The sequence below is a fragment of the Fusibacter ferrireducens genome, assembly GCF_015352425.1.
Taxonomy (GTDB): domain Bacteria; phylum Bacillota; class Clostridia; order Peptostreptococcales; family Acidaminobacteraceae; genus Fusibacter_A; species Fusibacter_A ferrireducens.
Window position 1 is genome coordinate 33504 of the sequence record NZ_JADKNH010000004.1, and the last position, 48413, is coordinate 81916.

A 48413-nucleotide genomic window follows, 5' to 3' on the forward strand; every position below is an offset into this window, starting at 1 on the left:
ATGACGCAAATGTTGTTAAAACAACAAGATTTGAGCCGAAAGCTGTGATGAGGAATGTTCAACCTCAAACAGCGTCAGCGAAAATCGGTTTGAGGCATCAAGAGATGACGCAAATGTTGTTAAAACAACAAGATTTGAGCCGAAAGCTGTGATGAGGAATGTTCAACCTCAAACAGCGTCAGCGAAAATCGGTTTGAGGCAGCGAAAGATGACGCAAATGTTGTTAAATGGTGTTCTAATCGTATTTTAATTATATTTGATTATAATCTTATACAAGAGAATAGATTATTCAGCTGCTTCATTTTGATTCATTTGAGACATAAATGCAGCTGCCATCTCTGCCGCTTTTTTCATTTCTGTCTCAATCATCTGCTTACACTTTTCTGACTGCCCCTCTGCAACGGTTATGCGTGCACTGGTTTTGGCAACTTCCAGCTTAATGAAATCTGTGGCTAATATTTTTTCAAGTGTCTCTTTAATCATTTTTTTAGAGTCGTCTTTGATCAAGTACTCAGAAAATTGATCGTGAATTGAAATGACAATACGACCCTCAGTATCAATTTTTATGTTTTTAATAAAGAGTTCGAGCATTTTAGTACCTCCGTTTTTACTATAATCCTATTTTATTTTAGCACTTTTTAGGATTTATACAACTGTTATGAAAAAGGAGCTTTGTTATGATGCATTTGATTCGAAAATTAGGAAAGTGGTTGGGCTATTCAGGGCGTACCATTAAACAGTCTTTTGAAAGATTTCCAATTACATTAATGGCAACCTTTGCAGTGGTGGTGATATTTGTGATGATAATTCATGCAATGCACCCAGATGACTATCAGAATGTGCTTATGGTGTTTGCGCTTGCAATGCCTTTTTCGGCGATTTTAAAATTATGGCATGAGCGGACGGGCAAGCTCAAGCTAGGCATGCAAGCCATTTTGACAGTTCTCTTGATGATCAGCTATTACTTTGTGATTCCAGAGCCAAAATCAGATGTGTTTTGGGGTCAATATTTTGTATTGCTTATTCTATTTTATGCGGTGTTTTTTCTGGTGCCTTATTTTCCAAGAAGAGAGGGTTTCGCGCTTGCGCTTGTTGAGCGTGCGGGTAAGTTTTTTTTAACGACCTTGTATTCAATCGTGCTTTACTTGGGTTTGAATGCCGTGCTTTTTTCTGTGGAGAAATTATTTGAACTCAATTTGCCATCTGAACTGCCAGCAGATTTATTCTTTTGTGTTTTAGGCTTCTTTGCGGTACCATATTTTTTAGGCAGTTTACCCGAGATTCAACACCAAGAAAAGCCTGAAGGCTTTTCAAAGATTTTTAAAACCTTGTTCTTATATATACTCATACCAGTTCAATCAATTTACACTTTGATTTTATATGCATATTTTATTAGACTGCTGGTAATTCAAACTTTCCCTGAAGGCATTATTGGGGACTTGGTGATTTGGTATGCATTGGTGAGTTTTTTGACTTTATTCAGTGTCAAGGATTTACGTGAAGACGTCCCGTGGCTTGACAACTATACGAAAATTTTCTCAGTGACAATGGTAGTTCCATTGGGCATGTTCGCAATTGCAATGGGTATCAGAATCCAGCATTATGGACTCACCATGGCGAGGTACCTTTCAATTGTGGCAATGATTTATCTTGTGATTGCTTATGTCACTTTGCCCGTGAGAAAAAGAGATGTATCTGTACCACTCTATATTATGGCCATATGCATGATTACCGTGAGTTTTTTTGGTGTGTTGTCTTGGGATCGCGTTGTTCTTAAAGAACAGACGAACAGACTTGAAAGATACTTGATTGAAGCTGGGTATACTTTAAATGAAACGAATTGGATTGCACCAACAACTGTCTCTGAGGAACAACAAGAATTGATTTCAGATCGTCTGATTTATTTGACAGATCATTATGAGATCGGTGAAATCACGTTATTGCCAGAGGGATTTGAAATTCATCAAGCAGAGCAATACTTAGGGTTTGAGATTAAACGCAGCTATCCACGCTATAATACTGTAAATTACTTCAATCAAGCTTTTGTGAATCAGAACGCGCCAGTGGATGTCAAAGGTCAGGATTATGTGATGTTACTCAATCGATATGAGGATAGATCCTATAGCTTGTATGATGCACATATCCTACTTGAAAAAGCAGGTCCATCTGGAAAGACAGCGTCATTTGAAGACGATGAGTATTCAAGTATGAAAGTGACAATAGAGGGGTTATTTGTGGGTGAAATCAATGTAGATGACCTTGCTGAAAAGGCATCTGTATCCAATGAAAACACCCAAATAATTGAGTTTAAAGCATCGGATGGCGAAGTGCTTTTACTGGAATTTAGCTTTATCGAAATCAGCGGGAACAAAAAGACTACAGGGGAGTTGGCTGGCATTGACTATTATCAATGTTGGCTAAAAGTTAGCAAGAAATAAACAGAAACTTAAAGTGTCCTTAATATGCTCTTGATGTTGCTGAGTTATCCTGTAATTGTTCCAATAGACAATTACAGGATATTGAGTGGATGAGAATATACTTGTCCCAGAATCTCAATTGCGATAGATGTACACGAAAAGCATATGTTAGGAGGCAAAAAAGGTGAATGCAGTTATATTCGATTTTGATGGTACGATTATCAACACAAATGAACTCATTAAAGAGGGGCTAAACAGTTTTGCAGAAAAATATAGAGGCTATAAACTGGTTACAGAAGAACATAGAATGCTTGTTGGCAGAACTTTGGAAGATCAGATGGCCTATATCAATCCACATAAATGGCAATTGATGAGTAATCATTTTAAAATATGGTATGCACATAACCACAATGCAAAAACATGTGCGTTTCCAGGAATGATTAGATTAATCAAAGAACTTTATGAGCAAGGGGTAAGATTGGCAATCGTGTCCAATAACAGTACGGCGTCTCTAGATATGGGGCTCAAACACTTGGGAATTGAAACTTACTTTGAATATGTGATTACAAGAGATGATGTGGACGAGACGAAACCATCCCCAGAAGGCATTAAAAAAGTTATGGAACTCATGAATCTTCAGAATCATGAATTGATTTATATAGGTGATACGGCAGGTGACATATATGCTGCAAAAAATGCTGAGATTGCAAATGCAATCGTTGGTTGGAGCAGTATAGGCGCTGACGCCATCATGAGATTGCAACCTGACTACGTCTTAAGATCCGCATCACACCTTCACGATATTATTAGAGAAAAGAAATGTGAAGTTGCGTGATTAAAATGACCACATGACTAAATTTAGAGAAGCAGATGTTGATGACTTGAAAATTGGATCATTTACAAGTTTGGAAACTCGAAGCTGGATCAGTACTTTTGACCAGCATTCGAGTTTTTTTATGTTTTAAACACACGATAGGAGCAAAAATGCTCTATTGTGGCGGGCATTTTAAAAGTAAAACTTTTGTGAATGATAATAAATATCATTGACGCCTTTTTTAAAAAGGAGTACGATGTAGATAATAATAAATCCGATTAAAATACTAGGATATAAACGGAGGTCAAATATGACATCAGAAATTATAAAAATATGCAATTTAAAGTCGAGTGTTGAAGGCCAGCAAATTCTTAAAGGCATTGATCTGGATATTAAGGCAGGTGAGATTCATGTGATCATGGGTCCGAATGGTGCGGGAAAGTCCACACTTGCCAATGTTTTGATGGGGCATCCTGCCCATAAGGTAGATACAGGCGAAGTGACTTTTATGGGCAAGGACTTGTTGACTATGAAAGTGGATGAACGCGCAAAAGCAGGCCTCTTTCTATCCTTTCAATACCCCGAAGAAGTCCCTGGCGTAACCGTGGAAAACTTTCTCAGAACCGCTAAGAAAGAAGTCGCAGGCATTATGCCCATGGCCTTATCTTTTAAAAAAGAACTTCATAGCAAGATGGAAATGCTCAATATGGATTCCAAGTATTTAGAGCGCTATCTCAACCAAGGTTTTTCTGGTGGTGAAAAGAAAAAAAATGAAATTTTACAGATGGCTGTCTTGAATCCTAAACTCGCCATATTAGATGAGACGGACTCAGGACTGGACATCGATGCCATCAGGGTGGTTTATGAAAGTGTTCAAAAGCTATCTAAGGCGGATAACGCCATTTTGGTAATTACCCATTATAATAAAATTCTCAATTACATCACACCAGATTACGTGCATGTGCTCGTGGACGGCAAGATCGTTAGAAGTGGTGATGTGACTTTAGCTGAGGAGATAGAGTCTAAAGGTTATGAGAAAAGAGAGTGGTGAACACATGGCAAAGAAAACCTATATTGAAGAAGTGAATCGCGGCGTCTATGACATCATTAATAAGGAAGACCATAGATACAAAGCAGATAGAGGTCTTACAGAGGATATTATTAGAGAAATTTCTAGGGAGAAAGACGAACCACAGTGGATGCTGGACTACCGTTTAAAATCTCTTGAAATTTTTAATGCCAAGCCAATGCCCACTTGGGGCGCTGACTTAAGTGAATTGGACATGGATAACATCGTACATTATGTGAGACCTAACACGGATATGAGTACTTCTTGGGACGATGTACCAGAGGACATCAAGCAAACGTTTGATCGTTTGGGGATTCCAGAAGCAGAAAAAAAATCACTTGCTGGCGTGGGTGCACAATATGACTCGGAAGTGGTCTATCATTCCATGAGAGAGGATTTAAAAGCAAAAGGTGTCGTCTACACGGATATGGATTCAGCTGTTAAGGCGTACGAGAGCATTGTCAGAAAATATTTTATGACGATGATTACCAACAGAGATCATAAGTTTTCAGCACTACATGGTGCGGTATGGTCAGGGGGATCGTTTGTCTATGTGCCGGAAGGTGTTGAAGTGGACTTTCCTCTACAGTCATATTTTAGACTCAATGCCAAGGGAGCGGGCCAGTTTGAGCACACTTTGATCGTTGTGGAGAAAAATGCAAGTCTTCACTTTATTGAAGGATGTTCTGCACCAAAGTATTCTGTTCAAAATTTACATGCTGGTGCTGTGGAGCTCTTTGTGAAAGAAGGTGCCAAGCTCAGATATAGTACGATAGAAAATTGGTCTAGAAATATGTATAATCTCAACACAAAACGTTGCATGGTGGAGAAAAACGGCAAAATCGAATGGGTATCCGGCTCTTTTGGATCAAAAGTTTCCATGCTCTATCCCATGAGCATACTAAAAGGTGAAGGGGCTTCCTCTGAATTCACAGGGATTACCTTCGCAGCTAAAGGACAGTATCTGGACACAGGCACAAAAGTTGTTCATGCGGCACCCAATACGACTTCTATTGTCAATTCCAAATCAATTTCTAAAGACGGTGGTCATGCCTTCTATAGAGGGTTACTCAGAGTGACGCCAAATGCTGTAAATGTAAAGTCCACAGTGAACTGTGAATCACTCATGCTAGATAATCGCTCAAAGTCAGATACACTGCCCATCATAGAAATCGGCAACGAGCAAGTGGACATTGGTCATGAAGCCAAAATTGGCCGTATTAGCGATGACACAATTTTTTACCTTATGAGCAGAGGCATCAGTGAAGCAGAAGCCAAGGCAATGATTGTCAGGGGTTTTGTAGAACCGATCACAAAGGAGCTGCCTCTTGAGTATGCTGTAGAACTCAACAATTTGATCAATTTAGAACTAGAAGGAACCATAGGGTAGGAGGCGCACATGAATTTTAGACAATATCATCAAGAGGCATTTAATAAAATGGAGACGCCTGTTTGGAATCGCGTCAGTTTGCCAAAGGGCATGTTTCCAATCCCGAGTTACAAGATGGATGCCTCCATTACAAGTGATTCCGAACATATTCATATTATGACATTTCAAGAAGCCTTAGATACAGAGCATGCCATAAGCCCATTGGAAAAAGAGGCTAAGAAGCACTTGGGAGACCATTTTTCTCACTTTATCAATGGTTATTTTAATTCGGGATATGTGATTCGGTCCACTTCAAAAGCCTTAGAGGTGCCAGTGGTGGATATACACTATATTTTAAGTGGCGAAACGCGAACGCTTATTGACAATCATTTGATTGTTGCAGAACCGGGCGCAAAACTTGATGTGATAATAGATTACCATGCAGAACCTGCAAATGAGAACACACCCCAAAAAGCGTTTGAACCGATGAACCATTATGGGTTAACGCGTGTTATTGCAAAGCATGGCAGTCATGTAAGAATTTTTAAATTACAGCGTTTGAATCAAACGGCACACCATTTTGATCAGGTGCTTGCAAGTGTAGAAGAATCTGCGGTGGTCGATGTTTTTGATATTCAAGTGGGCAGTCAGTTTAAAGCCATCAGCTATGAAACAGACTTAAAAGGCAGACGCAGTGAAGCACATATAAACAGCATCTATTTTGGCGACAAGGATTCTAAATCGGATCTTTCATTCACGATGAATCATCAAGGACAAAAGTCAAATTCAAGTATTTTGTCAAAAGGTGCTTTGGATTCAAATGCGCTCAAAGTCTTTAGAGGTAATTTATTCTTTGAAACTGGAGCAAGTCAATCCGTGGGCAAGGAAGAGGAGTTCGTGATGCTTCTTGGTGAATCCATTAAATCGGATTCTATTCCTGCTCTAATGTGTTCTGAGGATGATGTTATAGGGGAGCATGCTGCAAGTGTTGGACAAGTTGACCTTAACAAACTTTTTTATTTGATGAGCCGAGGATTTTCAGAAACGGAAGCCAAAAAACTGATCATTAAAGCTTCTTTTGAAGAAATTTTAAGTGCTGTACCTTACGAAGCATTCAAGGTTACAGTTTCTGAAGAAGTGGATAAAAGGGTTTATTAAGAAGGTCAGATTGCGGATTGGAGGTAAATTATGAATGAAGATGTTTTAGAAGGTACTTATAAATCGTATTTTCCAGTTTTTGAGGCGCATCCTGATTTGATCTATTTAGACCATGCAGCAACAAGTCAAAAACCGTTAAGCGTCATTGAAGCCATAAAGGACCAAATGACTTTTGAGAATGGGAGTCCCAATAGAGGCGCGCATAAACTCAGTGTAAAAGCCACTGAAATTTACGATAATGGACGGCGAAAAGTGATTGATTTTATAGGTGGGATGGACCCTAGAGAAATTGTATTCACAAAGAATGCCACTGAAAGTTTGAATTTGATTGCCTATAGTTATGGGATGAATTTTTTAAAGCATGAAGACGAAATTGCAATTTTGATATCTTCTCATCACAGCAATATTGTACCATGGCAAATGGTGGCTCAAAAGACAGGTGCAAAGCTCGTTTACTTAATGGTGGATAGTGAAGGCAAAATGCCAGCATCTGAACTCGATAAAATAAATGAGCGCACAAAAATAGTTACTTTTCCTTGGATCAGCAATGGTATTGGCACAAGGATAGAGCCTAAAAGACTGATTGAAAAAGCACATGAGATGGGGGCAGTTGCAATTATTGATGCAGCACAAGTTGCAGGACATGAGCGGATCGACATCGCTGAATTAGATGCTGATTTTCTCGTCTTTTCGGGACATAAGATGTTTGGGCCTCAAGGCATAGGTGTTTTATATGGCAAATATGAATTGCTTGAAAAGATGCCGCCTTTTTTGACAGGAGGTGACATGATTGAGTATGTCACTTGCTTTGAAACAACTTATGAAGAGGTGCCCAAGCGATTTGAGGCAGGGACGCAAAATGTCAGTGGTGTGAAGGGTTTGGTAGCAGCGATTGATTTTATAGAAGCGATTGGCATGCATTCTATACAGAATCATGAGCGTAAATTGACGCAATATATCGTTGAGCAATTAAAAAAGTTGCCTTTTATTACGATTTATGGCGCTGAAACGCTTGCAGATCGAGGTGGGCTTGTGGTTTTTAATGTGACAGGTGTTCATCCTCACGATGTGGCTTCCATCTTGGATGATTACGGCATTGCCATCAGAGCTGGTCATCATTGTACACAACCTTTGATGCAACACTTAGAATTAACAGCAACTTGTAGAGCCAGCTATAGTCTTTATAATTCGGAGCAAGATGTAGATCGATTGATAAAAGCGCTCTTTAAAGTAAGGAAGGTGTTTGGATATGACGACTGATTCGATTTATACAGAAATCATCATGTATCACAACAAGGAAGGCCATAACAAGCATAGATTAGAGGCGCCTTCACACGTGGAACGTGGGCATAATCCCAATTGTGGGGACGATTTGACGTTACAAGTTAATGTTGAAAAAGGTATCATAAAAGAGGCGGCCTTTGTGGGAACTGGTTGTGCCATCAGTACTGCCGCCATGTCGATTATGATCGATCTGGTTAAAGGCAAGTCCGTTCAGGAAGCGCAAGAGCTGGTGTCTATTTATCTGGAGATGATCAGAGGTCACAAGATAGCACATGAAGACTTAGAGAGACTAGAAGATGCTCAGATTTTTGAGTCCCTTCAAAACATGCCTGCCCGTGTAAAGTGTGGCACTTTGGGTTGGCATTGTATGCGCGTTATTTTGGAGTCTTTAGAACCGCAGACGTCAGAGGCGGAATGAGATTATGATGATTGAAGAGAAATCTTTTAGAAGCTGTTTTAAAATCCAACCTTGCGGCAACTTTCAATAGTGCCCCCAAAAAGGTTGGATTTTTATTTAAACAGCGAAAATCATTTCGAGTTGCCTCAAATGTTGCTCGAATAAATTCGTTGGGATATGTGGCTGTTTTAGGGTATTTATATCCATATCAAATTGTTCATGATATAATTTGAATATATAGAAAGTTCTATAAAGGAGTAAATGGGATATGATTGATGAAAAACAGGTTAAGAAGGCGCTTCTAGAGGAGCAAAAAAATGAAATCACAGGTCATTTGATCTATAAAAAGCTTTCAGTTAAAATTAAAGACAAAAGCAACGCAAAGATTTTAAAGCGCATTAGTGATGACGAACTCAAGCATTATGAACAGCTTAAGTCTTTGACTCAAACAGATGTTTCTCCAAAATTCTTTAAAGTGCATCTTTATACTTTTATCAGTCTTGTGTTCGGGTTGACATTTGGTATTAAACTGCTTGAAAAGGGCGAGGATCAAGCTCAATATCAGTATGCGCAGATGCTTGATAATGGAGATGTTATTCAGGGGATACTATCGGATGAAGAAGTGCATGAACAAGAGCTTATAGCGATGATTGATGAAGAACGTCTCAATTACATTGGATCGGTAGTCTTAGGCTTGAACGATGCTTTAGTAGAACTCACAGGTGCACTTGCAGGCTATACGTTTGCCTTTCAAAACACTAAAATTATAGCGCTTACAGGTTTGATTACAGGTATTTCGGCTTCTTTTTCGATGGCTGCATCTGAGTATTTATCGTCGAGACAAGAGGAAGATGAGCTGGCTCAGAAAACGGCTGCGAAATCTGCGCTCTATACAGGCATCGCCTATGTGATCACAGTGGCGCTTCTGATCATGCCTTTTTTATTGATTCAAAATCCGTTTGTGAGTCTCATATTGACGTTATTCACAGCAGTTGTTATCATATTTGGATTCAATTACTATATTTCGGTGGCAAAGGATGTGCCTTTTAAGAAACGGTTTATTGAAATGGCACTCATCAGTTTAGGCGTATCCGGTATTTCTTTCTTAGTTGGCGTTGCGGTTAAAGTGATATTTGGAATAGAAATTTAAAAGGTCGGTACTTATTATGTATGACATTAGAGATATATTGAATAAAGGCATCGAAGTGGCTAGAAAGAAAAGATCTATTTATGAGAAGATCAGAGAAGATAATGGCGATATTAGGGTGCGAATGATGGTGCAAGTGATGCTCAATGCTGTGGACACAGATATCAAACATTATCAGAATATGATTTCAAATATTACAGATGAAATGGCGGAGGCCATCGATTTTGGAACCTATGATAAAATAGCTTCGCTTGTGAATCAATTTTCGAGACTTTTTCTTGCACCAGAGATTAGAGAACGTGGGCTTTTGTTAGATTATGCCATAGAAATTGAAAAGTCTATTTATGCACTCTTAGTAGATATCAAAGGCCGATTGGTAACCAGTGAAGTTATCACAAATTCGATTTCATACTACGTGCTGATCGAAATGATTGAAACAAAACAAGAATTTATTTTGGAACTCGAATCTTTCAAAAAGACTTCTTAAGCATCCATAACGTTGCAAAGCCCTTGTTTCACGGTTTAATTAAATAGGAATATCAAGTATATTATGTTATAATATCTTCAATGTTTATGAGTTTGCAGATTGGCTATAAATGACATGTAATAACAACAATGGAGGTCGATATGAGTGTAAAAAAACAAGAGCATAAGCTTCATGCCTTAAGCATACATATGAAGTATGGTGAAGTTTTGCATATTGATGACATCAGTAAGGAGAGAAAAGATAATTACCTGAAACTCTGTACAGAGTTTGGTACTTCAATTATTGTAGAGGATGAGGACAGTGTTCGTAATCTATTAAGTCAGGATGTAGCTAAGATATCCGTGAAAGAATACTCTCATGAGTATAGAGGGTATTTTTTCCCTATTAAAAAGGGGCTATTGTCAGAAAGCACATTTGGCAGACGATTATATACAATTGCCATTAAACTTTTTGTGTTATTTTCCGTATTTATTGTTCTTGGATTCATTGGACTTAAGGTGGTCGAAGGCACTATTGTAGATGTGATGTTTGATCCGGATTTACTGAGAGCACTTTTAAATGAAATGCTCAGTATGATTGGCAAGCTCTTTAAATATACGTTTATTTTGATGTTGCTGGCTAATTTAGTGGATTATGCGTTAAGCTATAAAGCGTATTACCCGGTAAACCAAGATGGTACAGAACCAGTGGAAATCACAAGAGTAGGTAACACTGCGGTTGTTTTAGTTTTTGCACTTTGTTATACAATTGCAGTAAGGATTGTAAGTGCAGTGTTTTTACTTTAAGTATTGATGGAGTAGATATGAATTAGAAAATATAGATACGATGTCTATCTTTTTTACAAAAGAGCGCATAAAAAATCGGGTCACGATAATGTAACCCGATTTTTTTGCGCCATTTATTTTTGGACAGATGATTTTTGATTGCCTTTTGTAGGCTTTGGTGCCGCTTTACTTTGAGAAGCTTGTTTGTTCTTAGCATTTTTTGAGGCTTCCCATGTTTGATAGTCCTTAAGCATACGAAGTGCTCTTTTAATTTTTTTATCCTTAACACTTGAAGTGTCTTTGAGAATTCTTGACATGTGCATCATCTGAATTTCAATGTATTTAGGATTATTGAGCTGATTAGCACTAGGAGCTTTTTTTGACTTCTTAAGTGATGCCGACATGGCTTCTTTAAACATCAATAGTTGAAAACTGGTTTTCTTTTGTTTTGGGACTTGCTTTGATGTTTCATAAACTTGGGTGAATAATTTTTCAAGATTCTTCTTTTGATATTGATATAACGCAATAGCGCCGCCAATGGCTAAGACTAAGACGATACCAATAATGATCATACTAGTTGTACTCATTCTGCACACTCCTTTTAGCTAATACATCTACTATTTTAACATGTATTTAGTCAGAAGAGAACTAAATTTTCATGATGATATGGATGTGAAAGATTCAGTTGAATCATACAATCACGGACAATTCTGTGGTGATAGATTTTAAAGGCAACATCGCTTGAAAATCATTTTAAATGATCTTTTCACCATTGTAAACTTCTCCGCCAGCATCTTTAAGGAAAGCATAGTGTTCTGTCCAAAGCGTTTTATATTTGACTGCTTGCGCGTGGATGGAACGCGTATCTTTCGGAAGACTTTTGACTATTTTTCCTGGGACGCCTACGACAAGTGAAAAGGGTGGAATGATCGTATTTTCTTTGACGAGGGCACCGGCTGCGATGATGCTGCCTTCGCCTATAACGGCTCCGTTTAAGATCGTGGCACTCATGCCAACGAGACAATGATCTTCTATAGTGCAGCCATGAATAACCGCATTGTGCCCCACTGTAACATAATCTCCAATGAGCGTTGGATTATGATCGCCAACATGCACGACACTATTATCTTGAATATTGGAGTACTTGCCTATTTTTACAGTATTGATATCTCCTCTGACCACTGTGTTGAACCAAATACTGCTGAAGAGGCCGAGGTTGACTTGACCGATAACTTTTGCACCCTCTGCCACATAGCTCTTCTCGTGACACTCTGGAAATTGATTTTTAAAAGGGATTTTCATAGAATAGCTCTCTTTCTTTAATTTTATTAATTATTATATCAAATTTGGGTATAAATAAGCCATAGAACTTGAAGCGATAGGAAGGGATGTGGCTTTATGATAAATAGGTTACGGTCAATTCTTGGGATAGAAATCTTTGAAACTACTGACAAAGAAATGATGATTCATGATCGAAAAGCGATCTTTAATTTCGGCGTGTTTTATTGGATTGTTCGGTTGTTTTTTTATTTATTTTCAAGTGGGCTTCACCTAGATGTGAAAAATATGCCCTACAATAGTGTCGTCTTTGGCGGTATCTTTCTATTTTTGATCGCTTTAAAGATCTTTAAAAAGGCATTTTGGATGGATGCATTTCTTGTATTTCTAATGCTTACCAAGGCACTTGATTTTGTGTTGTCCCCTAATTCGATACAATCGATGCTGGTTATTGTGTTGACGTTATTTATGCTTTTCTATTTTGTACGTGACTTTGTGAGGCTAATTCTACCTGTGGGCATTTTTTGCAGTGTGCTTTTAGTGGGCATTCTCTACAACAGTGCCAACGCACACGATGTTCTATTCAGTACAGCTTTAGTGTTGATTCTTTCAGTTCTGGCGGTTTTTTTTGGAAGAGATCGATATTTGAATCAGCATATGAATATCAAACTTACCCAAAAACAGGAAACACTTATGGAAGAGCTCAAATCAGTAAATTGTAATCTAAACGGAGAATTGTTGAAACAATCCGTTCATCTCATGAATATAGAAGAGGCTGAAGCAAAGTTCAGAGCCTTGACCAGTGCCATTAATGCAGCTATTTTCCTCATAGATGATGAAGACAATGTGACTTATTCCAATCATTGGCTTTTTAATAATCATGGTGTCAATTATGAACATGTTCAGACGATAAATGATTTTAAAAAAATGTTTTCAGAAGAGACTTATGGGCGTTTAAAAGCTTCCTATAGGGCAACACAAAAGACATCAGAAAGTACGATTTTAAGAGAAATTCCATTTGTACTCCCAAACGGTGCACAACTTTGGATGAATGTAAAGTTCACCACAGTGGATACCAGTGGTGTATTGGTTACAGGTTTTGATGTGACAGAACGCAAAAAAAATGAAGAACGGATTGAGAAATTATCAGCTGTTAAAGATATCCTTATCAAACTCAACCCGTTGATGATTCAAAATATGAAAATGATTGATCTATTTGAATATGTGCTCACCCATATGATGGGGCATATTACACATGCGGATCTCGCCTGTATATTAAAATTAGAAGGTTCTAAAATGAAAGTACTCGCTTGCAAGGGTTATAATCAAGATAAATCAGAAACATACCAAATTGAGTTGGAGCAATCGTTTATTTACAGTGTGGCAAAAGGGGACTTGACGAAGCCCATTATCGTGAATGATATTCAAGAACAATTTGCAGGAGGATTCACCAATATTTTGGAAAATGATATGGCTTTACCAATACAATCTTCTCTGTGTACACCAATTTTAGTAGATGGTGTTTTGTATGGCATGATCAATATGGATGCCTTTCAAAATCATGTTTTTTCAAGCGAAGACATGTCAATCATGGGCTTCTTAGCAGAACAATTGGGCTATGCGATAAAAACTCAACGCATGCTTGAAACACGTCCGCAAACTTAGTGCCTGTCTATAGCCTATAGACGTTATGCTATGACGTTGAACAGTGCATTTGAAGTACAGTCCATTTTAAATTTTGTATGGTCACCTCTGCCCATATCTACGGAAAAGCCGGCCTTTTTGATGCGACCTTCAATGCATTGACGACAGTGAGCGGCTTCATCACCTGTACAAATTTTATCTTTATAGAGTTCATATTTTTCTCTGACATCTGTAGGGGACAAATTGGGCATTACCACATTTGCACCAGCTTTAAGCGCCTTTTCACGGCCATTTGGATCAAGTGTCCCCATTGCAGTGGTAGAAGGTAAAAGGGCCTCTGGAACAAGCAGACGCGTCAGAGCAAGCAAGATCAATGTCTTTTCCACTGTGCCACCCTGAGCACCTTTAAGGGGGGTCTCGTCGTGAGGAATATATGGTCCAATACCAATCATTTCTGGTGACAATGATTTTAGAAATCTCAAATCCTCAACGAGATCTTCATTTGTTTGATTGGGTAATCCGACCATGAAGCCTGCGCCAATTTGATAGTTTAGCTCTCTTAATGTGTAAAGACACGCTCGCCTGTTTTCAAAACTCATATTGGGATGCAAAGACTCATATAAAGCCTTAGAAGCTGTTTCGTGCCTTAGAAGATATCGATCAGTACCAGCTTCTTTGAGTGCAACATAGCTCTCTTTGGAGCGCTCACCTATAGAAAGGGTGATGGCGCAATCTGGATGTTGAGATTTGATTGCGCGTATGATGTCCACTAGACGTGCATCAGTATAATAAGGATCTTCTCCACCTTGTAGCACGAAGGTTCTATAGCCTAATTGATAGCCTTCTTTACAGCAACTCAAAATCGCGTTTTTATCTAGGCGATACCGATCGACAGTGGTATTTGAGTTTCTTATGCCACAATAATTGCAGTTTTGCTTGCAATAATTTGTAAATTCAATGAGACCTCTCATATAGACAGCATCTTTGTAATGCGTTTTTTTTTTGGCTACGGCTCTGTCAAAAAGATATTGGAGATCTTCAGAGGATTTTATTTCATCTAACAACATTAAGAGTTGATCATCTCTCAAATTTGACGTATCGTATAAAGTATCAATTAAATTTCGAATATTGCTCATAGGACCTCCCAAAAAAATAAAAAAAATGCTTCTAAGAGCACGCGAAAGTAATGGTAATCCACAATCTATAGGTCACTACTTCCTTTGAGTTCAGAACGTTCTTAGCTCTTAGGTTGAATGTTGTATGAATCTCGTCTAATAAAAGTTGGCACCAATCAAAAGACAAGAAATACTACTTGTTAATAATTTATCAAATAAATGGTGTTTTGTCAACTGTTAGCATTAAGTTAGCATCCTGCGAACTTTGACAATTTTGTAAAGACATGAAATGATATCTGTGTAAAGGAGCGAAAAATGAAGTACCTAGAATCCATAGAAAAATTTAATCCAACAAACGCACAAGAAGCCAATGACAGAGCCGTTATTTTGGATTTTGCGGCGCATCATCCAGAGACCATTCTCACTCGAGAGAACCAAGTGGCGCATTTGACCAGTTCGGGTTTTATTATGAATGAAAAATTAGATAAAGTATTGATGGTCCACCATAATATTTATAAGACTTGGACATGGACAGGCGGACATGTAGATGGCAATGGCGATTTTCTAGAAGTTGCGATACAAGAGGCTATGGAAGAAACAGGGGTTAGTAGCATAAAACCACTTTCAAAAGAAATAATATCTGTGGATATCCTGCCTGTCTATGGGCATGAAAAAAGAGGCCGATATGTGTCTTCACATTTACATTTAAATGTCGCTTACGTGCTCATTGCGGATGAAAGCCAAGCACTTTTGGTAAAACCTGATGAAAACAGTGGTGTTAAGTGGGTCCCGATTGAAGCCATAGAGACACATTCAAATGAGTCTTATTTGATTCATATATATCATAAGATTATAGAAAAAGTAACTTCTCAAAAGGAGCGTTTCTAAAATGAGATTTTTTTTAACGGAATTGATCAAGACCACAGTGGACGATATCGTTGTCAAGGATCGACAAAATATTGAAGTGAAAGATAAATTGGCGTCAGATGTTGTAACGGACAAGGATATTGCTGTTGAAAGGTTCATTAAGCAAAAGCTTCTTGAGCGATTTCCAAAAGACCGATTTATAGGTGAGGAAGAGGATTCTGAAAAGGGACTATCCAATAAGCGCACATGGGTATTGGACCCGATAGATGGCACTTTGAATTATACAAAGGACATGCCTTATTTTGGGACGCAACTTGCACTTTACGAAAAGGGTGTGCCAATGCTCTGTGTGATCTATCTCCCGATTTTGAATGAGATGTACTACGCAGAACAGGGGCAGGGCGCTTTTTTAAATGGCAAGCGGCTGAAATCGGACCCAAATTTATCTGTACAGAAATCAATCATCACTTTTGGCGACTTTTCAAAGTCCAATCCGATATCGAGACCGGTTCAAGTCAACATGATGTCTAAACTTATGGAAGAAGCTTTAAAAATTAGAATTCAAGGGGCCTCTTCAGTGGATTTTGCATTTGTTGCCGCAGGGAGATCTGGTGCACATGTGATGTTTTCAAAACGTATCTGGGAGATTTCAGCTGGTCTCTTGTTGTGTCTTGAAGCGGGGTGTGTGACAAATGTGTCAGAAGACATGAGCGAGACGCTTGAAGGCAAAGGTGTTGTTGTAGCTCAAAACAGCAAAATACTGGAGCAAATCATGGTAATGCTAGAATAGAGAAACCGATGTAAATGAAATGTGAATATATTCGATATTAGGGTATTAATATTTTGTTATTCAATAAATCTCAAACAGAAAGAAGGAGATACTATGAAAAAGAGAAGTAGTGGGATTTTATTGCACATATCATCACTGCCAGGTGAATATGGGATTGGCGATTTCGGTAAAGGTGCTTATGATTTTATTGATTTTTTGGAAGACTCAGGACAACATTACTGGCAAATATTACCGATAGGGATTACTGGATATGGCGATTCGCCCTACCAATCTTTTTCTGCGTATGCGGGGAATCCTTATTTTATAGATCTTAATGAGCTCATTCAGTTGGGGTATTTGGATGGAAAGCATGTTGCCAAAGTGGACTTGGGCAAACACAAGCATAAGATCGACTATGAAAAATTGTATAATCGAAAAATGCCTCTTTTGAAAGAAGCGTACGAAAATGCAAAAATTAAAATTAGGCCTGAACTGGATCGCTTCTTATTGGCTGAGGGTGACTGGCTTGAAAATTTTGCACTCTATATGGCAATTAAGAGTTATAATGACAATCAATCTTGGACAAACTGGGCAAAAGGTTATGAACATAAGAACACAGAAACTGTCTTAAAATTTAAAAAGACACATGAATCAGAAATTTATTTTTGGATTTTTACACAATATTTCTTTTTTAAACAGTGGTTTGCACTTAAAGCGGTTGCCAATAGCAAGGGTATTCAGATCATTGGAGACCTACCCATTTATGTGGCAGAGGATAGTGCTGACGTATGGGCGCACCCAGAGTACTTCAAACTGGATGCAGCACTGAGACCAACTTGTGTTGCAGGTTGTCCGCCGGATGCTTTCTCGTCAACAGGACAACTTTGGGGTAATCCAATCTACAATTGGACTTTTATGGAGGCAAATGGTTTTAAGTGGTGGATTGAACGAATTGATTACAGTCTAAAGCTTTTCGACACTATTCGAATTGATCATTTTAGGGGATTTGATGCGTATTGGGAAATACCTTATGGCGACCTAACCGCTGAAAATGGCAAATGGGTAAAAGGCCCTGGAATAAAACTATTTGAAGCGATCCAAAGACAGTTGGGCGCTGTTGATATCATTGCTGAAGATTTGGGTTTTTTAACAGAAAGCGTCATCGAACTTCGAAAGGCAACAGGATTTCCGGGTATGAAAGTGCTTGAATTCGCATTTGATACAAGGGAAGAGAGTGATTATTTACCACATAATTTTGAAAAAGAGTGTGTTGCCTACACTGGAACACATGATAATGATACGATAATGGGCTGGATGAGCAATGTGATTAAATCAGATCGGGATTTTGCGATAGAATATCTTAAACTGGATAAGCATGAAGGGTATAACTGGGGTTTCATTAGAGGTATTTGGTCTTCAACAGCATATTTGGCGATTGCTCAAATGCAAGATTTTTTAGGGCTGGATGCCAAAGCGAGAATGAATACGCCCTCTACACTGGGTGGGAATTGGCGTTTCAGAATTTCGAACAGAGATTTGACCAAGGCGCTGAGTGATAAGATAAAGGGGCTCACAAAACTCTATGGGCGACTGTGAGTGTTTTGTGAGGGCAACGCCTTTGTATGTATGAAAGTCATTTAGGCATAACTATTAAAGTCGTTTAAGCCATCCTCTTCTAACAGTGTTTAAAAAGATTAAAAATCACCTCATACCATAAATAGAGGTGATTTTTGTATGTCTATGGCGGGTATCCAAGTGAATTAGAATCAACAATGCGGTTATTCATCTTGAAAAGGCAACTTAAAAATGTGATAATTAGGGTAACGAAAAGATTTTGAAAATGTAAAACATTTACTTGAAATCCGCTTATAAAAAATCGTTCCAGCGATGGTGCTGGTATTCTATATATAATCTTTACAGAGCCGTTTGGCAAAACCCATCATCAGAGGTAGGCAGAAAATTTTATCATGGAGTACAAGGAGGAAATTTTTAATGGAAAATGTATTGAATGGATTACAACCGGAAAGTGTTTTTAAGAATTTTGAAGCACTCACAAGAATCCCCAGAGAATCGGGTAATGAAGCCGCAGTTGCAGACTATCTCGTTTCGTTTGCAAAGAATCTAGACCTTGAAGTGATCAGGGAAGACTCCAATAACGTTATTATCAAGAAATCAGCTACTGCGGGTTATGAGCATGCGCCGACTGTGATCTTACAGGGGCATACAGATATGGTTTGTGTCAAACTGGATGAATTAGAATTTGATTTTAACAGTGAGCCGATCCCGCTTGTACTCGAAGGTGATTTTATAAAGACAAAAGGGACAACGCTTGGTGCAGATAATGGCATTGCTGTGGCAATGATGATGAGTATTTTAGAGTCTAAGACTCTAGCACATCCAGCACTTGTGGCGCTCTTTACAGTTTCTGAAGAGACGGGTATGGATGGTGTAGTGTCTTTAAACCCAGAAAATGTTAAGGGCGATATCTTAATTAACATCGATTCAGAAGAAGAAGGCACGCTTTTAGCTTCTTGTGCAGGTGGTGCAAATAATATCATTGAATATCCATTTGAAGTTCAAAAGACAACTTTAGACGAAGGGTTTAAACTTGTAATTCAGGGTTTAAATGGTGGTCATTCAGGTATTGAGATCAATAAGAACAGAGCAAATGCGATTAAACTCATGGGTAGAGTCCTAAAATCATTTGAAAAACATTTTAAATTTGAAATTGCAAAGATTTCTGGTGGAGAAAAGATGAATGCCATTGCAAAGAGAGCTGAAATGACCTTTGTGGTGAAAAGATCAGATGTTGAAATTTTGGAACAACTGGTGCCTTTGTTACAAGAAATGTTTGTCAACGAATTCTCTGCAACGGATGGAGGTATTAAACTTGTATTGACTGAAGTGGATGATATCCCTAAGACGGTTATGACTGAAGCATCAGCAAAAGATATTGCCAATATCATTAGATTGATACCGTTTGGTGTTCAGACTATGAGTGGTGGCATTGAAGGCTTGGTGGAAAGTTCAAGTAATTTAGGTGTCTTAGAACAAACGGCATCGACTTTGAAGTTTACAAATGCGGTGAGAAGCTCAGTCAAATCTTTAAAATCTGAAATCAATGAACGTTTTGAAATCATCAGCGAAATGACGCATTCTAAAAACTATATAGAGTCCGATTATCCAGAATGGCAATTTAAACTGGAATCACCAATCAGAGAGTTGATGAAAACAGTCTATGCTGAAATGTTTAATAAAGAGCTCAAAGTGGATGCCATTCATGCAGGACTTGAATGTGGTTTCTTAAGAGAAAAAGTGGGTGATATCGATATGATTTCTTTAGGCCCAAATCTCTTTGATGTGCACACGCCATTTGAGAAGTTAAGCATTTCATCTACTAGGCGTGTTTATGAATTTCTTTGTGAAGTTTTAAAAAGATTAAAGTGATGGATTGCATATAGAGTGTAATGAAAAAACCCTCATCATGCCTTTCTTTGCCCAAGAGTCCTCGCCTTTGGCTGTGGATTGTGTAAAGAGAGATATGGAGAGGGTTTTATTATTTTACATATACGCTTAAGCAAGCTAAAATTCGTTGTACGAATAGACCTGGTTACGCCCCATGGCTTTAGCTTTATAAAGAGAAGCGTCGGCACGTTCTAATAGTCTTTCTAAATTTTCATTGGACATGAGCTCATAAACGCCTGCGCTGATGGAAACTTTTAAATCAGGAATATCCCAATGGATATGTTCAACTTCCGTTCGAAGCGTCTCAGCAAGTTGAGGTGCATTTTCTGAATAGATAATTGCCAAAAATTCTTCACCGCCTATTCGAGCAATGGGATTACCTGACAACACTTCTGTAAAAACTTCACCAAGACGTTTCAATACGAAATCACCTGTACCATGTCCAAATTGGTCGTTGATCTTTTTAAAGAAGTCGATGTCGATCATGATGACAGCTTTCATGGGATTAATGTGATGCTTTAAGTGAGATTCTATTAAATCCATGATATATCTTCTATTGTAGAGTTTAGTCAACTCGTCTGTAATGGAGGCGTGTTTCAGTATTGCATTGACATCTTTTAATTCAACTTGAGTAAGCTTGAGCTGTGTGATCATGCGGTGATATTCTTTCATAATATATAAAATTAAAAAGAAGATGAGTATAAGTAAGATCATAAGTGAGGAACCCATATCTAAAATTTGACTTTGCTTTGAGCTGTACCCCACAATTGAGTCGGGAAGATAGAATTCAATTAAAATGAGGACAAGCATAACACACAACTGCAGAAATAACATAAATCCGTATTTGAAGTTATTTAAAATAACGGCTGTTAAAAATACCATAAAAATGTAGAAGTAAGGGATCGAACTCGACAGGCCTCCGTTAAAGAACCAAAGTATAGGAAATACAATACAGGTTAGAAAAAAAAGAGAAACGTAGGAAGCTAATTTATAATTGTTTTTTTGAAAGACTTGGTTCAAAAAATAAAGATAGGATAAGCCCATTGAAAAGGTCACTAATGAAGTGATTGGCTCTAAAGCAAGCAAAAAATTGCCTATGGCTGCTGAAAAGCAAATAAGCATGCCACAGAGCATTGAAGTAACTAGGATTCTCATTTCGAGGTCCATATTTTTAAATTTTAGGTAAAAAGTTTCAAAAAAGTATTTCAATATAGGACCTCCAATGATTTGATATATTTAATTCTAATCTATTTGTAGATGTTATTCAATTTTAATTCTGTTGTTGAAAAAAAAAGCTTATCATCATTGAAATTTTGTCAAAGAAGATAAGCTATTATTACAACTATTGATTAGAGTGCTGTTCAACCTTTGACACTCTAGCTATTATTGATGACTAAAATCAGGAACTCCCCAGAAATAAAAGTCGTAATCAGAAGGTGAATCATCAGAAAAAGAACTTAAATCAGAGGATTCTTTTAAAATATTGCGCCCGTAAAATGCGCTTTGTTGGTCAAACGAACTTGCATTCGCCGTTGGACCTGCAAATGAAGCACTAAATAATGTCAACAAAATAATGGCAACAAGTACAAGTACGATTTCAATCTTTTGAACCATAATAAAAACACTCCTGTCCAGTGCACTTTTCAAAAATATCTCTTGTAAGTGACTATAAGTATTCACAACCGACATGCCAATTTATGTGCATATCTATATCCATTCCCTATATTACGCTTGATCCATAATCGTGTCAACAGAATTGAAAAGGGTTTACTGAATATTTACAATTGGTTAGAGGCTATTATTTCGATGCAGTTTGAACCGTTTAAAACAAGCTTTATATAAAATGAGCAAGGGGATTAAAATGGCGAATATGGCAATGAATCCAATGAGAGCACGTAAACTTATGGATGTAACAGCGCCAATATCTAAAAGTGTGCCTGTTAATATCAGAATCAGCGGATGTGCATAATATAGCGTTAAAGTGGAGTGACTTAAGAAGTTGACGCGTTCTTTATGACGCTCATAAACTGGCGAAAAAGATTTAAAGAACATCAGCATGGTAAAGCAAGTGGATAAGCTGAATACAATGTAAGTCAAGGCGGACAGTTTGGCGTCAATCTGTAAGCCATTGTTGGTGTAGCCGATGAATTGATGCGTATAAAAACTGCCCACAATCACAAATGCACTTAGATAGTAGAAGGGTGATCTTACCCTGAACGGTACATCTCTATTCATGAACATCCCAAGAACAAAATAACTGCAGTATGTGGTCAGGAGTCTATCTTGAAGCGGCAACGTTAAAAATAGCGTTGAAATTTGAATGCCCAAAGCGATTAAAAATAAAGTTGCAACCCCTATTTTTTTCTGAATCCAGTGCAATAGAGGATAGACTATATAAAATTGAATGATAATGACCATAAAGTAGAGGTGATAGATGAAATTGCCTTGTAATAAACCCTTGATATAGAAGGAGAAATCAAAAGGATAGATACCTTTAAAGGCGAAGAGACTGTAATAGAGCGTGCCCCATATCAGATAAGGTATTAAGAGTTTTGGAAGCCTTTTTTTCCAGAAAATAAACGGCTGTATCGGTTTGTCCTTATACATCATATTGAGTAGGAAACCACTCATGAAGACGAACATGGGCACAGAAGGTTTTGAAAAGCGATTGAGTACAGCGAAAAAAAGCTGAGGCATACTATTGGGAATTAAGGATACAACGGGTGTTGCAGTGGTATGTATCACAATGACCATCAAACATGCTATTATTCTGAAAAAATGAATTTCAGGATATACTTTTCTCATAAAAACCCCCAACTTATGATCTCATGTTATTATACCAATTGTAGATGCCCAACGTCTACAAGTATTGAGGTCATAACAACGTGAAATGCGGGTATGTTCATGAGATCGTGCTGTTTATAACAAGGGGAAATGGCTCTGTACTTTTTCGGGGAGGGCAAAATTGGGGCAAGATGAAATTTGAGCGGAACAGGATGGATGAGCCAAAAAAAATCACCGTAAAAAACGGTGATCATAAGGGTTTTGCAGTTCCGGGGTTATACAATTTGGAAATTGTATGTTGAAACTAAAGTGATTATAACCGCCGTTTTTTAAGAAAACCTTTACTGTTTCTTAAATTTTTCTAAAATTAGATCAACCACCTGCGGACAAAAATTCAAGTCGATAAGCATGGACCACTTCTTCAACGGCTTCTCTTTCCCCAATAAAGCGTATTTCAGTTCTGGGAATATAAACCGAACGCGTGATTTTATTCGAGTCTTGAAATATTGGGGTCAAAATAACTTCCCATTGTAACCCCTTGTAATGCAGTGGTGTCAGTTCAAGTGAAATCTTACGAAAGTAAGCTTGAATATACTTGATTAAAATACCACTGTCAATGATAACTTCATAAGGCGATTCTATTGTCATTGATATTTTCCTTGTAATATTTTCATCGAATACTGTTTTGGCGTAATGCCAAAATGACTTTTGAACAGTTTTATAAAATAAGAAAGACTTTCAAATCCCAAATCATAGCACACTTCGGAAACATTTTTATGGAGCAGAAGCTCTTTTGCCTTGTTGAGCTTTAAGCGATTGTGATAAGCTTTAGGCGTCATGCCAGTGGCGCGTCTAAAAATTAAAATCAAGTTTGAAGGTGACATGTTGAGCGAAAAGGCAATTTCCTTAACGGTAAGGTCGGGGTCATTTAAATTTGTTTTTAGGCATTGTATGGTATATTCCACAGGCTCTTGCTTTTTGCGATCATTAAAAGTCAGATGATATTGATTGATCAGATTATATGCAAGCTCTTGAGAACATAGATCAATTAAAAAATGCTTATTGGGATCATCGCTGAGTGCATACTGTTTAATGCGCTCAATATGTGTATTGACTTGTGGAATGAGCAAATTCTTTTTTACAAAATCAGAAGTCATGTCCACATCAAGCTCATGTTTGATTTCTACTTTTTTTAAAGTGTCTTCAAGTAATTTATCGCTGAGCTCGTAAACCACGGCGATGGTTTTTTCAGGTATTTTCATGTGCACACTGGCGTGTGGCGGCAATATGATAAAGTCTGATTGAGCATAATTAAACTCTTGACCATTGTTAACTTGAATATGCTTGGAACCGCTCGTAATCGTACATAGGCGTGTATATTGGTAGGAATTATAAGTTCCTTGAAAATCCTTATCCAAATCGTAGTAAAGAATTTTCATGTAATCGGTTTCAAGACCATCATTTTTTTCGAAATATCTGTCGAAGTTTTTGATCAATGTTAAAACCTCCCCTAAAAACATAATTAAAGATAACTAATTTTATAGTAACACAGGCACACAAAGGAATCAATAAATGAAAGTTGAGTTATTAAAAATTGCATAATGGAAAAAGGAATACTTTTCTGAATTATCAGATAGTTTTTGAAGTATAAAATATTGTATAATGATAAGTGAAACCATTATTTTTATTAAAATGATGTTTACAAGATTAAGCATTACATTAAGAGAGAAGAAAAAAATTGAGTTTGTAAATTTGAGTTCGTAAAGGGGTAAAAGCATGAGTAAGAAAACGATTATTTTATCAGTTTTGGTGGGTTGCTTAATTGTCGCTCTGGGCATTGCGATAATTACACTGAATGCACCTAAAAAATCATTGATCTTGTCGACGACAACAAGCACACGGGACAGCGGCTTACTAGATGAGATCATACCTGATTTTGAGGCGAAAACGGGCATAGAAGTTAAGGTTGTCGCTGTGGGCACTGGCAAGGCGTTACAAATGGGTGTGGATGGTGAAGCTGATGTGCTCCTTGTACATGCAAAGACAAGCGAAGAAAAATTTGTAAGTGATGGCGATGGCGTGGAGCGATTTGACGTCATGTACAATGATTTTGTTCTTGTGGGTCCTAAAGCATCTGGGGATCAATTGAACCTATCCGCTATGAATACGATTGAAGATGTTTTAAAATATGTCAGTGAGAATCAATTAAAATTCGTGTCAAGAGGTGACGATTCGGGTACAAATAAAAAAGAAATCAGTCTGTGGAACACGCTAGAGCTTAATCCCAGTGGAGATTGGTATATATTAGCAGGTAAGGGTATGGGAGATGTTTTGATGATGGCCAGTGAAATGCAAGCCTATACGTTGACGGATCGCGCTACTTTCTTGGCGATGCAAGACAAGCTGGACTTAGAAATCGTCTATCAGGCAGATGAAGCCTTACTCAACTATTACGGTGTGATTGCAGTGAACCCTAATAAAAATGATCAAATCAATTCAAAAGGTGCTGAGCAGTTCATAAAATGGATTTTATCTGCTGAAACCCAAAAGAAAATTGGTGAATTTGGTGTTGAAAAATATGGTCAACCGCTCTTTTTTCCAAATGCAAAATAAGCTTTTTTAAAGGAGTTAAGTGCATGAGTTTTATCACAGAGGGCTTTAAAGAGGCATTGGCGCTTTTGTTGAGCTTTGATAGAGAGGTATACACAATAATAGGGCTTTCTGTGGGATTATCTTTAACCTCTACACTTCTTGCGGCAATCATGGGCATTCCATTTGGTTTGTATTTTGGACTGAAAACATTTAGACTCAAAAAAGTGTTGACTCGATTGCTTTATACGGCCATGAGTTTGCCACCAGTTGTTGTGGGACTTTTAGTCGCTATACTGTTTTCTAGAAAGGGTCCATTGGGTTCTTTCGGGCTCATGTTCACGCCAACAGCGATGATCATTGCTCAAGTGATTTTGGTAACGCCGATTATAATGGGTATTATTTTTAATGCGTCCAAAGAAAAAGGCAGAAGCATCTATAACATGGGTAAAACACTGGGAGCAAGTCGTTTTCAAGTATTGCTTTTAATGATTGCAGAGATGAGAGTCACCATATTAATTGCAATTGTTACGGGTTTTGGAAGAGCTGTATCTGAGGTCGGCGCAGTGATGATTGTCGGTGGGAACATAAAAGGCCATACAAGAGTGATGACGACATTTATAGCGATGAATAACAGCATGGGGAACTATGGCATGGCCATTGCAATGGGCCTTGTTTTGCTCACCATTTCATTTATCGTCAATTCAATCCTTTATCATTTCACCGTGGGAGACTAAAATGGACATTGAATTAACGCATCTGCTCAAAAAATACCAAAACAGAGTCGTTGTGGATATTGAAAAAGCGGTTTTTAAAAGTGGACAAATCTGTGGTATCATAGGTGCAAATGGTGCGGGTAAAACTACTTTGCTCAAAATGATTGCTGGACTTGAACCCTATGAGCGAGGCACAATATGTTATGATGGCAAACGATTAGCAGATGCAGACCATAGACGTATTACTTATCTGAGTCAAACCCCGTATATGATGCAGACAAGTGTTTATAACAATATTGCCTATCCACTTAAAATAAGGGGTTTTATTAAATCGCAAATTGAAAATGCGGTCCATGCCATTTTAGAGGAGCTTCAGATTGAACCTTTATCAGATCAATTAGCGACTCAGCTGTCAGGTGGGGAATCACAAAAAGTGGCATTGGCACGGGCTTTGGTATTTAATCCAGAGGTGTTGTTATTAGATGAACCCACAGCAAGTATTGATCAGAGTACAATTAAAGTCATTGAAAGTACAATCGCAAAGCGCAATAGAGAGCAGTCTATGACAGTGATTACCATATCACATGATCTGGATCAAATTGAGCGTATGTGCAAAGAGATTTTCGTAATGGAAAGGGGAAAGAATAATGTATACAGTAGGGGTAATCACAGCGAGCGATAAGGGCTCAAAGGGAGAACGTGAAGATCTAAGCGGTAAAGTGATTTGTGATATCGTAACTGAAGCAGGTTATAAAGTTCTAAAATACATGATGGTGCCAGATGAAAAAGATGAACTTGAAAAAGCAATGCGCCATATGGCGGATGAACTCCATGTCAATTTGATTTTGACAACAGGAGGGACGGGATTCAGCAAACGAGATGTGACGCCAGAGGCGACTATAAGCGTCATAGAACGAGAAGCACCGGGAATCGCAGAGGCAATCCGCTATAACAGCTTGCAAATAACACCCAAGGGCATGCTCTCTAGGGGCGTTTCAGGGATCAGAGGCAATACGTTGATCATCAACATGCCTGGAAGTCCAAAAGCGGTTAGAGAAACTCTAGACTACATTTTGAGTCCAGTTTTTCACGGCATTCAAATTCTCGTAGGGGATGATTCTGAATGTGCTACACCAATGACTAAAGCATAAACGATCTAAATATAAGTGCATTATAAATAAGCCGTAGATTACCAAAATATAGATGACCAAAGTATAAGAGAAAGGATCTTAAAAAATGAATTTTTTCAAAATTAGATCTTTAAGTGAAGCACGAGCAATCATCCATGATGAGGTTTCTAGACTAAAGCTTGAGGTAGAACGTATTTCCATAGGTGCTTGCAATGGCTTTATTGCATGCGAAAATGTATATTCAGAGGTTGATATTCCCTCTTTTGATAGATCCACAGTAGACGGATACGCCGTGAAAATAGATGATGTGATGGGGGCAACGGAGAGTATTCCGGCAATGTTGAAGCTCAAGGGCGATTCTGTTATGGGTGAAGTCATGTCTGAGACCCTTCAAAAAGGGGAGGCCATATATGTGCCCACAGGCGGCATGCTTCCACATGGTTCAGATGGTGTGGTTATGATTGAATACTCTGAACAGATGTCATCTGATTTAATCCTTATCCGTCAACCCATTGCCTTTGGAGAGAACATTATTTATCATGGCGATGATCTTAAAAAAGAACAGCTCATCATAGAAGCAGGGAAGAGAATAAACGCATACGATATGGGATTGTTGGCGGGCGCAGGGATCAATGCCATAAATGTGTATAAAAAAATTAAAGTGGCAATTTTGTCCACAGGAGATGAAGTTGTGGATTGTCATTTGCCAATTAAGATGGGACAAATAAGAGATATTAACGGTTATGCACTCATGGGACTCGTGTCTGAACTGGGTGGTGAAGTCGTTCATAAGGCCATTATCCGTGATGATATGAATGCCCTTAAGGCAAGCGTTGCAGAGTCACTTGAGAAAGCAGATTTAGTTTTGTTATCAGGTGGGAGCTCAGTAGGAACAAGAGATTTTACGCATCAAGTGATAGAATCCTTTGCGGATGGCGAAATTTTAATTCATGGTATATCTATAAAACCAGGGAAGCCAACCATTGTTGGCAGAGCTCACAACAAGCTCATCTTTGGTCTACCAGGTCACCCTACAGCATCTGCACTGGTGTTTGAAATACTTGTAAGACCGTATATGGAAAGTGTCAGTAACCTTAAAATGAAATCGATAAAGGTAAATGCTCAGATTACGGAAAGTATTCACTCTGCCTCGGGCAAAGACACTTTTATTATGGTCAATCTAGCTTATGAGGACAATGTGTTAAGGGCAAAACCGATTCTTGGCAAATCAGGGCTCATTTCATTGATGACGAAGGCTTCCGGTTATATTCACATTGAAAGCGACCAAGAAGGCCTTTACAAAGGTCAAGATGTGAATGTCTATCTATTCAAAAGAGGTGAATTATAATGGCTCAAAGAAATGTTTATATTTCCAATATGCCACTTGATGAGGCTTTAAAAAAGTATAGAGAGCACCTTGAAAATCCACTTCAATCAGAAAGTGTTCCTGTGAAATCGACTTTGCATCGCATTACGTTTGGACCTGTGTTTGCACATCGATCGTCACCAAGTGATCCCTGTTCTGCAATGGATGGCATTGCAGTGCTTTCCGAAAGAACACAAGGGGCAAATGAGAAAAATCCAATGCAATTGAAAGAGCATGAGGATTTTGAATACGTTAATACGGGTAATTTATTACCTGAAAATAAAGATAGTGTCATTATGATTGAAGACGTGAAGCCAGTCAGTGAGGGCGTCATTGAGATCGTAGAGGCAGCGTATTCATGGCAACATGTGAGGCAAGTGGGTGAAGACATCATTGTAGGTGAGATGCTCTTGCCGTCATTCCATAAAGTGAGGCCTATGGATTTGGGCGCTTTAATCAGTGGAGGCGTTTCCTCAGTGGATGTCTTTGAAAAACTAAAAGTGGGGATCTTACCCACTGGAAACGAAATTGTTCAAGACCTTGACGCGTTAACACGAGGTAAAATAATAGATTCTAACTCAAGTGTCATTGAAGGATTGCTTACAGAAATGGGCTGTCTGACAAAAGTTTATAGCCCATGCCATGATGATCCGAATGCCCTAAAAGAGGCCATAGAAAGAGGCCTCGGCGAAAATCATATGCTGATTACCATTGCAGGGTCTTCGGCAGGTGAAAAGGACTATACAGTGAGCACTATTGAAGCTCTAGGAGAGGTCGTGGTACACGGCGTCGCTATAAAACCAGGAAAGCCCACGATTTTAGGCAAGATTAAGGGCAAGAGCGTAGTTGGACTTCCTGGGTACCCTGTATCTGCTTTTTTTGCATTTGAAGCTTTTGTGAAACCCTTAATTGAAAGTTGGCATGGTCAAATGGATGAAATGTCCATTCACGAAGGTGTTTTGACACAGAGAGTTGTCTCGTCTCTTAAACATGAAGAGCTTGTCAGAGTCACTCTTGGTGAGGTAAATGGCAAATGGGTGGTGACGCCGCTTAATAGAGGAGCAGGAACGACTATGAGCCTTGTGAAAGCAGATGGCGTTTTGACGATACCGCGACTTTCCGAAGGGATCGAAAGAGGTGAAAGTGTTGAGGTCAAGTTATTGAAACCACTCCATACACTGTCGGAGAGACTCGTGGTGATTGGTAGCCATGACTTATTATTAGATATTGTTGCAGATCGCATGCCGATGACTTCGACGCATGTGGGAAGCCTTGGCGGCGTTATGGCACTTATAAAAGATGAATGCCATATGGCTCCAATTCATTTAATAGATGAAAAAACGGGTATTTATAATATCAGCACTGTTCAGCGCTTCTTTCCAAATCGAAAAATGGCGCTGATCAAAGGGGTAAAACGCTTACAAGGCCTTATGGTGAGAAAGGGCAATCCGAAAGGCATTTATACTTTTCAAGATTTGGCGAGAAAAGAAATCGAGTTCATCAACAGGCAGAAAGGTGCTGGCACAAGACAGTTACTGGACTATGAACTCTCTAAATTGGGCATCAGTGGCGGAGACATAAACGGTTATCACCGAGAAGTGGTCACACATATGGCAGTGGCAGTTGCAGTGGCATCTGAAGGGGCCGATGCAGGACTCGGGGTTTATTCAGCAGCAAATTCCATGGGACTTGATTTTATTGAAGTGGGCTATGAATCCTATGATTTTTTGGTGCCTTATGCGCTTTTAGAAGATTTTAGAGTTCAGAGATTTATAGATTTGATAAAGTCCCCTTATTTTAAAACGCAAATGACTGAAATTGGCGGTTATGCATTAGAGGAAACCGGTGACATCATCGAGATCGGAGAGACATATGATTGATGGGTATGGGAGGAAAATAAATTATTTGAGATTATCGATTACGGATCGTTGTAATTTGAGATGTCAATATTGCATGCCTGAGGAAGGTGTCGAAAAACTGAAACATAGTGATATTTTATCCCTAGAAGAAATTGATAAAATGGTCGAATCCTTTGTGAGCCTTGGTATTGACAAAATAAGAATAACGGGTGGAGAACCTTTAGTAAGACATGGAATTGTCTCACTTGTTGAAATGATTCACAAGCATCCAGAAATTAAGGATCTTGCACTCACCACGAATGGACTTTTATTAAAAAAAATGGCAAAGTCTCTAAAAGATGCAGGACTCGATCGCGTCAATATCAGTATAGACTCACTTAAACCTGAAAAGTACTTCCAGATGACTCGTGGTGGGGTACTTGGAAATGTACTTGAAGGAATCGAAGAAGCAAAGCGCGTGGGTTTGACGCCAATTAAACTCAATGTGGTGATCATAGGTGGTTTTAATGATGATGAGATCGAAGATTTTGTTCGTATGACAGAGGATGAGGCCATAGATGTGCGCTTTATTGAACTCATGCCTATAGGTGAAGTGGCAAAGTGGTCTATAAAAAATTATGTGCCGAATACAGCGGTTTTGGACAAAGTACCAGAGCTTGTACCCGTTGAGAGCAAAGACCCTGCGTCGCCAGCGAAATACTATAAACTGCCAAATGGCAAAGGCAAAGTGGGGTTAATTAGTCCGATTTCCTGTAAATTCTGCACAAACTGTAATCGCATTCGATTGACTTCAGAAGGCAAACTGAAATATTGTCTGCATTCAGATATAGAATTTGATTTGAAAAAAGCTTTAGAAGATCAATTGGATTTAACGACGTATATACAACAATCTGTTTTAAAAAAACCGCTTGAACATGAAATTGGAAAGGCGAGCACTGTGGCTAGGAACATGGTTCAAGTTGGAGGTTGAAGTAACGGGTTGTCAAGATTGAACTCATGAGCTGGTAACAATAGAGTGTGCAAAAATCGAACTCAATTTTAGGAGGATTCATGTCATTTACACATTTTAACGATAAGGGTAGAGCTCATATGGTGGAGGTTACAGAGAAAGCGGAGACCCTTAGAGTGGCTTTGGCAAAAGGCGAAATTCTGATGAAGGCGTCCACCATTGAAGCGATTAAAGAGAGCTCAATAAGCAAGGGTGATGTCCTCCAAGTAGCTCAAATTGCAGGCGTGATGGGCGCTAAAAGAACCAGTGATTTGATCCCTATGTGCCATCCCCTCATGTTGACACATGTCTCATTGGATTTTGAGATCCTAGAAGACCGAATTTTGATAGAAGCCACCGTTAAGACTTTTGGCAAGACCGGTGTGGAGATGGAGGCATTGACAGCTGTGAATATAGCGGCGCTTACGATATATGATATGTGTAAAGCGGTGGATAAAGAGATGGTCATTGATCGTATTAGGCTTGTGGAAAAAGTGGGTGGCAAATCGGGGCATTATACAAGATCGGGGGAAGTATTATGAAAATAGCTGAGGGCAAAGTGATCGCTATTAATATAAGTGCTGAGAAGGGTGTGGTTAAGGATACTATTCCTGAGGGTGAATTTAGAGAAGGTCATGGCCTTGTGGGGGATGCCCATGCTGGAAAGTGGCATAGACAAGTCAGTCTGTTGGGACAAGAAAGCATCGATAAAATGACCCAAATGGGTGTTGAAGGTTTGTGTAGTGGAAAGTTTGCAGAGAATCTCACCACAGAAGGAATTTGTTTGTATGAGTTGCCTGTGGGTACAAAATTAAAGATTGGTGAAACCCTTCAAGAGGTTACTCAAATTGGCAAAGAGTGCCATCACGGCTGTGCTATAAAGACCCAAGTGGGTCAGTGTATCATGCCCAAAGAAGGGATTTTTACAAGAGTGTTAAAGTCAGGTGTTGTCAAAACAGGTGATGCTATTATTGTGCTCAATGATTTAGGTGTCATAGAGTAGCCCAATGTTCTTAAAGTGGTTTTTACACAAAAGGCAACAGCCGGATTAGAATACGATAAAATTAATATATGACAATTGGGTCTATCGCATTGGATCAAATTATTTTAATTGAATAGGTACCAAAATCCGAGTCAAAATATCTAAAGCTCAGTGCCATGATTTTTGACCAATGGGTAGAACGGGAAACTGTGATGCCTCCCGATATTTGGAAAGGATTTGGAATAAATGTCACATTTATAAGCAATGTTTTGCATTGCGCCAAATTTAAAAGGAGGCTATTTATGTACGGTTATCAAGGTCAAGTATTAAGGGTCAATTTAACAAAAGGTGTTTGCACAGTGGAAGCGCTTGACGAAGCAATGGCAAAAAAATTCGTCGGTGGTAGAGGTCTTGGCACGAAGATGTTCGCTAATGAAGTTTCTCCAACAGTAGATGCTTTAAGTGAAGAAAATAAACTTTTCATTGTCACAGGACCGCTTACTGGGACGCCAACACCTACAGGTGGCCGTTATATGGTTATTACCAAATCGCCACTAACGGGTACAATTGCATCTTCTAACTCAGGAGGTTACTGGGGACCGGAATTGAAGTTTGCTGGATATGATATCATTGTCCTTGAAGGTAAATCGAATAAACCTGTCTATATCATGATTGAAGATGATAAAGTTGAAATCAGAGATGCAGCTCATATTTGGGGCAAAGTCGTTTCTGAGACCACTGAGATATTGAAAAAGGAAATACCTGAGAAATCTCGCGTCATGACAATTGGACCAGCTGGTGAAAAACTTTCTAAAATGGCAGCTATTATGAATGATAAAGATAGAGCAGCTGGAAGATCAGGCGTTGGCGCTGTAATGGGCTCTAAAAATTTAAAGGCAATTACAGTGAGAGGTACTAAAAAGGTTGAAGTTGCAGATGCAGAAGCCCTAAAGCAAGTCGTTAAAGACTGCAATGCTAAAATCAGAGAGAATGGTGTCACAGGACAGGGGTTGCCAACTTATGGAACGGCTGTACTCGTGAATATTATCAATGAAAATGGTGTCTTCCCAGTGAATAACTTCCAATCTTCACATTTTGACAGAGCAGAAGAGCTCAGTGGTGAAACACTTACAGAACAATATTTGGTTAGAAAAGATCCTTGCTATAGATGTCCAATTGCTTGTGGTAGGTATTGCAAAGTAGATGATATTGAAGGCGGAGGTCCAGAGTATGAGACGATTTGGGCTTTTGGTGGAGATTGTGGCGTATCGGATATGGGTGCTGTTATTAAGGCAAACTACTGGTGTAATGAGCTTGGGATCGATACGATTACAGCGGGCTCAACAATAGCTGCGGCAATGGAACTCTATGAAAAAGGTTATATCAAGGATTCAGAACTTGATGGCGTATCGCTTAAATTCGGAGACAACGATGCGGTTGTGGAATGGACAAAGCGTATGGGCTTGAGAGAAGGTTTTGGAAATAAAATGGCGGATGGTTCTTATCGCCTTGCAGAGTCATATGGTGTTCCAGAATTCTCAATGACTGTTAAAAAGCAAGAATTACCTGCATATGACCCAAGAGGAATTCAAGGACAAGGCTTGCAATACGCAACTTCAAATAGAGGGGGTTGTCACGTTAGAGGTTATATGATTTCACCTGAAATTTTAGGATTACCAGAAAAACTAGATCGCTTTACTTTAGAAGGCAAAGCAGGTTGGGTTAAAATATTCCAAGATTTAACGGCATTTATTGATGCATCAGGTCTTTGTCTATTCACTTCATTTGCAATGGGCGCAGGCGATTATGCATCTATGATCAACAATGTCATTGGCACGGATTGGTCTGCGGAAGATGTTCTTTTGGCAGGCGAACGCATTTGGAATATTGAAAGACTTTTCAATTTAGCGGCTGGTATAGATGCCTCTCAAGATACGCTTCCAAAGAGACTTTTAGAAGATCCAATTGAAGCAGGTCCTTCAGAAGGGAATGTGACAAGATTATCGGAACTTTTACCTGAATACTATGAATTAAGAGGCTGGGGTGCAGATGGTATTCCAACACAAGCACGCAAAGATATATTAGGACTTTAATGCTTGCAATAAGGAGCCCCTTTTGGGCTCCTTTCCTTTTATAGACAACAAGATTTGAGCTGAAATTCATAGGCTATGAGGAGGGTAAAATGTCAATGCGAAAGGTTTGCTTGGAGCTTACAGATGCATGCAATTTGAATTGTACCATGTGTTATAGACATTCGTGGATTGAAAAGACACAGCATATGCCGAAAGAGATGGTGGAAAGAATTCTCACACAAATTGAAGGCATTGAAAGTATAGACGAGATCGTTGTCGGTGGAATCGGTGAGCCCTCTATTCATCCTCAAATTATTGAGGTGTTAGAGCGATTAAAATCTTATAAAGTGAGTTTGACTACAAATGCTGTAAGTTTGACAGAATCCATGAGAGAAGCCATTGTTGAATATGTGGATCAATTGGTGATTTCCATAGATGGTCTTGCGCAACATTTTTACGAGATCAGAGGCATTTCTTTGGAAGGCGTTTTAGAGCAAGTGAAACTTATAAATGAGCTCAAAAAGAAGCAATCAAATCAGTCGCTTCAATTAATTTTTCAAATGGTCCTATCTGCAACGAATAAAGAGGATGTCTTTGGCATTATAGATTTGGCAAGTGAATATGGGGTATCACAACTCATTATTTCCAATATTTTACCGGTCAGTTTAGAGGATAGTGATCTCTGCTTATACTCAATAAGTGCCAATGAGCAGATGGCAAAGTACTATGATCAAGTTAGGATATATGCAATAAGGCGAGGGCTTGCGATTAGATTATCTGAGAATCGTTTAAAGACGGAACGCAGGTGTCGTTTTGTGGACAATGATACGATCGTCATCAACGCTCATGGGAAGATAGCACCTTGCTACCGGTTCGCTCATGAGGGCACTGAGGTTGTCTTTGGAAGGCTAAAGACTATACAAGCACATACTTTTGGAGATGTTCTGGAAGAGGACTTAGAAAGTATATGGCATTCAAAAGCCTATACGGATTATCGATATATGGTTTATAACAATCATTATCCTTCCTGTACGGATTGTGATCTCGTGGATGGTTGTGACATGGTAAGTGACACCTATGGAGATTGTTATGGTAATGCGCCTTCATGCGGGGATTGTTTATGGGTTCGGAATCTAGTGTACTGCATTTAAAACAATATGGGAACGATTCTGAAACTTAAAGGTTGAATGACCTTAAAGGCTGAATGGTATAGTGAAAAACAATGCGACAAGCGCAAATTAGTTTGAAGAGGGGGTGTGTGCAGAATGGAGATAAAGGTAAGATTATTTGCAACATTGAGAGAAGGCAGAGGTAAAGAAATCATGGTTTCTCTTGGTGATAATCCGACGACCCAGATGATTATTGATCAATTGAATATCAAGGCAGAGGATGTGGCGATTCTGCTCATCAATGGAAGAGATGGCAGTATGAGCAAGGTTTTAGAAGAAACCGATGTGGTTTCGATTTTTCCACCAGTAGGAGGGGGTTGATGATGGATCGTTATCAAAAGAACAGAACGATGTTTTCCCAAGCAGAATGTGATCTCTTAAAATTAAAAAGTGTCTGTGTAGTAGGGTGTGGTGGCCTTGGCGGCTATGTCATAGAAATGCTTGGAAGACTTGGCATTGGACAACTAACTGTGATTGATGGCGATGTGTTTGATGAGACCAATCTCAACAGGCAACTGCTCTCTCTAGAAGATAATCTTGACCAAAGCAAGGCTTTTGAAGCTAAACAGAGATTAGCGGCAGTAAATTCTGAGGTGGTTGTCCATGCTGTGGAAAGCTATTTGACAGAAGAAAATGCTTTAGAATTACTGAAGCATCATGATGTGATTGTGGATGCAACAGACGGTATTGAGGCGAGATTCATCCTTCAGAAGGCGGCAAAAACGTTAGAAACACCGCTTGTATATGGTGCCATAGCAGGCTGGTATGCTCAGGTGTGTACCATAATGCCTGGTGACAACACATTGGATCGAATTTACAAAGCTCATGAGGGTAGAGGCAATGAACAGATCCTTGGGAATCCTGCGTTTACACCAGCACTTGCGGCATCTGTACAAGTCAGTGAAGCCGTGAAGCTCTTATTGAATCGGGGGAATTTGATCCAAAATAAAATGCTTATAATGGATTTACGCCTCAATGATTTTGAAATGATTCACTTTGAATAATACAGCATAAAAGTGTTAAATAATACGCTTTAGAACCTGAGATGAATAACAATTATTCATCTTTTTTTATTAAAAAACAACAAGATTTGAGCCGAAAGCTGTGAAGAGGAATGTCCAACCTCGAACAGCGTCAGCGAAAATCGTTTTGGAGCATCAGTAGATGATCCAAATGTTGTTGTATGCAAGATTTGAGCCGAAAGCTGTGAAGAGGAATGTCCAACCTCGAACAGCGTCAGCGAAAATCGCTTTGGAGCATCAGTAGATGATCCAAATGTTGTTGTATGCAAGATTTAAAAGTATAAATGTTTGAGCGAAGTCTTTTAGTAGGAAAGTAATTTAGAAATTATGGTAGAATGAGAATGTAGAGATCCGATTAAATTTCGATTGAGGACAAGGAGTGCTAAAATGCAGACGAAACAGGCCTTATTGAGATCCATTCCAAAAGTAGACGATGTTGCCAACCATGAAAGAGTGCTTGAATTGATGATGATTAGCAGTCGACAGGTGATTATGGATGCCATCAGAAAAGTTATTGACCAGAGAAGAAATGAAATTTTAACGCTTACAGCGTCAGTAGATGTGTCAATAGATACCGAAACTGCTGAAATTAAAGGAAAATCGATTGACATAGATGTAGAGGCCATTGTAGAAGATGTGATCCAGGCAGTGTATAAGTTAAATGAAATGAGTTTGAGGCGTGTGATCAACGCTACTGGCGTTATATTGCACACCAACTTGGGGCGTGCATCGCTTTATAGTGGGATTAAAGAAAGCCTCTGGGAAATTGCAGAAAACTATTCGACTTTAGAATTTAATATAGCGACTGGTAAAAGAGGTTCTCGATACGACCATGTGGAGGAGATACTCACCAAACTCACTGGGGCTGAAGCCGCAATGGTGGTCAACAATAATGCTGCCGCAGTTTTATTGATACTGAGCACGCTGGGGAAAGGCAAAGATGTCATTGTGTCACGAGGGGAGCTGGTTGAAATCGGAGGGGCTTTCCGAATTCCAGAAATTATGGTGCAAAGTGGTGCAAATCTGGTGGAAGTAGGCACTACCAATAAAACCCATCTCTATGATTATGAAAGGGCAATTATAAATGGCGAGACAGGTGCATTTTTAAAAGTGCACACAAGTAATTATCGTATTCTTGGCTTTACAGAAGAGGTCTCTTTAAGTGAACTGGCAACTCTTGGACGAACTCATGATATTCCCGTTATTCATGATTTGGGCAGCGGTGCACTCATTGATTTTTCTAAATTTGGTATTGAAGGCGAGATGACAGTCCACGAGAGTGTCGCTTCCGGCGCCGACATCATATGCTTTAGTGGTGATAAGCTTTTAGGTGGGCCACAGGCGGGGATCATTATTGGTAAAAAACATTGGATTGAGCAAATGAAACTGAATCCTTTGACAAGAGCCTTTAGAATAGATAAGTTGACTCTAGCCGCGCTTGAAGCCACGCTGAGGCTCTATTTTGATACAGATAAGGTGATCTCTCAAATTCCGTTACTTGAAATGATGACCATGCCTCTAGAAATCATTCGAGAAAGAGCGACGCATTTACGAGACTTGCTCTCGGATCAGAACCTAGTAGACCATATATGCCTTGAAGAAGGGGCATCACAAGTAGGGGGAGGTTCCATGCCACTTCAGGAGTTGCCAACGGTTCTCGTCAAAATCAATCCTGTAGGCCTTTCCGTAAAACAGTTGGAAACGCACTTAAGACAATCTCAAATGCCCATTATCGTCAGAATCCAGAAGGATCATATCTTACTAGATGTTAGGACGATTAATGAACGCGATTTTGAGTATATATCTAATACGATTAAACAGATTTTAAGAAATAAAGAGGTATAGAAAGTGAAAAATATCATCATTGGGACAGCTGGGCATATAGATCATGGCAAAACAGCTTTGATTCGCGCACTTACAGGGATTGAAACGGATCGATTGAAGGAAGAAAAAAAGAGAGGCATCACCATTGATCTGGGTTTTGCCTATTTGGATTTGCCTGATGGAGAACGTGCTGGGATTATAGATGTACCTGGACATGAAAAATTTATAAAAAATATGCTTGCAGGTGTAGGTGGCATTGACATGGTTTTACTTGTCATTGCAGCAGATGAAGGTATTATGCCTCAAACAGAGGAACATTTAAACATTCTTTCCATCTTGCAGATCAAGAAGGGCATCATCGTTTTGACAAAGACGGATTTAGTGGATGAAGACTGGCTTGATATGATTCAAGAAGATATACGCAGTCACATGAAAGAGACTTTTTTAGAAGATGCGCTTATTGTCCCAGTATCGGTTGTAGAGGGCATGGGATTGGAATACTTAAAACAAGAAATTTACAAGATGGCACAGGCTGTAGAGTTAAAAGATATTCGAGCAGCAGTTCGAATTCCCGTAGATCGTGTCTTTACAGTGGATGGGTTTGGAACTGTCATCACAGGGACACAAGTGGAGGGGACTTTAACGGTTGGCGATGTCTTGAATATTTATCCTCATGAGCGACTTTCAAAGGTCAAGAATATTCAGATGCATGGCAAAAATGTTGAAAAATCCTATGCAGGGCAAAGAGTTGCCATTAATTTGTCCAACGTAAAAACAGAGGATATCCATAGAGGTGATGTCTTAGCGCAACAGGATTCCATACAAGTGACCATGCTACTTGACGTTAAGCTCAATTTGCTTAAAAGCGTACCAAGAGCCCTTAAAAATAGAGCACGTATTAGATTTCATCATGGGACAAGTGAAGTATTGGGTCGTGTGATCTTGCTTGAAGAAGATAGTCTAAAAGCTGGTGAGAGTACTTATGCGCAGCTGCGCTTAGAAGAAGAGGTGGCTTTAAAAACGGGGGATCATTATGTACTCAGGTTTTATTCTCCCGTGGACACGATTGGTGGCGGTATTGTTTTAGATGCTAATCCATACAAACACAAACGGTTTAGAGATGATGTCCTTGAAGCCTTGTATGTCAAGGAAGCAGGCGATTTTGAGTCCGTACTTGAGCAGAGTATAAAAAAATACAGCAAAGCGATGAAACCGATAGAGTTTATTGCCATACAGTTGGGAAAGACAAGAGCAGAATTGCAATATGGACTTGAACATTTGCTCAAAGAGGCTATTATCGTCCAACTTTCAGATTCAATTTATGTCCATATAGACTTTTTGGATGAACTCAGGCAGACCATAACCACGCTTTTGATGCAGTATCATCAAAAAAATCCATTGAGAGCAGGGATGGGGAAAGAGGAGTTTAGAAGTCGAGTTTTTAAAGATGAAATGAATAGGCTGTCAGCTCAATTGATCCAATATTTTGAGAGTGAAAAAGTGATTGAAGTCAATCAAAATAGGGTTGCACTTGCAGGATTTGAAATTTCATTTACCAATGAAGAAAAAAAATGTTTGATTCTGTTTGAAGCACAGTATTTTGAAAGTGCTTTTATGCCCCCCTATATAGATGAAATCACAAAATTGTGCCCTAAAGGAATCAATGGGCAGCTTTTAATTCAAACACTGATAGAGCGTTCTGTACTCATTAAAATAGATGCCAATATTTGCTTGCATCAAAAAAGGTTTGAAGAGGCGCTCCACAAAATAAGCGCTTACATCCAAGAAAATGAAAGGATGACTTTAGGTGAATGTCGTGATATGCTGGGAACTTCTAGAAAATATGCTGTTCCAATCTTAGAGTATCTAGATCAGCAAAAGATCACTAAAAAAATAGACGATCATCGGATTTTGTTTTAATATTTCTAAATTCAAAGAACTATTAGAGTGCCATAATTTTAAAAGAGTGGATATGTGTAACAGACTTTTGACACATGGTCTCAAAGAAGATTGTATATGGATTTGTGCCGTAAAATGAGGTATAATGGGATAACGTTCTGTCAATGCCAAACATATTTTGAGAGTGGATGGGTGCTGGTGTGCCTTCTGGTCTTCAAAACCAGTTTGAGTAGTTAAGAGCTGCTTAGGTGGGTTCGATTCCCACACATTCTCGCCAATGATGTAAGCTTTTTAAAGGAGATCATGTGATTTTAAGGGCATCCATTTATGATATAGAAGGTTAAACTTAAAATGGTGTTGACAAACATTTAATGGCGTAATATATTAGTAGGTGTAATTCAGATGTAATTGAATAGAAGCATTTGACTGTGAATGGGCCAGTAAATCAATGTAATGTTTAAGAGAATGAAACTCATCGGCTGAAAGGTTTCTAACCCCAAATTGATTGAACCTACCCAGGAGTTTGTGATGATAAATCACACGGGACATCCCGTTATGATGGCTGAGTGAACAAGGTGTAAGTTGCTTTGTTAATTAGAGTGGTACCGCGAAGTTTTCGTCTCTATTTTTTTAGAGATGAGGGCTTTTTTTATTTTAAAAAATAAGTCGTATAAATTTGAGTGCATCCGCACATAATTATATAAGGAGGATCTTATGGGTAAAAATAAGGATAAAGAATTTGTAAAAGACATTACTAAAATGGAAGACGATTTCCCACAATGGTACACAGATGTCATTAAGAAAACGGACTTGGTAGATTACTCGCCGGTTAAAGGTTTTATGGTCATTAAGCCATATGGGTATGCGCTTTGGGAAAATATTCAAAGCTTTTTAGATCGAAGATTCAAAGAAACGGGTCATGAAAATTGCTACTTTCCACTCTTGATTCCAGAGAGCCTTTTGAATAAGGAAAAGGAACATGTTGAAGGATTTGCACCAGAAGTTGCTTGGGTGACACATGGTGGTGATGAAGAACTTGCAGAGAGACTTTGTGTGAGACCAACGTCAGAAACGATTTTTTGCTCGATGTATTCAAAGTGGTTGACATCTTATAGAGAATTACCTTATCTGTATAATCAATGGTGTTCTGTGGTCAGATGGGAAAAGACAACGCGACCTTTCCTTAGAACTTCTGAATTCTTATGGCAAGAAGGACATACTTTACATGAGACAGCAGAAGAAGCACAAACAGAAACACTTAAAATGCTCTCAGTTTATAAAGAAATGGCTGAAGATTTATTGGCGATTCCAATGATTGTGGGTAAAAAATCGGAAAAGGAAAAATTTGCAGGCGCAGAGTCAACATACACAATTGAGGCTTTGATGCATGATGGTAAAGCGCTTCAATCAGGGACATCACATAACTTTGCTCAACACTTTTCAAAGGCATTTGATATCAATTTTCAAGGGCGAGAAGGTGATTTAGAATATCCACATCAGACGTCGTGGGGTGTTTCTACGAGATTGATTGGTGGTATGATTATGGTTCATGGGGATAATCGTGGTTTAGTTTTGCCACCTAGACTTGCGCCAATTCAAGTGGTTATCGTGCCGATCGCACAAAAGAAGGAAGGCGTTCTTGAGAGAGCCGAAGAACTTAGAAAAGAACTCGCTTCTAAAGGTATTCGTGTGAAGTTAGATGACAATGTGAACTACTCACCAGGTTGGAAATTTAATGAATACGAAATGAAAGGGGTTCCAATTAGAATTGAGATTGGCCCAAGAGATATTGAAAATGGCGTTGCAATGGTGGCAAGAAGAGATAACCTTGAAAAAGGCCCTGTTGAACTTGATGGTATTGGTGATGGTATGGTCAAATTATTAGATCAAATTCACGATGATATGTTAAACCGTGCACGTGAGAGCCGTGATGCAAAGACCTTTACGTTTGAAACTTATGATGAGTTTAAACAAAAAATGGAGGAGACACCTGGTTTTGCGAAAACCATGTGGTGCGGGGATAGAGCCTGTGAAGAAAGCGTTAAGACTGAAACCGGCGTCAGCATCAGATGTATCCCGTTTGAGCAGGAAAATTTAGGTGATGTGTGTCCATTCTGTGGTAAACCAGCGAAACACATGGTTTACATGGCAAAAGCATACTAATTTCAGAATAAATATTACAGTATTGAAATAAATATATTGACGAAAGTCAGATTACTTTATAAAATGGAATCAAATGGGATATGTTGCAATTTTTTTCGTGAAAGTTGGAACGGATAAAATTAATATTGAACATTGAAATGCTTGATCATGATGAAAACTTGGTTTATATTTTTTCACGATCAAGCATTTTTTTTGAAATTGAGTTTTTTGTAAAAAAACCGTAAAAGAAAGTAAATTACTTTCGCTGTTGATTATGTCTTAAATTAATGTAAAGGAGTGGAGAATCATTATGGGAAAAATAAAAAAAAAGTTTGCAAGAGTAGTCACGCTTGTATTGGTGTTGAGTGGTATTTTGGCGCCCTCAATACACGCTGAAGCGGCAACTCAAGAAAATGTGTGGTATGGATATGCTGTTAATAATTTGAATAATTCAGTATCTCTATATGGATCTGATATTGTAAGAGATGTTCCAATTGATGAGGGTCAGAATAAGTTTGGTATCATAAAAGTGGATGTTTCAAATTTGATCAATGGTGTGCCCTTTAAAGTGGGGGGAAATATTACGAGACACGATGATGCAACATTAAATGTAGCTTACTATGTTTACGATGGCGTAAATTACGTTCTTAACGATAACTATTCTAGTTCGTGTGAACTCATTAATTCGAATTTTACACATACCATTGCGGGAAGCGATGTAACAGCCATGAAAACGGATGCGATTGATAAGGGACAAACTGAAATCTTTTTAGTTTTTAACTTTACGACGGGTGATACCTACACCTTTGCTTCTGCCCATTACGAATTACCTGTGCCAATTGAAAATGGTGTTGATACATATCAATCTAGAGGATTGACTGCGGGTAACGCATATTTTGTCGATCAGAGCATTATTACCGTTGAGAGCTCTGATTCTAGCAATGTTACAGTGAAAGTGCCACAAGCGCCGACCGCAATAGAGGGTATAGAGAGTATTTCGGTGAGCAATTTTACATCTGGAGCAGATTTAAAACTGCATTTGACATCAGGTAGTGCAATTGTTGCAACAGCAAGTAATGTAAGGGAATCGGTTTACGTCTTTAACAATGTTGTTCCCAATAGCGCCAACTACTATGTAACGCAAACCATAAATGGCGTAGAAGGGATAAAATCAAATGATATAACGCCAACTTTGAGAACACCAGTAGTCAATGCAGGTGCTGGTTATGTGGATGTGAGCAATATTTATCCGTGTTCAACAGCAAAACTCTATTCAACTTCCGGAGCTTCAATCGCCATCACGCCGACAGCAAATGGGGATGGGACATATCGGTTTAGTGGTCTAGCAGGGGGAACATCATATTATGTTAGACAGAGCATAAATGATGTTGTCAGTGCGGCTTCAAGCATCGTTAATGTATTAACGCCACAAGCGCCAACTGCAATAGCAGAAATAGAGCGTATTTCAGTGAGTAATTTCACATTTGGAGCAGATTTAAAACTGTATTTGACATCAGGCAGTGCAATTGTTGCAACGGCAAGTAATGTAAGGGAATCTATTCACATTTTTAACAATATTGTTCCCAATAGCGCAAACTACTACGTCACGCAAACTTTAAATGGCGTGGAAGGGATAAAATCAAATGCTATAACGCCAACTTTGGGAACGCCAATAGTCCATGCAGGTTTTGATTATGTGGATGTGAGCAATGTCTATCCCTGTTCAACAGTAAAACTATATTCAACTTCAGGATCATCAATTGCCATTACGCCAACCTCAAATGGAGATGGCACATATCGATTTAGCGATCTGGAAAGTGGTACCTCATATTATGTTAAGCAGAGTATAAATGGTATTGTCAGTGCGGCTTCAAGTATCGTTAACGTATTAGCGCCAAATGCGCCAACTGCAACAGCGGGCATAGAGAGCATTTCAGTAAATAATTTTACATCTGGAGCAGATTTGAAACTGTATTTGACATCAGGCAGTGCGATTGTTGCAACAGCAAGTCATGTAAAGGAATCTGTTTTTGTCTTTAACAATATCGTTCCCAATAGCGCCAATTACTATGTGACTCAAACCGTAAATGGCGTGGAAGGGAAAAAATCAAATGCTATAACACCAGCTTTGAGAACGCCAGTAGTTCAAGCAGGTTTTGGTTACGTGGATGTAAGCAACGTTTATACGGGTTCAACTGTGCAATTATATTCAACTTCAGGATCATCAATTGCCATCACGCCAACCTCGAATGGAGATGGCACTTATCGATTTAGCGGTCTAACCGGGGGCACCTCATATTATGTTAGACAGAGCATAAATAATGTTGTCAGTGCGGCTTCGGGTATTGTTTCCGTATTAGGGCCACAAGCGCCAACTGCAATAGCGGGCATAGAGAGTATTTCAGTGAGTAATTATACATCTGGAGCAGACTTAAAACTGTACTTGACATCAGGCAGTGCGATTATTGCAACAGCAAGTCATGTAAGAGAACCTATTCACATCTTTAATAATGTTGTTCCCGATAGTGCCAAATACTATGTAACGCAAACTGTAAATGGCGTGGAAGGGACAAAATCAAATGCTATAACGCCAACTTTGAGAACACCAATACTCCATGCAGGCATTGGCTATGTGGATGTGAGCAATGTGTATACTGGCGCAGCTATAACCTTGTACACGACTTCCGGATCATCAATTGCCGTCACGCCAACCTCAAATGGAGATGGCACATATCGATTTAGCGGTCTAACCGAGGGCACCTCATATTATGTTAGACAGAGCATAAACAATGTTGTCAGTGCGGCTTCAAATATCGTTACCGTGTCAGCACCACAAGCGCCAACTGTAATAGCGGGCATAGAAAGTATTTCAGTGAGTAATTATACATCTGGAGCAGATTTGAAACTGTATTTGACATCAGGCAGTGCGATTATTGCAACAGCAAGTCATGTAACGGAACCTATTCATATCTTCAATAATGTTGTTCCTGATAGTGCCAACTACTATGTAACGCAAACTGTGAATGGCGTGGAAGGAACAAAATCAAATGCCATAACGCCATCTTTGAGAACGCCAATAATCCATGCTGGTTTTGATTATGTGGATGTGAGTAATGTGTATACTGGTGCAACCATAACTCTTTACACGACTTCCGGATCATCAATTGTCATTACGCCAACATCAAACGGGGATGGGACATATCGATTTAGTGATCTAGCTGGGGGAACACCATATTTTGTTAGACAGAGTATAAACAATGTTGTCAGTGCAGATTCAAATATCGTCACTGTATTAGCGCCACAAGCACCTACTGCAATAGCGGGCATAGAGAGTATTTCGGTAAGTAATTTTACATCTGGAGCAGATTTAAAACTGTGTTTGACATCAGGCAGTGCAATCATTGCAACAGCAAGTAATGTAACGGAATCCACTTACATCTTTAATAATGTTGTTCCCAATAGCGCTAACTACTATGTGACGCAAATCGTAAATGGCGTGGAAGGGAAAAAATCAAATGATATGACACCAGCTTTGAGAACACCAATAGTCCATGCAGGTGCCGGTTATGTGGATGTGAGCAATGTCTATCCATGTTCAACAATAAAACTATATTCAACTTCCGGCTCTTCAATTGCCATCACGCCAACAGCGAATGGGGATGGCACATATCGATTCAGTGGTCTGGCAGGGGGCACCTCATATTATGCTAGACAAAGCATAAATAATGTTATCAGTACGGCTTCAACTGTCGTCACTGTGTCTGCACCACAGACACCAACCGTAATAGCAGGCATAGAGAGCCTTTCAGTGAGTAATTTTATATTTGGAGCAGATTTAAAATTGTATTTGACATCAGGTAATGTGATTATTGCAACAGCAAGTAATGTAAGAGAATCTATTCACATTTTTGACAATATTGTTCCTAATAGTGCTAACTATTACGTAACGCAAACTGCAAATGGTTTGGAAGGGACAAAATCAAAGGATATAACGCCAACTTTGCGAACGCCGATAATCCATGCAGGTGCCGGTTATATAGACGTGAGCAATGTTTATCCGTGTTCAACAGTAAAACTCTATTCAACTTCAGGAGCTTCAATTGCCATCACACCAACAGCGAATGGGGACGGCACATATCGATTTAACGATCTAGAAAGTGGCACCTCATATTATGTTAAACAGAGTATAAATGGTGTTGTAAGTGCCATGTCTAATACCGTTATTGTGTTAGAAGATGATTAATCTCGATGCAAATGTTACAATATTGAAATAAATACATTGACGAAAAAAATTGTATTGTATAGAATATAATTGAATAAAATGTATTATACTTTTGTCCGTTAAATCTAGACATAATAGGACATATTGAAATACTTGATCATGATGGAAATTTAAACTCTTTTTTTCTTCGCGATCAAGTTTTTTTATTCAGAATTAAAATATTTTTTCTAAGAAAATGAGCGTGGATTTCTCGCCAAAAGGGTATGAATATCAAATGAAAATACGAAGATATTTAGAATTTTTATTTGCATATTGCTATGGTTTGAAAGTGTAAATCGATGTGGAGGAATGTATTATGGGGAAAACAAAAAAAGCGGTTGCAAGAGTAGTGACTCTTGTATTGGTATTGGGTGGTATTTTGGCACCATCCATACCTGTTGAAGCTGCAGTTCAAGTGGGAGCGTGGTATGGATATGCTCTAGATAACTTGGATAACACGGCATCTCTAAATGGATCTGATACTGTAAGAGATGTTCCTATTGATGAGAATCAGAATAAGTTTGGCATCATGAAAGTGGATGTTTCTAACATGATCAATGGTGTGCCCTTTAAAGTGGGGGGACATATCACAGGACACGATGATGCAACATTATATGTAGCTTACTATGTTTATGATGGTACAAATTATGCCCTAAATATGAATTATTTTAGTTCGTGTGAACTCGTGGGTTCAAATTTTACACACACAATTGCGGGAAACGACGTAACAGATATGAAAGCGGATGCCAGCGCCAAGGGCCAGTCAGAAATATTCTTGGTTTTCAACTTTTCGAATTGGGATACTTACACCTTCGCATCTGCCTATTATGAATCACCTGTGCCAACTGTAACTGCAGGTGTAGAAAGCCTTTTAGTAAGCGATTTTATATCTGGAGCCGTTTTAAAACTCTATTCAGTAACGGAAGACGCTTTGATTGCAACGTCTCCAAGTGTGGCTGCTTCGACTTATACGTTTACAAATGTGGTACCCAATACGACGCAGTATTATGTGACGCAGACTGTGGGAAGTTGGGTGAGTGAAAATTCTTCATTTGTCAATTCTAAACTTCGGACACCAACAGCCACGGCAGGTGTGGGGTATGTGGATGTGAGCAATGTGTACACTGGTGCGACTATTTCTCTGTATAATTCTTCTGATGCATTGGTATCATCGAGTCCAACGGCAAATGGCGACGGTACATATCGATTTAGCGGACTGACTGCTGGGGATATATATTATGTCAATCAGAGCATTAATGGTGTTGTAAGCTTAGTCTCTAGCAGCGTTACGGTGGAAGCACCTGCAGGACCATCAGCCCCCACAGCAACGGCGGGACTAGAGAGTCTTGTGGTGAGCAATTTCACATCAGGCGCTACTCTAAAGCTGTATTTGACCACAGGAGACACGCTGATTGACACGGCGACAGCCGTGACAGATGCCACCTATACGTTTACAAATGTGGAACCGAATTCAGTGCAGTACTATGTGACCCAGACGGTCAATGGTGTTGAGAGCAGTAATTCTGCACTTGTGAATTCGACACTTCGGACGCCAGCTGCCACAGC

At 39.0% G+C, this 48413-nt stretch carries 41 protein-coding genes, 1 tRNA gene, 1 pseudogene, 1 riboswitch and 1 other annotated feature; of the genes and pseudogenes, 34 read left to right on the forward strand and 9 right to left on the reverse strand.

The annotated features are described in order from the left end of the window. Positions 1-285: 285 nt before the first annotated feature. Positions 286-591 (reverse strand): hypothetical protein, encoded by a 306-nt coding sequence (locus ISU02_RS07130; RefSeq protein ID WP_194701130.1) that lies wholly within the window; start codon positions 589-591, stop codon positions 286-288. A gap of 86 nt (positions 592-677) precedes the next feature. Here ISU02_RS07130 and ISU02_RS07135 point away from each other — a divergent pair, with 86 nt between their 5' ends. The 10 genes from ISU02_RS07135 to ISU02_RS07180 all read left to right on the forward strand — a co-directional run bounded on the left by ISU02_RS07135 (position 678) and on the right by ISU02_RS07180 (position 10927). Beyond that, positions 678-2438: a DUF4153 domain-containing protein gene (locus tag ISU02_RS07135; RefSeq protein ID WP_194701131.1), complete on the forward strand. Its 1761-nt coding sequence runs from the start codon at positions 678-680 to the stop codon at positions 2436-2438. Positions 2439-2601: 163 nt separating this feature from the next. Beyond that, the gene (locus tag ISU02_RS07140; RefSeq protein WP_194701132.1) at positions 2602-3252 is read left to right on the forward strand and encodes an HAD family hydrolase; all 651 of its coding nucleotides are present in this window, start codon (positions 2602-2604) and stop codon (positions 3250-3252) included. A gap of 289 nt (positions 3253-3541) precedes the next feature. Next, positions 3542-4282 (forward strand): Fe-S cluster assembly ATPase SufC, encoded by a 741-nt coding sequence (gene sufC / locus ISU02_RS07145; RefSeq protein ID WP_194701133.1) that lies wholly within the window; start codon positions 3542-3544, stop codon positions 4280-4282. Then, a complete protein-coding gene (sufB, locus tag ISU02_RS07150) occupies positions 4263-5690 on the forward strand; it encodes a Fe-S cluster assembly protein SufB (protein ID WP_323985025.1) in 1428 nt (475 codons plus the stop codon). Before sufC ends, sufB begins: the two co-directional genes overlap by 20 nt. 9 nt (positions 5691-5699) lie before the next feature. After that, positions 5700-6827, forward strand: a complete 1128-nt coding sequence (gene sufD, locus ISU02_RS07155) for a Fe-S cluster assembly protein SufD (RefSeq protein ID WP_194701134.1) — start codon at positions 5700-5702, stop codon at positions 6825-6827. Between the two features lie 30 nt (positions 6828-6857). Then, a complete protein-coding gene (locus ISU02_RS07160; RefSeq protein WP_194701135.1) occupies positions 6858-8087 on the forward strand; it encodes a SufS family cysteine desulfurase in 1230 nt (409 codons plus the stop codon). Further along, complete coding sequence (gene sufU / locus ISU02_RS07165; RefSeq protein WP_194701136.1) at positions 8077-8529, forward strand: Fe-S cluster assembly sulfur transfer protein SufU; 453 nt, start codon at positions 8077-8079, stop codon at positions 8527-8529. Before ISU02_RS07160 ends, sufU begins: the two co-directional genes overlap by 11 nt. 247 nt (positions 8530-8776) lie before the next feature. Further along, positions 8777-9658: a VIT1/CCC1 transporter family protein gene (locus tag ISU02_RS07170; protein WP_194701137.1), complete on the forward strand. Its 882-nt coding sequence runs from the start codon at positions 8777-8779 to the stop codon at positions 9656-9658. Between the two features lie 16 nt (positions 9659-9674). Beyond that, the gene (locus ISU02_RS07175) at positions 9675-10142 is read left to right on the forward strand and encodes a hypothetical protein (RefSeq protein WP_194701138.1); all 468 of its coding nucleotides are present in this window, start codon (positions 9675-9677) and stop codon (positions 10140-10142) included. Between the two features lie 140 nt (positions 10143-10282). Beyond that, positions 10283-10927 carry a hypothetical protein gene (locus ISU02_RS07180; protein WP_194701139.1) on the forward strand — a complete coding sequence of 215 codons (645 nt, stop codon included), beginning with the start codon at positions 10283-10285 and terminating at the stop codon, positions 10925-10927. Between the two features lie 113 nt (positions 10928-11040). On the opposite strand, the gene ISU02_RS07185 is transcribed toward ISU02_RS07180, so the two are convergent. Beyond that, positions 11041-11493, reverse strand: a complete 453-nt coding sequence (locus ISU02_RS07185; RefSeq protein ID WP_194701140.1) for a hypothetical protein — start codon at positions 11491-11493, stop codon at positions 11041-11043. A 166-nt stretch (positions 11494-11659) separates the two neighbouring features. Beyond that, positions 11660-12208: a gamma carbonic anhydrase family protein gene (locus ISU02_RS07190; protein ID WP_194701141.1), complete on the reverse strand. Its 549-nt coding sequence runs from the start codon at positions 12206-12208 to the stop codon at positions 11660-11662. Positions 12209-12304: 96 nt separating this feature from the next. On the opposite strand from ISU02_RS07190, the gene ISU02_RS07195 reads away from it, so the two are divergent. Then, positions 12305-13849 carry a GAF domain-containing protein gene (locus tag ISU02_RS07195; protein ID WP_194701142.1) on the forward strand — a complete coding sequence of 515 codons (1545 nt, stop codon included), beginning with the start codon at positions 12305-12307 and terminating at the stop codon, positions 13847-13849. A 23-nt stretch (positions 13850-13872) separates the two neighbouring features. Here ISU02_RS07195 and hydE read toward each other — a convergent pair whose 3' ends face one another. Beyond that, positions 13873-14955 carry a [FeFe] hydrogenase H-cluster radical SAM maturase HydE gene (hydE, locus tag ISU02_RS07200; protein WP_194701446.1) on the reverse strand — a complete coding sequence of 361 codons (1083 nt, stop codon included), beginning with the start codon at positions 14953-14955 and terminating at the stop codon, positions 13873-13875. A gap of 303 nt (positions 14956-15258) precedes the next feature. Here hydE and ISU02_RS07205 point away from each other — a divergent pair, with 303 nt between their 5' ends. The 4 genes from ISU02_RS07205 to ISU02_RS07220 all read left to right on the forward strand — a co-directional run bounded on the left by ISU02_RS07205 (position 15259) and on the right by ISU02_RS07220 (position 20026). Continuing rightward, positions 15259-15831 (forward strand): NUDIX hydrolase, encoded by a 573-nt coding sequence (locus tag ISU02_RS07205; RefSeq protein ID WP_194701143.1) that lies wholly within the window; start codon positions 15259-15261, stop codon positions 15829-15831. A gap of 1 nt (position 15832) precedes the next feature. After that, on the forward strand, positions 15833-16600 hold the full coding sequence (locus tag ISU02_RS07210; RefSeq protein ID WP_194701144.1) for an inositol monophosphatase family protein: 768 nt from the start codon (positions 15833-15835) through the stop codon (positions 16598-16600). A 48-nt stretch (positions 16601-16648) separates the two neighbouring features. Continuing rightward, positions 16649-18175 (forward strand): 4-alpha-glucanotransferase, encoded by a 1527-nt coding sequence (gene malQ, locus ISU02_RS07215; RefSeq protein WP_194701447.1) that lies wholly within the window; start codon positions 16649-16651, stop codon positions 18173-18175. Positions 18176-18571: 396 nt separating this feature from the next. After that, entirely contained in the window at positions 18572-20026 is a 1455-nt protein-coding gene (locus ISU02_RS07220) for an aminoacyl-histidine dipeptidase (RefSeq protein WP_194701145.1), read from the forward strand. A gap of 135 nt (positions 20027-20161) precedes the next feature. Here the strand turns inward: ISU02_RS07220 and ISU02_RS23740 are convergent, their stop codons facing one another. The 5 genes from ISU02_RS23740 to ISU02_RS07245 form a co-directional block, all read right to left on the reverse strand. Then, a complete protein-coding gene (locus tag ISU02_RS23740; RefSeq protein WP_207736219.1) occupies positions 20162-21253 on the reverse strand; it encodes a GGDEF domain-containing protein in 1092 nt (363 codons plus the stop codon). A 174-nt stretch (positions 21254-21427) separates the two neighbouring features. After that, positions 21428-21658, reverse strand: a complete 231-nt coding sequence (locus tag ISU02_RS07230; RefSeq protein ID WP_194701147.1) for a hypothetical protein — start codon at positions 21656-21658, stop codon at positions 21428-21430. A 174-nt stretch (positions 21659-21832) separates the two neighbouring features. Next, a complete protein-coding gene (locus tag ISU02_RS07235) occupies positions 21833-22849 on the reverse strand; it encodes an acyltransferase (protein ID WP_194701148.1) in 1017 nt (338 codons plus the stop codon). 351 nt (positions 22850-23200) lie between these two features. Next, complete coding sequence (locus tag ISU02_RS07240) at positions 23201-23476, reverse strand: hypothetical protein (RefSeq protein WP_194701149.1); 276 nt, start codon at positions 23474-23476, stop codon at positions 23201-23203. Then, positions 23473-24324 carry an AraC family transcriptional regulator gene (locus ISU02_RS07245; protein ID WP_194701150.1) on the reverse strand — a complete coding sequence of 284 codons (852 nt, stop codon included), beginning with the start codon at positions 24322-24324 and terminating at the stop codon, positions 23473-23475. The genes ISU02_RS07240 and ISU02_RS07245 overlap by 4 nt, the downstream gene beginning before the upstream one ends. A gap of 280 nt (positions 24325-24604) precedes the next feature. Here ISU02_RS07245 and ISU02_RS07250 point away from each other — a divergent pair, with 280 nt between their 5' ends. The 19 genes and pseudogenes from ISU02_RS07250 to ISU02_RS07340 all read left to right on the forward strand — a co-directional run. Continuing rightward, on the forward strand, positions 24605-25441 hold the full coding sequence (locus ISU02_RS07250; RefSeq protein ID WP_194701151.1) for an ABC transporter substrate-binding protein: 837 nt from the start codon (positions 24605-24607) through the stop codon (positions 25439-25441). A 23-nt stretch (positions 25442-25464) separates the two neighbouring features. Beyond that, the gene (locus ISU02_RS07255; RefSeq protein WP_194701152.1) at positions 25465-26154 is read left to right on the forward strand and encodes an ABC transporter permease; all 690 of its coding nucleotides are present in this window, start codon (positions 25465-25467) and stop codon (positions 26152-26154) included. Between the two features lies 1 nt (position 26155). Beyond that, positions 26156-26815: an ABC transporter ATP-binding protein gene (locus tag ISU02_RS07260; RefSeq protein WP_194701153.1), complete on the forward strand. Its 660-nt coding sequence runs from the start codon at positions 26156-26158 to the stop codon at positions 26813-26815. After that, positions 26781-27284, forward strand: a complete 504-nt coding sequence (locus tag ISU02_RS07265; protein WP_194701154.1) for a MogA/MoaB family molybdenum cofactor biosynthesis protein — start codon at positions 26781-26783, stop codon at positions 27282-27284. Before ISU02_RS07260 ends, ISU02_RS07265 begins: the two co-directional genes overlap by 35 nt. 85 nt (positions 27285-27369) lie before the next feature. Beyond that, positions 27370-28611: a molybdopterin molybdotransferase MoeA gene (locus ISU02_RS07270; RefSeq protein ID WP_194701155.1), complete on the forward strand. Its 1242-nt coding sequence runs from the start codon at positions 27370-27372 to the stop codon at positions 28609-28611. Continuing rightward, positions 28611-30509, forward strand: a complete 1899-nt coding sequence (locus ISU02_RS07275) for a molybdopterin biosynthesis protein (protein WP_194701156.1) — start codon at positions 28611-28613, stop codon at positions 30507-30509. Before ISU02_RS07270 ends, ISU02_RS07275 begins: the two co-directional genes overlap by 1 nt. Continuing rightward, the gene (moaA, locus tag ISU02_RS07280) at positions 30502-31458 is read left to right on the forward strand and encodes a GTP 3',8-cyclase MoaA (RefSeq protein WP_194701157.1); all 957 of its coding nucleotides are present in this window, start codon (positions 30502-30504) and stop codon (positions 31456-31458) included. Before ISU02_RS07275 ends, moaA begins: the two co-directional genes overlap by 8 nt. A gap of 80 nt (positions 31459-31538) precedes the next feature. Continuing rightward, positions 31539-32018 (forward strand): cyclic pyranopterin monophosphate synthase MoaC, encoded by a 480-nt coding sequence (moaC, locus tag ISU02_RS07285; RefSeq protein WP_194701158.1) that lies wholly within the window; start codon positions 31539-31541, stop codon positions 32016-32018. Beyond that, positions 32015-32479: an MOSC domain-containing protein gene (locus tag ISU02_RS07290; protein ID WP_194701159.1), complete on the forward strand. Its 465-nt coding sequence runs from the start codon at positions 32015-32017 to the stop codon at positions 32477-32479. Before moaC ends, ISU02_RS07290 begins: the two co-directional genes overlap by 4 nt. A gap of 112 nt (positions 32480-32591) precedes the next feature. Further along, positions 32592-32711: riboswitch (molybdenum cofactor riboswitch) on the forward strand. Between the two features lie 49 nt (positions 32712-32760). Next, positions 32761-34551: an aldehyde ferredoxin oxidoreductase family protein gene (locus tag ISU02_RS07295; RefSeq protein WP_194701160.1), complete on the forward strand. Its 1791-nt coding sequence runs from the start codon at positions 32761-32763 to the stop codon at positions 34549-34551. An 89-nt stretch (positions 34552-34640) separates the two neighbouring features. Next, the gene (locus ISU02_RS07300; protein ID WP_194701161.1) at positions 34641-35681 is read left to right on the forward strand and encodes a radical SAM protein; all 1041 of its coding nucleotides are present in this window, start codon (positions 34641-34643) and stop codon (positions 35679-35681) included. Between the two features lie 114 nt (positions 35682-35795). Then, positions 35796-36020, forward strand: a complete 225-nt coding sequence (locus tag ISU02_RS07305; RefSeq protein ID WP_194701162.1) for a MoaD/ThiS family protein — start codon at positions 35796-35798, stop codon at positions 36018-36020. 2 nt (positions 36021-36022) lie between these two features. Beyond that, positions 36023-36703 (forward strand): HesA/MoeB/ThiF family protein, encoded by a 681-nt coding sequence (locus tag ISU02_RS07310; RefSeq protein WP_194701448.1) that lies wholly within the window; start codon positions 36023-36025, stop codon positions 36701-36703. A 405-nt stretch (positions 36704-37108) separates the two neighbouring features. After that, on the forward strand, positions 37109-38566 hold the full coding sequence (gene selA, locus ISU02_RS07315) for an L-seryl-tRNA(Sec) selenium transferase (protein WP_194701163.1): 1458 nt from the start codon (positions 37109-37111) through the stop codon (positions 38564-38566). Between the two features lie 3 nt (positions 38567-38569). Then, positions 38570-40465, forward strand: coding sequence for a selenocysteine-specific translation elongation factor (gene selB / locus ISU02_RS07320; protein WP_194701164.1), 1896 nt, complete (start codon positions 38570-38572; stop codon positions 40463-40465). 159 nt (positions 40466-40624) lie between these two features. Beyond that, positions 40625-40721, forward strand: a tRNA-Sec gene (locus tag ISU02_RS07325). Between the two features lie 142 nt (positions 40722-40863). Continuing rightward, positions 40864-41071, forward strand: a binding site (T-box leader). Positions 41072-41158: 87 nt separating this feature from the next. After that, complete coding sequence (gene proS, locus ISU02_RS07330; protein WP_194701165.1) at positions 41159-42607, forward strand: proline--tRNA ligase; 1449 nt, start codon at positions 41159-41161, stop codon at positions 42605-42607. Between the two features lie 289 nt (positions 42608-42896). Further along, positions 42897-46829, forward strand: a complete 3933-nt coding sequence (locus ISU02_RS07335) for a hypothetical protein (protein ID WP_194701166.1) — start codon at positions 42897-42899, stop codon at positions 46827-46829. A gap of 334 nt (positions 46830-47163) precedes the next feature. Beyond that, positions 47164-48413, forward strand: a pseudogene (locus ISU02_RS07340) (hypothetical protein); the annotation flags it as partial.

What these genes read in the sequence shown, in the direction of transcription:
- sufC (WP_194701133.1), top strand. Translation starts at nt 3,542, where the DNA reads ATGACATCAGAAATTATAAAAATATGCAATTTAAAGTCGAGTGTTGAA.
- ISU02_RS07210 (WP_194701144.1), top strand. Translation starts at nt 15,833, where the DNA reads ATGAGATTTTTTTTAACGGAATTGATCAAGACCACAGTGGACGATATC.
- selA (WP_194701163.1), top strand. Translation starts at nt 37,109, where the DNA reads ATGCAGACGAAACAGGCCTTATTGAGATCCATTCCAAAAGTAGACGAT.
- ISU02_RS07235 (WP_194701148.1), bottom strand. Translation starts at nt 22,849, where the DNA reads ATGAGAAAAGTATATCCTGAAATTCATTTTTTCAGAATAATAGCATGT.
- ISU02_RS07240 (WP_194701149.1), bottom strand. Translation starts at nt 23,476, where the DNA reads ATGACAATAGAATCGCCTTATGAAGTTATCATTGACAGTGGTATTTTA.
- moaA (WP_194701157.1), top strand. Translation starts at nt 30,502, where the DNA reads ATGATTGATGGGTATGGGAGGAAAATAAATTATTTGAGATTATCGATT.
- proS (WP_194701165.1), top strand. Translation starts at nt 41,159, where the DNA reads ATGGGTAAAAATAAGGATAAAGAATTTGTAAAAGACATTACTAAAATG.
- moaC (WP_194701158.1), top strand. Translation starts at nt 31,539, where the DNA reads ATGTCATTTACACATTTTAACGATAAGGGTAGAGCTCATATGGTGGAG.
- sufU (WP_194701136.1), top strand. Translation starts at nt 8,077, where the DNA reads ATGACGACTGATTCGATTTATACAGAAATCATCATGTATCACAACAAG.
- ISU02_RS07230 (WP_194701147.1), bottom strand. Translation starts at nt 21,658, where the DNA reads ATGGTTCAAAAGATTGAAATCGTACTTGTACTTGTTGCCATTATTTTG.
- ISU02_RS07265 (WP_194701154.1), top strand. Translation starts at nt 26,781, where the DNA reads ATGTATACAGTAGGGGTAATCACAGCGAGCGATAAGGGCTCAAAGGGA.
- ISU02_RS07250 (WP_194701151.1), top strand. Translation starts at nt 24,605, where the DNA reads ATGAGTAAGAAAACGATTATTTTATCAGTTTTGGTGGGTTGCTTAATT.
- ISU02_RS07220 (WP_194701145.1), top strand. Translation starts at nt 18,572, where the DNA reads ATGGAAAATGTATTGAATGGATTACAACCGGAAAGTGTTTTTAAGAAT.
- ISU02_RS07180 (WP_194701139.1), top strand. Translation starts at nt 10,283, where the DNA reads ATGAGTGTAAAAAAACAAGAGCATAAGCTTCATGCCTTAAGCATACAT.
- ISU02_RS07190 (WP_194701141.1), bottom strand. Translation starts at nt 12,208, where the DNA reads ATGAAAATCCCTTTTAAAAATCAATTTCCAGAGTGTCACGAGAAGAGC.
- ISU02_RS07275 (WP_194701156.1), top strand. Translation starts at nt 28,611, where the DNA reads ATGGCTCAAAGAAATGTTTATATTTCCAATATGCCACTTGATGAGGCT.
- ISU02_RS07300 (WP_194701161.1), top strand. Translation starts at nt 34,641, where the DNA reads ATGTCAATGCGAAAGGTTTGCTTGGAGCTTACAGATGCATGCAATTTG.
- ISU02_RS07310 (WP_194701448.1), top strand. Translation starts at nt 36,023, where the DNA reads ATGGATCGTTATCAAAAGAACAGAACGATGTTTTCCCAAGCAGAATGT.
- ISU02_RS07290 (WP_194701159.1), top strand. Translation starts at nt 32,015, where the DNA reads ATGAAAATAGCTGAGGGCAAAGTGATCGCTATTAATATAAGTGCTGAG.
- ISU02_RS07270 (WP_194701155.1), top strand. Translation starts at nt 27,370, where the DNA reads ATGAATTTTTTCAAAATTAGATCTTTAAGTGAAGCACGAGCAATCATC.
- sufB (WP_323985025.1), top strand. Translation starts at nt 4,263, where the DNA reads ATGAGAAAAGAGAGTGGTGAACACATGGCAAAGAAAACCTATATTGAA.
- ISU02_RS07175 (WP_194701138.1), top strand. Translation starts at nt 9,675, where the DNA reads ATGTATGACATTAGAGATATATTGAATAAAGGCATCGAAGTGGCTAGA.
- ISU02_RS07130 (WP_194701130.1), bottom strand. Translation starts at nt 591, where the DNA reads ATGCTCGAACTCTTTATTAAAAACATAAAAATTGATACTGAGGGTCGT.
- ISU02_RS07205 (WP_194701143.1), top strand. Translation starts at nt 15,259, where the DNA reads ATGAAGTACCTAGAATCCATAGAAAAATTTAATCCAACAAACGCACAA.
- ISU02_RS07170 (WP_194701137.1), top strand. Translation starts at nt 8,777, where the DNA reads ATGATTGATGAAAAACAGGTTAAGAAGGCGCTTCTAGAGGAGCAAAAA.
- sufD (WP_194701134.1), top strand. Translation starts at nt 5,700, where the DNA reads ATGAATTTTAGACAATATCATCAAGAGGCATTTAATAAAATGGAGACG.
- ISU02_RS07255 (WP_194701152.1), top strand. Translation starts at nt 25,465, where the DNA reads ATGAGTTTTATCACAGAGGGCTTTAAAGAGGCATTGGCGCTTTTGTTG.
- ISU02_RS07260 (WP_194701153.1), top strand. Translation starts at nt 26,156, where the DNA reads ATGGACATTGAATTAACGCATCTGCTCAAAAAATACCAAAACAGAGTC.
- ISU02_RS07305 (WP_194701162.1), top strand. Translation starts at nt 35,796, where the DNA reads ATGGAGATAAAGGTAAGATTATTTGCAACATTGAGAGAAGGCAGAGGT.
- ISU02_RS07160 (WP_194701135.1), top strand. Translation starts at nt 6,858, where the DNA reads ATGAATGAAGATGTTTTAGAAGGTACTTATAAATCGTATTTTCCAGTT.
- ISU02_RS07295 (WP_194701160.1), top strand. Translation starts at nt 32,761, where the DNA reads ATGTACGGTTATCAAGGTCAAGTATTAAGGGTCAATTTAACAAAAGGT.
- ISU02_RS07135 (WP_194701131.1), top strand. Translation starts at nt 678, where the DNA reads ATGATGCATTTGATTCGAAAATTAGGAAAGTGGTTGGGCTATTCAGGG.
- ISU02_RS07185 (WP_194701140.1), bottom strand. Translation starts at nt 11,493, where the DNA reads ATGAGTACAACTAGTATGATCATTATTGGTATCGTCTTAGTCTTAGCC.
- ISU02_RS07195 (WP_194701142.1), top strand. Translation starts at nt 12,305, where the DNA reads ATGATAAATAGGTTACGGTCAATTCTTGGGATAGAAATCTTTGAAACT.
- ISU02_RS07335 (WP_194701166.1), top strand. Translation starts at nt 42,897, where the DNA reads ATGGGAAAAATAAAAAAAAAGTTTGCAAGAGTAGTCACGCTTGTATTG.